Source organism: Pseudomonas sp. GV085, from assembly GCF_003050925.1.
In the GTDB taxonomy this organism is placed as follows: Bacteria; Pseudomonadota; Gammaproteobacteria; order Pseudomonadales; family Pseudomonadaceae; genus Aquipseudomonas.
Genome location: NZ_QAOV01000005.1, coordinates 57,036 through 114,706, shown reverse-complemented (window position 1 = coordinate 114,706; position 57,671 = coordinate 57,036). Strand labels below are relative to the sequence as shown.

The following is a 57,671-nucleotide window of genomic DNA, read 5'->3' as shown; positions in this document are numbered from 1 at the left end:
CACTTAACGCGCTGCCTGCCTGGGTAACGCGGTTTCATAAAAACAACATCGAGGTGAAAGCATGTCTGGTAATCGTGGAGTGGTGTATCTCGGCGCTGGCAAGGTCGAAGTGCAGAGTATTGACTATCCGAAAATGCAGGACCCGCGCGGCAGGAAGATTGAACACGCTGTCATCCTGCGTGTGGTGTCCACCAACATCTGTGGTTCCGACCAGCACATGGTGCGCGGTCGTACCACGGCGCAAACCGGCCTGGTGCTGGGTCATGAGATCACCGGTGAAGTGATCGAGAAGGGCAGCGACGTCGAGAACCTGAATATCGGCGACCTGGTGTCCGTACCGTTCAACGTGGCTTGCGGGCGCTGCCGCTCCTGCAAAGAGATGCATACCGGCGTGTGCCTGAGCGTCAACCCGGCGCGTCCCGGTGGCGCTTATGGTTATGTCGACATGGGCGACTGGACCGGTGGTCAGGCCGAATACGCCATGGTGCCGTACGCCGACTTCAACCTGCTGAAACTGCCGGATCGCGATCGGGCGATGGAAAAAATCCGCGACCTGACCTGCCTCTCCGACATCCTGCCGACTGGCTATCACGGTGCCGTGACCGCTGGCGTTGGCCCGGGCAGCACCGTGTACATCGCTGGTGCCGGTCCGGTTGGCCTGGCTGCAGCCGCTTCGGCCCGTCTGTTGGGTGCGGCGGTGGTGATCGTCGGCGACGTCAACACCGTTCGCCTGGCTCACGCCAAGGCCCAGGGCTTCGAAATCGCCGACCTGTCCCTGGAAACGCCGCTGCACGAACAGATCGCCGCACTGCTCGGCGAGCCGGAAGTGGATTGCGCCGTCGACGCCGTTGGCTTCGAAGCCCGTGGCCATGGCCATGCCGGCGTGAAACACGAAGCCCCGGCCACTGTGCTCAACTCGCTGATGGGCGTGGTGCGTGTGGCAGGCAAGATCGGCATCCCCGGCCTCTACGTGACCGAAGACCCGGGCGCTGTCGACGCTGCCGCGAAAATGGGCAGCCTGAGCATCCGTTTCGGTCTGGGCTGGGCCAAGTCCCACAGCTTCCATACCGGCCAGACCCCGGTAATGAAGTACAACCGCCAACTGATGCAGGCGATCATGTGGGACCGTATCAACATCGCCGAAGTGGTAGGCGTTCAGGTGATCAGCCTGGATCAGGCTCCACAGGGTTATGGCGAGTTCGATGCGGGCGTGCCGAAGAAGTTTGTGATCGATCCGCACAAGATGTTCAGCGCGGCGTAAGTCTTCAGGCCAAACAAATCGGCGACCTTCGGGTCGCCGTTTTTGTTTGGATATCTTTTTCAAACGGCTGCCAGGGTTCCTGATTCAATACCGGCCCCGCCGGCTGCTCAGTGGTGCCATTCATCGCGTGGCATCCAGGGATTCACGTTTCTTATACGTGACCCGTGTAAAAACGGATGCGCGGCAAGGAACATGATTGAGGATGCCCGGTCAAATCGTCAGTTTTACCGCCGGTTTTCGGATGGTTTCATGGCACAAGAGGATGTCTGGATGAAGATTTCACGCGGTATTGCACTCGCTTCGCTGTTGGCACTGTCCGCCAGCCCGGCCTTTGCGCAGTTCAGTCTGAACGACGCGGCCAATGCGATTTCGGGCATGAACGGCGGTGACGCGACCGCGACTGCCGCACCAACACCGCAGACAGCTGACCTGCTAAGCACCCTCACTCAATTGAACATCACCCCACAGCAAGCCATCGGCGGTGCCGGGGCGATGCTGGGGCTGGCGAAGAACCAGTTGAGTTCGACCGACTACTCGGAACTGGCCAAAAGCGTGCCGGGCATCAACATGCTCTCGGGCGGCGGCGAGTTGGGTGCGCTGGCCGGTCTGCTCGGCTCCAGCGGCAAAGCGGCAGGGCTGGACAATGCCCTGGGTAACGTCAAGGACACCAACGACCTGAACAACGCCTTCAGCGCTCTGGGCATGGACAGCGGCATGATTGGCCAGTTTGCCCCGGTGCTCCTGCAGTACTTCGGTCAGCAGGGCGTCGGCGGTACGCTGCTGAGTAGCCTGGGCAGCATCTGGGGCGCCGGCACCGGAATCTGATTCAGCGGCGCTCGGCGCGCAAGGCGTCGATGCGCTGATCCTTCTCGATCCAGAGCTGGTTGACCCAGTTCTGGATCTTCTCGCGAAACGCAGGATCGTTTTCGTAGTCGCCCTGCCACAGCGCCGGGTCGAGTTCGCGGGTCTGGATATCGATGATGACCCTTGGCACATCGCCGCTGATCAAGTCCCGGAATCCCGGAATCTTCTGCTGCGGGTAAACCACCGTCACATCGAGAATCGCATCCAGCTGTTCGCCCATCGCCGCCAGTACAAACGCCACGCCGCCAGCCTTGGGCTTGAGCAGGTGGTTGAACGGTGATTGCTGTTGAGCGCGTTTGGCCGACGTGAACCGCGTGCCTTCCAGATAATTGACCACGGTTACCGGCTGGCGCTTGAACAGCTCGCAGGCCTGTTTGGTGATCTGCAGATCCTTGCCCGTCAGTTCTGGGTGTTTGGCCAGGAACGCCTTGCTGTAGCGCTTCATGAACGGGTAATCCAGCGCCCACCACGCCAGGCCCAGGAAGGGCACCCAGATCAGTTCTTTCTTGAGGAAGAATTTGAAGAATGGCGTGCGCCGGTTCAGCGTCTGGATCAGCGCCGGGATGTCGACCCAGGATTGATGGTTGCTGATCACCAGATACGAAGTATCGCGGCGCAGATCGTCACCGCCGCGGATGTCCCATTGGGTGGGGATGCACAGGCGGAAAATCAGCTTGTCGATCTCGGACCAGGTCTCGGCGATCCACATCACCACCCATGAGGCGTAATCGCGAAAACGACCGGGCAGGACCAGCTTGAGCAGGGCAAACATCAGCAGTGGCCCGATCAGGACCAGGGTGTTGAGCGCAAGCAGCAGGGTCACGAAACAGCCGGTGAGCAGGCGGCGCATAAGTCACTCGTGGAGGCGGTTGGGCGCGCCATGATAAGCAGCTTCGGGCAACAGGCCAAATCAGGTGTGACGAATGTTTCACTTTTGGGTCGGTAACCTTGTGGGAACGATCAAGCGAACGACGGTCTAAAATCCGACCGCACACTCTCATGGAAACCCATTACGTGAAATCCCTCCTTGCAGTGTTCTCCCTCATCGCCCTGCCGGTCATGGCCGCCGAGCCGACCCTGTACGGGCGTTACGAATACATTGCCCTGCCGGAAATCGGCGGGCAGGTCCTCAAGGCCAAAATGGACACCGGCGCCCTGACCGCGTCGCTGTCGGCCAAGGACATCGAAACCTTCAAGCGTGACGGTGAAGACTGGGTGCGCTTCCGCCTCGGCACCAAGGGTGCGGGTAACCAGGTCTACGAACACAAGATAGCGCGCATCAGCAAGATCAAGACCCGTTCTGAAGAGGAGGAAGATGACAGCGAAGCAGTCGCGCCCACGAAGCGTCCAGTGGTCGATCTGGAGCTGTGCCTGGGTAACGTCAAGCGCACCGTGGAGGTCAACCTCACCGACCGCAGCAGCTTCAACTACCCGTTGCTGATCGGCGCCAAGGCGTTGCGTGAGTTCGGGGCAGCGGTGAATCCGGCTCGGCGGTTTACGGCGGACAAGCCGGATTGCTGATTTTTTGAAGGCTTAAACCTTCGGCATCGTCGCAATCATCGAAGGCCGCTGGCTCACCTCGAAATACCACGCTGCGAGTTGCGGATTGGCTTCGCGCCAATCCAGATCCGGATGGCGCAAGTCCAGGTAACCCAGTGCACAGGCCACGCTGATCGAGGCCACGTCGAAATGGCAGGTCAGCTCGGCAATCGCATCTTTCTCCAGCAATGCCAGGGCTCGGCGGATTTTGTCGCGCTGGCCATCGAGCCATTCGTCCCAGTGTTTTTCCGGGGCGCGCAGGGCGACTTCGTAGCGCACCAGCACGGCCGCGTCCATGATGCCATCGGCCAGCGAAGCGAGCGTCAGGCGCCGCCAGCGGGCCGAGCCTTCGCGGGGGATCAGCGGGTTGCCGACGTGCTGCTGATCGAGGTAGTCGAGGATGACCCGGCTGTCATGGATGACATTGCCATCGGCCAGGCGCAGCGCCGGGATTTTGCCCAGGGGGTTGTCGTCGATCAGAGTCAGGTCCGGGTTGACCGGGGTGAGCACACTGGTCTGCAGTGCCACGCGGTCCTGTTGACCGGTTTCATGCAGCAGCACCGTGACTTTGCGAACGAAGGGAGAGAGCGGGTTGTGGTACAGGGTCATGCTCGGGGCGGACATGGCAGCGTCTCGATCGGTGGCAGTGTCGGGCAGCATAGCGCGTCGGAGTGATAGCTCAAGATGGCAAACACCCTTGTAGGAGCGAGCCTGCTCGCGATAGCGGTCTGTCAGCCAGCATTGATGTTGAATGTCAGGCCGCCATCGCGAGCAGGCTCGCTCCTACAGGGTTTGGGTCTTAGTTGGCTGGCACTGCCGCTTGCAGGCTTGGGGCGGGCTGTTGAGGCTTGATCTCACGGGCAACCGTCCAGACGATGAACGCGGCGACGATGTCGAAAATCGCCAGCACCACGAACAGTGGGCTGTAACCGATCTTTGTCACCATCACGCCAAACACCAGGGTGAACGCGGCTGCGCCCAGGTAGCCGAACATGCCGCCCATGCCGGTGGCGGTGGCCACTTCGTTTTTGCCGAAGGAGTCAGAGGTGATCGCATACAGCGCACCGGACAAGGTCTGGTGAGCGAAGCCGCCGATGCACAGCAGCGCAATCGCAGTGTAGGGGCTGGCCACCAGGCCGATGCAGGCCGGGCCGATCATGCACGAGGCGCCGAACAGCAGGACCATTTTGCGCGAGGTGAACAACGACACGTTGCAGTACTTGTGGAAGAACGGGCTCAGGTAACCGCCGAGCACGCAGCCCAGGTCGGCGGCCAGGAACGGCAGCCAGGCGAACATCGCGATCTCTTTGATGTTCATGTGCCGTTCGGTCATCAGGTACAGCGGAATCCACGCGTTGAAGGTTTGCCACGCCGGTTCCGAGAGCATGCGCGCGCTGGCGATGGCGTAGAAGTTGCGGTTGCCGATGATCTTTTTCCAGCTGCCTTTTTTCGTCGCTGGGTCTTTGAAGTGTTCTTCCTGACCGCTGAGGATGTAGTCGCGTTCTTCGTCGCTCAGGCGTTTCTGATCCCGCGGATGTTTGTAGAGCACCATCCACAGGAAGGTCCAGGCCACGCCCAGGCCGCCGACGATCAGGAACGCCAGTTCCCAGCCGCTGTGCAGAATCGCCCAGACCACCAGCGGCGGCGCCAGTACGGCACCAATCGACGAACCGATGTTGAACCAGCCGATGGCCACTGAGCGTTCTTTGGCCGGGAACCATTCTGTGGAAGTCTTGACCGCCGCCGGTAACCCTGCGGCTTCGGTCAGGCCAAGCAGGCCGCGGACAAAGGCCAGGCCCTGCCAACCGGTCGCCAGCGCGGCCAGTGCACAGGCAATCGACCAGGCGAAGGCGAAAATGGCGAAGCCCATTTTGGTGCCGATGGCATCGATGATATAGCCGGCTACCGGTTGCATCAGCGCATAGCACACCTGCCACGCGACCACGATGTGCGAGTACTGCTCGGTGGAGATGTTCATTTCGCTCATCAGGGTCGGAGCCGCCACTGACAGGGTATTGCGAGCCAGGTAGTTGACCATCAGGCCGGCCGTCACCAGGCCGACCATCCACCAGCGGATGCCTTTGACTTTCATCACGTCACCATCATTTTTTGGATTTATTTTTGGTGCTGCAGTTGTTGTAGGTTGTCGTACAACATGCGCCTTTATAGGAGCGCAAGGGTAAAACTGTCAACAGATATGTCAGTGGATTTGCAGGGGGAGGCGACGGGTGGGTGGGGGTGTCGTCGTATGACTAGCGAGTGCTTGAGACTTGCCGCCGAACCTGTAGGAGCGAGCCTGCTCGCGATGGCGATGTGTCAGGCAATTCAATGTCGACTGATACGGCCTCATCGCGAGCAGGCTCGCTCCTACAGGGATCAGCGGCGTTGCAGGAGGCCGCGCAGGGCAAGAGCGGCGGGGACACCCAGCCCCACCCAGCTCAACGAGTCCCAAACACCATCCCCGAGCAACGCGGCAAACAACCCTGCCGCGCTGAGCACCGCAATGACGGTCGGAATGACGAAGACTTTCCAGAAGTTCGACTGCCGGGGCTTCATGCCACGCTCTCCGCTTTTTCCAGCACAGGCCTTGCAGCCTTGCGCCGCACCACCCACAGGTAGACCCCGCTGCCGAGCACGATGATGGTCAGCACATCGAGGGTCGCCCAGAGGATCTTCATCGGCATGCCGCCGTAGTCACCGAAGTGCAGCGGCTGCGACATGCCCATGGCGTCCATGTACCACGGTCGTTCGGCCACGGCGGTGACTTGCAGGGTGCTGGCGTCGATCAGTACCGGCGTCAACAGGTGCGAGGTCAGGTGCGTGCTGCCTTTCATGAACACCGCGTAATGGTGCTCGCTGGAGAATCGTGTGCCGGGAAAGGCGATGAAGTCCGGCTGCATGCCCGGCGCGACATCCTTGGCGATATCGAGCAAGCGGGTGGCCGGCGCGCGTTGCGTCAGCGGTGGCGCATCGCGGTACGGCGCGACCATCGCGCTGAGGCTGTCGTTGCGCCAGGCGGCAATGATCAGGTCGGCACAGGCACTGATCACGCCGGTCACGCCGACCACCAGGGCCCAGGTCAACGTCACCACACCGATCAGGTTATGCAGGTCGAGCCAGCGCAGGCGCGTGGATTTGTCCTGGCGCACGGTGGCGAATTTCAAGCGGCGCATGAACGGCAAGTACAACACCGTGCCGGAAACGATCGCCACCACGAACAGAATCCCCATGAACGCCAGCAACAACTTGCCCGGTAGCCCGGCGAACATGTCTACATGCAGGCGCAGCATGGTCATCATGAAACCGCCGTTGGCCGATGGCGTCTCCAGCGCTTCGCCGGTACGGGCGTCGAGCAAGAAGGTGTGGGACGAGTTCGGCTCGGTGCCCGCGGTCGCGGCCATGATGGTCAGCACCGCGTTGGGCTCATCGTCCTCGAAGCCGAAATACTGCATGACTTCACCGGGGCGATGCTTCTCGGCGGCTTCCACCAATTGCTGCAAATCCAGGTGCGGGGTGTCCGCCGGCATTTCCTTCACTTCAGGCGCATCGCCCAGCAAGTGGTCGATCTCGTGGTGGAAGATCAACGGCAGGCCGGTCAGTGCCAGCAGCAACAGGAACACCGTACAAATCAGGCTGGTCCAGGTGTGGATCGCGGACCAGCGGCGAATTGTTTTACTTTTCATTTCATAGCCTTCAGAAAAACCAAAGCCGTCCACGACGGACGGCCTGGTCATAGGGCGTGTCAGCTCAAAGCGTTACCACTTGTAGGTTGCACTTGCGACGACACTGCGCTGGTCGCCGTAGTAGCAGTAGAAGCTGTCGCAAGTCGAGATGTAGTCCTTGTCGAACAGGTTGGTCGCGTTAACAGCCAGCGAAGCGCCTTTGAGGCTGTTGTCCAGGCGACCGAGGTCGTAGTGAACCACCGCGTCGAACACCGTGTAGGCGCCGGCCTTGCCCAGCCAGGTATTGGCCTGGTCGCCGTAGGTGTTGCCGGTGTAGCGCGCGCCAGCGCCGATGCCGAAGCCATTCAGCACGCCGTTGTGCCAGGTGTAGTCGCCCCACACCGACGCTTGCTGGTTAGGCATCAATTGCAGGCGATTGCCCTTGTAAATGCCTTCTTGCACTTCGGATTTGGCCAGGGTGTAAGCAGCAGTGACCTTGAGGTTTTCGGTCACGTCGGAAACGGCTTCCAGCTCCAGGCCTTTGACTTTCACTTCGCCGGTCTGGCTGGTGACCGTCACGTTGCCCACGTTGTTGGTAACGGAAACGTTTTTCTGGGTCAGGTCATACACAGCCGCGGTCAACAGCGTGTTGCTGCCCGGTGGCTGGTACTTGATACCCAGTTCCCATTGCTTGCCTTCGGTCGGCTTGAACGACTCGGTCGGCGAGGCGACTGCATTGCTGGTCGGCTGGAACGATTCGGCATAAGACAGGTAAGGCACGAAGCCCGAATCGAACACGTAGCTGATCGCTACGTTGCCGCTGAAGTTCTTGTCGCGTTCGGTGTTGGTGGCATCGCCCTTGTTGAAGAACGTGGTGCCGGTGTGGACCCAGTCTTCACGACCGCCGAGGGTCAGGCGCCATTGGTCGAGGGCCATCTGGTCCTGGATGTACAGGCCGGTCTGCCGGGTCTTCTGTTCGTAGTCATAAAAGGCCGTAGAGCGTGGCGGACGGGTGATCGGCAAGCCATAGACCGGGTCGTTGACGTTGATGCCCGGTGCGGTGCCGAAGATCGAGAGGTAGTTGGTGGTGTTGCGCTGGTGGTCCAGGCCGATCAGCAAGGTGTGACTGACGTCGCCGGTGACGAAGTCGCCCTGGAAGTTGTTGTCCACGGCGAATTGGGCGATGTCTTCGTCGACGTTGGTGGTGCCACGTCCGGTGTTACCTTGATCGTCGACGACAAAGCCGAGGTTGGCAAAGTCAGGGTTGTAGCTGTTGACGGTCACTGCCTGGAACGACAGCTCCGACTTGGTGTAGCGCAGGTTCTGCCGGAACTGCCAGATATCGTTCAGGCGATGTTCGAAGGCATAACCCAGTGCGTAGTAGGTGCGGTCGTAGAAGTCGTAGTTCGGATCACCGAGGTTCTTGTGGTGGGAGATCTCGCCGAATGGCATGTCGATCTTGGTGCCCTGGATCGGATAGAACTGACTGGTGATACCGGTATCGTCACGGGTGAACTGTGTGAGCAAGGTGAATCTGGTGTCTTCGTCGATGTTCCAGGTCAGGCTCGGCGCGATGTTGTAGCGCTTGTCATCGATGTGGTCGATGGGCGTGCCGCCGTCGCGCAGTACGCCGCTGAGGCTGTACAGGAACTGGCCTTCGTCGTCGATCTTGCCGGTGCTGGCGAAGTTGATCTGGCGATGATTGTCGCTGCCGTACTGCAGTTGGACTTCGCTGCTGGCTTCGGCGCTTGGGCGACGGCTGACCATGTCCAGCAGGCCGCCCGGCGGGGTCTGGCCGTATACGGACGAGGCCGGGCCGCGCAGCAGCGCCAGGCGGTCGAGGTTCCAGGTTTCCTGTTTCGGGTTGGCGTACACACCTTTTGGCAGTGGCAGGCCGTCGAGGAATTGAGTCGGCTCGAAACCCCGCACGCGTAACCAGTCGGCGCGGGTGTCGCTGCCGAAGCTGCTGGAGGTGATGCCCGGCAAGTAGCGCACGGCATCGTCGAGGGTGTGCGCGTTGCGGTCGTCCATCTGCTCACGAGTGACGACCGAAATCGAACGCGGCGCCTCGACCAGCGCGGTGTCGGTCTTGGAGCCGGCGGCGGTGCGCTTGGCCAGGTAGCCCTGTACCGGCCCCCAGGCGCTTTCAGTGTCTTGCACGCCGATTACGCTGGTCGCCGGCAAGTCCATCACACCCTCGGGCACGGCCACCAGGCTGTAGGTGCCCGCACTGCTCTGCTCCAGTTGCAGGCCAGTGCCACGCAAGGCTTCGCGTAGGGCGCCGGTTGCGTCGAACTGGCCTTTGACTGGCGCCGAGGTCTTGCCCGCCGCCAAGGATGGATTCAACGACAGGGCCAAACCGGCCTGGCTGGCGATCTGGTTCAGGGTGCTGGCCAGTGGTGCAACCGGCAGGTTGTAGGCGCGGACGCTGAACACCTGTTCCGCGGCGACCAGTTGGCTGCTGGCCAAAGGGGTGCAAAGGGCAATGGCGACCGCCAGCAAACTGCGGCGCAACAGGGAGTCTAGCGAACGAGGCATACAGCGGCTCCTGAATGGAAATATTTCTCAATTGCCTGTGTGCCGAACGAAAATCAAAAAGTGATAGAGCTGGATGGAAATAATTTCGATTCAGAAGTCGGTTGCGGCGGGTATTGGGTCAATCCGGTTTTTGTGGGGAGTCGAACGCCGCCATCGCGAGCAGGCTCGCTCCCACAATGGAATGCATTTCAAAATGTGGGAGCGAGCCTGCTCGCGATAGCGACGGATCAGACACAAAGCTTTTCAGGGATTGGCATCGGCCTTGGCCACGACCTTCACCCACCATTGCGTGTGCTGTTCGATCTGCACCGGCAGGGTCGGCAGCAGGGCATTGAGTGCCAGGTCGGTGTCGCGCAGCGGGAAGCTGCCGGTGATGCGCAGGTCGGCCACCTCCGGTGCGACCCCGACGTAACCGTTTCGATAGCGGCCGATTTCATGCACCAGATCTTCCAGCCGCGTGTTGTCCACCACCAGCATGCCGCGGGTCCAGGCATCCGCGCCGAGGTTGACCGCCTGAACCGGGCCCAGGCCGTTGTTGCGGATCAGCACCTGCTGGCCTTCGCGCAGGATCTGTTCGTCCGGGGTGGATTCAGGGTGAACCGCCACCGCCGACTGCAACACACTCAGGCGCGTTCCGTCTTCTTCGCGCTTGACCAGAAACCGCGTACCCAGCGCGCGCATGCTGCCTTCACGGGTTTCGACGATGAACGGCCGGGGATCGCCATGGCCGGTTTCCACCAGGATTTCGCCCTCCTGCAGCACGATGCGTCGCTGCTTTTCATCGAAGCGCACATCCAGGGCACTGTGGGTGTTGAGATTGATCAGCGTGCCATCAGTCAGGCGCAGGGTGCGCTGTTCGCCAACGGCGGTGCGCTGGTCGGCCAGCCAATAGTCGATCGGCAGGTAACGCTCCCCGGCGAACAGCCCCAGGCCGATCACCGCAACCATACTCGCTACACCATTGCCGAGCTTGCGGACCCGCCGGCGGATGCCTTCGCGCGATTGCAGCAGGGCGGTGCGGGCCGGGCCGCTGGCCACGCCGAAACGCTGGTCGAGCATGCCCAACTGGCGCCAGGCGCGGGCGTGCTCTTCGTGGGCCGCGTGCCACTTGGCGAACTCGTCGCGTTCTACCGGGTTGGCGCAGTCCATGGACAACTGCCAGGCAATCGCCGCGTCCAGCACGTTGGCCGATACCGGTTTGGAACTGAGCGGATTCAAGTCGGCTCACCATACAGCGCGATGTAACACTGGCGAATGCCTTGGGCCAGGTACTGGCGCACCCGCGGCACCGACACCCCCAGGCGCTCGGCGATGTCTGCGTGGCCGAGGCCGTCGAGACGGTTGTAGAGGAACGCCGCCCGGGCCTTGCTGGAAAGCTTGCCGAGCAACCGGTCGATGTTTTTCAGGTCTTCGAGGATCATTTGCTGTTCTTGCGCCGACGGTTGCTCGGCTTCGGGAACCAGCATCAACTCGGTGAGGTAGGCCTGTTCCAGCGCGGCGCGGCGGAAATAATCGAACAGCAGGCCCTTGGCGATCGCCACCAGGAATGCCCGGGGCTCGCGCGGGACCTTCAGTTCCTCGCGGCCCAGCAAGCGCACGAACGTGTCCTGGCTCAGGTCCTCGGCCCGTTGCGGGCAGGCGACGTTGCGTCGAAGCCAGGCCAATAGCCAACTGCGGTGGTCGCGATATAACGCACCGACGAGCTCATTTTGAGGGCTTGGAACTGACGACACGCCGCACACCGATTGGGAAATATTAACTAACGAGAACTGTTCGCGATTGTGACAGGGGCGAGGGAGGTAAGCAATTGGCGTTGGTCAGGTGGGAATTTGGCGACGGCCCCTGTAGGAGCGAGCTTGCTCGCGAAAAATCATCTGACACTTCGGTCTTGCCAGAAAAACGTGTCACCGTTGACGATTTTCGCGAGCAGGCTCGCTCCTACAGGGATTGCGTATAGGTCAGAAGGACGGAGCCTGCTGCCGGCGCTTCCACTGACTCAAGCGCTGTTGCAGATTCAACGGGCTATGAATCTGCTGCTGCCGCGCGCGGCTGAACAGAATCAGCGCCAGTTCAGCGGTGGCCAGGGCGTCGGCGCTGGCGTGGTGGCGTTCGAAGACTTCGAGCTTGAACCAGTCGATCCAGTCGTCCAGCCCGGCCTCGCGAATGTGCGCTTGCGGGCACAGCAGCGGTGCAATGTCCGCCACGTCCAGAAACGGATGCTGCAACTTGAAGCCCAGATGATCTTTCAGCGCGCGGCCGAGCATGTGCTGGTCAAACGGCGCATGGAAGGCCAGCACCGGACTGTCTGCGAGGTACTCCATCAGATCGAGCAGCGCTTCTGCCGGGTCGCTGCCCGCCGCAATGGCGCTGGGGCCAATGCCGTGGATCAGCACACTGGGGCCGAGTTTGACTTGCGGATATTGCAGGGTGCGTTCGAACTGCTGGCGAAAGTCGATGGCCCCGTCCTCGATCACCACCGCGCCGATGGACAATACGTGGTCCTTGTTCAGGTTCAAGCCGGTGGTTTCCAGATCGAGCACCACCCAGCGTTGCTCGCGCAGGCTGCACTCAGACAGATCGGCAGCCGTCGGTAATTGGTCCAGCCGATGTTGCAGATGGGCTGGGAGGGTGGGACTCGCCGGGCGCAGCCATGAAAACAGGCTCATAACTGATACCGCAAGGTCAGGCTGCTTTGCAGGCGTTGTGCCTGGCGCAGGGACTCACGCAGGATGCGTCGGTCCAGATGATTGAGGCTGTCGGGGTCGACCCGATTAGAGTAAGGAAAATTCTCCCGGGTCTGTAGTTGATGTTGCTGCATGCGGGTTTGCTGGATGAAGTGATACGCCTCTTCGTACGCGGCGCCGTCCAGGGGATCGATGACCTCCTTGGCAACCAACTGGCGAAAACGCTCCAGCGTGTTGTTCGCTTCGATACCGTGGGCCAGGGCCAGCAACCGGGCGCCGTCGACGAACGGTGCCAGGCCCTGAATCTTCAGGTCCAGGGTGGCCTTCTCGCCATTTTTGCGCGCCAGCACGAACTCGCGGAAACGCCCTACGGGCGGGCGATTGCGCAGCGCATTCTCGGCCATCATGCGCTGGAACAAACGGTTGTCGCCGACCTGATCGAGAATGCCCCGGCGCAACTGCTCACAACCGTGCTCGCTGCCCCAGACCACGCGCAAATCGAAATAGATGCTCGAACTCAGCAGGTTCTCCGGGGTTGCCTCGCGGATAAACGCCGCAAAGCGCCGCGCCCATTCGGCCCGGGACAGGCACAGTTCGGGATTGCCGGCCATGATATTGCCTTTGCACAAGGTGAAGCCGCACAGCGCCAGGCTCTGGTTGATCTGCAGGGCGATGGGCAGCAGCTTGCCGCGAATCTCGGCGGCATGGGCCGCGTCCCTGGCTTCGAACAGAATGCCGTTGTCCTGATCGGTGTGCAGGGTCTGCTCGCGACGGCCTTCACTGCCGAAACACAGCCAGCTGAACGGCACGCCGGGGTCACCTTTTTCGGCGAGGGTCAGCTCGATCACCCGGCACACGGTGTGGTCGTTGAGCAAGGTGATGATATGGGTGATCTGCGTCGAAGACGCACCGTGGGCCAGCATGCGCTCGACCAGTTGACCGATTTCGCCCCGTAGCGCCACCAGGTTTTCCACCTTTTGGGCATTGCGGATAGTGCGCGCCAGGTGCACCAGGTCGACCCGCTGCAGGGAAAACAGATCGCGCTCGGAAACCACGCCGCACAAGCGTTGGTCCTTGACCAGGCAGACATGGGCGATGTGACGCTCGGTCATGGCAATCGCCGCGTCGAATGCACTGTGATCCGGCGACAGGAAGAACGGCGCCCGGGTCATGTGCCCTTCGATGGCTTCGCTGAAATCACAGCTGCCGTTAGCCACGGTCTGACGCAGGTCGCGCAGGGTGAAAATCCCCAGTGGCGCCTTGAGTTCATCGACCACCACGATGCTGCCGACCTGTTGTTCGTGCATCAACGTCACGGCCTCGCGCAACGGCGTGCGCGGGGCGCATGTCACCGGGTGGCGCATGGCCAATTCGCCCAGCCGGGTATTGAGCGAATACTGGGTGCCGAGGGTTTCCACGGCTTTTTGCTGCACTTGCTGGTTGACCTGATCCAGCAGGCTGCTGACGCAGCGCAGGGCGAAGTTGCGGAAAGTGTCCGATAGCGAAAACAGGCGGATGAACGCCGGTTTGTTCAATTGCAGGCAAAAGGTGTCCTCGCCAGCCAGGTGCTCGGTGCGGGTCGCCCGCTCACCCAGCAATGCCGCGAGGGGGAAGCATTCGCCGGTGGTGATCTCGAAGACCGTCTCGGTGCCACCTGTTGCCGTGTGCGGACGCTCGCCCACGACCCGGCCTTGCTTGACGATATAGAAGTGCTCGACCGGGCCATCGGCGGGTTTGATGATGCTCTCGCCGGGGGCGTAAAAACGCAGCTGACATTGCTCGACCAGATACGCCAGGTGAGCGTGTTCCATCTGGTTGAAAGGCGGGAAGCGCTGAAGGAATTGCAACGTACCCTGGATGTTCTGCAACACCGCGGTTTTCCCTGCCTGTGTGAAGGCGTCCGCTTTACTCATAACCATTACCGCAGTCTTTTTTGAATTGTTGTAGTCGGATGACCAGGACATGGTCGACCCCTGCGGTCGGGGTGCCCATTGGACGTAAGTCTAGGTAGGCAATCAGGGTGATGGAATGTCGGAAAAACCTTACGCAACTGTGAGAAAAACCTCTCTATCCTGCTATTGGAAAAATATCCGACGGGGTGCACATTAATAGTTCGCTGAGCGATGTCTCACCGCTGTGCCAGGGAATTGTATTGAACATATAGGGAAAGCCATGCCTGACCACGACATTTTGAGTGACGCCGAGCGCGAAGCGCTAAGCGCCGTCATGCTGGAACCTGACCTGCCGTCGCAACGGGTGCTGATCGTCGATGACGATAAAGACGCCCGCGAGCTGCTGTCAGATATCCTCGCGTCGGAGGGTATTCGCTGCAAGACAGCAGCCAGTGGCGAATCGGCACTCAAGATCCTGGTGGCCGAGGCAGAGATCAAAAAGCCCACGATCGGTTTACTGATCACCGACCTGCGAATGGGCCACGTTGACGGTTTGGATCTGATCCGTCAGGTACGTGAATCGCAAAGGGCGGCATTGCCGATCATCATTGTCTCGGGTGACGCCGACGTGAAGGATGCAATCGCCGCGATGCATTTGAGCGTGGTGGATTTTCTGCTCAAGCCGATTGAAGTCGGGCATTTGCTTGAGTTGGTCAAGCGTGAGCTTGGGATAAAGCCTTAGTTCAAAGGTGTCGGCCCTTGCACAATCTCTGTGGGAGCGAGCCGGCTCGCTCCCACCAGGGGTCGCGGGCAGCCCAAAAAGAAAAAGCCCTGAGCTTTCGATCAGGGCTTTTTCATGTCCGGCGTAAACGCTCAGTTACAGGCCATTGGCAGCCTTGAACTCGCGACGACGACGGTGCAGGACCGGCTCGGTGTAGCCGTTCGGCTGTTTGGTGCCTTCGACCACCAGTTCGACGGCTGCCTGGAAGGCAATGTTGCTGTCGAAGTTCGGGGCCAGCGGACGGTACAGCGCGTCGCCGGCGTTCTGGCGGTCAACCACTGGCGCCATGCGCTTGAGGCTTTCCATGACCTGGTCTTCGGTGACGATGCCATGGCGCAGCCAGTTGGCGATGTGCTGGCTGGAAATACGCAGCGTTGCACGGTCTTCCATCAGGCCGACGTCGTTGATGTCCGGTACTTTCGAACAGCCGACGCCCTGGTCGATCCAGCGCACCACGTAACCGAGAATGCCCTGGCTGTTGTTGTCCAGTTCGTTCTTGATCTGCTCAAAGGTCCACTGCGGGTTTACCGCCAGGGGGATGGTCAGGATGTCGTCTACCGAGGCATGCGCACGTTTGGCCAGCTCGGCCTGACGGGCGAACACGTCAACCTTGTGGTAGTGCAGCGCGTGCAACACAGCAGCAGTCGGCGACGGTACCCAGGCGGTGTTGGCACCGGCCAGCGGGTGGGCGATTTTCTGTTCGAGCATCGCCGCCATCAGGTCAGGCATGGCCCACATGCCTTTACCGATCTGTGCGCGACCTTGCAGGCCGGTGCTCAGACCGATATCGACGTTGGAGTTCTCGTAGGCGCCGATCCATTTTTCCGCCTTCATGTCTGCCTTGCGCACCATCGGGCCGGCTTCCATGGAGGTGTGGATTTCATCGCCCGTGCGGTCGAGGAAACCGGTGTTGATGAACACTACGCGCTCGCTCGCCGCCTTGATGCAGGCCTTGAGGTTGATCGTGGTACGACGCTCCTCGTCCATGATCCCGACTTTGAGGGTGTTGCGCGGCAGGCCCAGCACGTCTTCGATGCGACCGAACAGCTCATTGGTGAACGCGGCTTCTTCAGGGCCGTGCATCTTCGGCTTCACGATGTAGATCGAGCCGGTGCGGGTGTTTTTGCGCGAGGTGTTGCCGTTCAGGTTGTGCATCGATGCCAGGCAAGTCACCAGGCCATCGAGAATGCCTTCCGGCACTTCGTTACCGTCTTTGTCGAGGATCGCGTCGATGGTCATCAGGTGACCGACGTTACGCACGAACAGCAACGAACGACCGTGCAGGCTCAGTTCACTGCCATCGACAGCGGTATAGGTGCGGTCGGCGTTCATGGTGCGGGTAAAGGTCTGACCGCCCTTGGCGACGCTTTCCGACAGATCGCCCTTCATCAGGCCGAGCCAGTTGCGGTAGATCACCACTTTGTCATCGGCATCGACAGCGGCAACGGAGTCTTCGCAGTCCATGATGGTGGTCAGCGCGGCCTCCATCAGGATGTCTTTGACACCGGCTGCGTCGGTCTGGCCAATCGGGGTGCTGGCATCGACCTGGATTTCGAAATGCAGGCCGTTGTTTTTCAGCAGGATAGCGCTCGGTGCAGCGGCATCGCCCTGGAAGCCGATCAGTTGGGCGTCGTTGCGCAGGCCGGTGTTGCTGCCGCCTTTAAGGGCGACCACCAGTTTGCCGTCGACGATCTTGTAGCCGGTGGAGTCGACGTGGGAGCCGGCTGCCAAAGGCGCCGATTCGTCGAGGAAGGCACGGGCGAAAGCGATGACCTTGTCACCGCGCACCTTGTTGTAGCCTTTGCCTTTTTCCGCGCCATCGGCTTCGCTGATGGCGTCAGTGCCGTAGAGCGCATCGTACAGCGAGCCCCAGCGGGCGTTCGAGGCATTGAGCGCGAAGCGGGCGTTCATGACCGGCACCACGAGCTGTGGGCCGGCCATGCGGGCGATTTCGTCATCGACGTTTTGCGTCGTTGCCTGGAAATCGGCCGCTTCTGGCAGCAGATAACCGATGTCTTGCAGGAAGGCTTTATAGGCCACGGCGTCGTGTGGCAGACCGGCACGGGATTGGTGCCAGCCATCGATACGAGCCTGGAAATCATCGCGTTTGGCGAGTAGGGCTTTGTTCTTCGGCGCCAGGTCATGGATGACCTTGTCGGCACCGGCCCAGAACTTATCGGCGGTGAGGCCGGTACCGGGAATGGCTTCGTTGTTCACGAAGTCGAACAGGACTTTGGCGACCTGCAGGCCACCGACTTGAACGTGTTCAGTCATTGCTTGCCTCACTCTGCTCAGCTTATTTCGCTTTTCAGCTCTTCAATTTAACAATGAAGCCTTTGGCCATTTAAACCACAAACCCCTCTACCAGTACATGCCCATTACGGGCGGCTGGGCTGGGACCGATCAACGGCTTGGGGCCTTGCTGACAGGGCTTTCAGGGTTGTGGACGTGCCTGCGGCAGACATCGATCCAACGTTATGTAGTGCGCGCTGCGGCATACTACATGATGAATTGCGGTTGTGAAAATCAGACTAATTACGTCGTTCTGCGACCCCATGACGCATTGCGGTCACGGCGCGGAGCGGGATGTTCTCAAAAAACCAGTAGATTGTTCCAGTTAAATATCGAAAGTTGTACACGATTTGCTTTTCATTTCGATCGGCGGTGCCTTCATTCGCGAGCAGGCTCGCTCCCACAAAGGCCCGCGCAACTCCTGTGGGAGCGAGCCTGCTCGCGAAGGCGCCGGACCTGTCAGCACAGGTTCAACCCTTGCCTATACTTGGTTCTCTATAACAAAAGTCATGACCAGAGGGCTGCGCCATGGACCACCTCGTACTCACCGTATTCGCACCGGACAAGCCAGGGCAAGTCGAGCGCATTGCCCAATGCATCGCCGAACACGGCGGTAACTGGCTGGAAAGCCGCATGTCGCGCATGGCGGGACAATTCGCCGGGATTCTTCGAGTGGGTGTGCCGGCCGAGGCCTACGACGAATTGGTCGATGCCCTGCAGGGCTTGTCCGCCCAGGGCATTCGCGTGTTGATCGCCGAAAGTAGCATCGAACAATCCTGCACCTGGAAGCCGATCGCCATGGAACTGGTGGGCAATGATCGTCCGGGGATCGTGCGTGACATCACACGCTTGTTGAGCGAGCAGGGGGTGAACCTGGAGCGGCTGGTCACCGAAGTGCGCCCGGCACCGATGAGCAGCGAGCCGTTGTTCCATGCCGAAGCGATTCTTGCCGTCCCGGTGACGTTGTCGCTGGACGTACTGCAATCGCGCCTGGAAACCCTGGCGGACGACCTGATGGTCGAGCTGGTGCTGCGCAGTGAACCCTGATCGGGTTATCCAAGTTAAACGTGCACCCGCCTGTGGATAACCTGTAGAGACACCCCGCCAGGCCACACCGGCCGGGGTTCTTCAGGATCTGATCAAAAAACCAGCAGTTTCAGCCACTTGCGCACAAACGGCGGGGATCACGCTGTGGATAACCTTGGGAAGGAATGATGCAGGCCACGGAAGACGTGGCCTGTAGAGTTTTGTGTGTTTTTTGATCAGCTGCGGCGGCGCAAACTTATCCACGCATCGACGCTGTAAACCGCCAGGCCGGCCCAGATGAACATGAACGCTACCAGGGTGCTGGACGACAGGTGCTCGCCAAACAGCAGGACCGCTTGCAGCAGCACCAGTGTCGGTGCCAGATACTGGAGAAAGCCCAGTGTCGTGTAGGGCAAATGCCGGGCAGCCGCGTTGAAGCAGACCAGCGGTACCAGCGTGATCGGGCCGGCGGCCACCAGCCACCAGGCCTGGGAGGTGGTCCAGAATTCGGCTTGGGCGCTGCTGGCCGCCGGATTGAGCAGCAACCAGCCGAGGGCGATCGGCACCAGCATCCAGGTTTCCACCACCAGCCCCGGCAGCGCCTTGACCGGTGCCTGTTTGCGAATCAGGCCATAGAAACCGAAGGTCAGTGCCAGCGCCAGCGACACCCACGGCAGGCTGCCCACTTGCCAGACCTGCTGCGCCACACCCACGGCCGCCAGACCGACGGCAATCCATTGCATGCGCCGCAGCCGTTCGCCGAGGATCAGCATGCCCAGCAACACGTTCACCAATGGGTTGATGTAGTAACCAAGGCTGGCCTCCAGCATGCGGCCGTTGTTCACCGACCAGACGTATGTCAGCCAGTTGGCCGCAATCAGTGCACCGCTCAGGGCCAGGGTCGCCATCCTTCGCGGGTTCTCCCGCAGTTCGCGCCACCAGCCGGGATGCTTCCAGACCATCAGCAACAAGGCGCCGAACAGCGCCGACCACAGTACCCGGTGGATGATGATTTCCACGGCGGGCACGCTGGCGATGGCTTTGAAATAGAGGGGGAAAAGTCCCCAGATGATGTAGGCACTCAGGCCCAGAATGTACCCGCGACGCGGGTTGGCGGCTTGCATGCAGAATCCTTGCTTAGGCAGCTAACAAAGAGAAGGATTGTAAGGAGATTTGTCCGCGAATGTCCTGACTGAATAGGTAGGTCATTTGTGAACATCGGTCTCTGTAGGAGCGAGCCTGCTCGCGAAGAACGCAAGGGCAACGCGTCTATCCAGACAGCACGCGTTATCGTTGACGTCCATCGCGAGCAGGCTCGCTCCTACAGGGGGGCGGGTGAGTCAGAAGAGTTTCAGTGGCTCTTCTTGGAGCGCCGCCAGCTGTTCGCGCAACGCCAACACCTGATCACCCCAATAACGCTCGGTGCCGAACCACGGGAAACTGCGGGGGAAGGCCGGATCGTCCCAGCGGCGGGCAAGCCAGGCGCTGTAATGCATCAGGCGCAGGGCGCGCAACGGTTCGATCAAGGCCAGTTCACGGGGGTTGAAGTCGTGGAATTCGTTGTAGCCGTCCATCAGTTCCGACAACTGGCTCAGGCAATCCTGACGATCGCCGGCCAGCATCATCCAGATGTCTTGCACCGCCGGACCCATGCGGCAGTCGTCGAGGTCGACGATATGGAACATCTCGTCGCGGCACATCATGTTGCCGGGGTGGCAGTCACCGTGCATGCGGATGTTCTGGTGCGGCGTGTTGTTATAGGCATCTTCCACACGTTTGAGCAGATCGCGGGCTACCGATTCGTAGGCCGGCAGCAGGCTGCGGGGGATGAAATTGCCGTCGAGCAACGTGGTCAGCGAATCATGGCCGAAATTTTTCACCGCCAGTGCTTCACGGTGCTCGAATGGCCGGGTCGAGCCGACCGCATGCAGGCGCCCGAGCAACTGGCCCAGGCGATACAGTTGATCGAGGTTGCCCGGTTCCGGCGCGCGGCCACCACGGCGGGGGAACAGGGTGAAACGGAAACCGTTGTGCTCGTGCAGGGTTTCACCGTTATGGATCAACGGCGCCACGACCGGCACCTCGCAGTCGGCGAGTTCGGCGGTGAACTGGTGCTCTTCCAGAATCGCTTCGTTGCTCCAGCGTTGCGGCCGGTAGAACTTGGCGATCAGTGGCTCGGCGTCTTCGATACCGACCTGATAGACGCGGTTCTCGTAGCTGTTGAGCGCCAGGATGCGCGCGTCGCTAAGAAAGCCGATGCTTTCGACGGCGTCGAGTACGAGGTCTGGCGTAAGGGTTTCAAACGGGTGGGCCATGCTGACTCCTGCGCGCAGCAGGCTGCTGCGTCCGGCCAGGCATGGTAGCGCAGACGGGCGCTCTTTAGGGGCAGGGTTGAGAGATGTGTTGCTCGGGCTGGCGCCTTCGCGAGCAGGCTCGCTCCCACAAGTGATCTCCTGTGTGTCACAGATCGTGTTCACTCGGAAAACCCCATGTGGGAGCGAGCCTGCTCGCGATGAGGGCCTGTCAGGCGCCGACGATCCCGCCATCTTCCCGCGAAATCGCCATCACCGAAGACCGCGGCTTGCCATTGGGCAGATGCTCGGGGAAGGTCGAACCACCGTTTTCACCCGGGTGCTGGATCCCGACAAACAGGGTTTTCTGATCCGGCGAGAAGCTGATGCCGGTCACTTCACATCCTACCGGGCCAACCATGAAGCGGCGAATCTCGCCGGTTACCGGGTCGGCACAGAGCATCTGGTTGTTGCCCATGCCGGCAAAGTCTCCGGCGTTGCTCGAATCGCCGTCGGTGAGAATCCACAAGCGTCCGGCCTTGTCGAAGCCCAGGCCGTCCGGGCTGTTGAACATGTTCTGCGGCGTGATGTTCGACGATCCGCCTTTGGGTGTGCCGGCGTGAACCCCCGGATTACCGGCGACGACGAACAGGTCCCAGGCAAAGGTTTTCGAGCCGTGATCGTCACGCTCGGTGCGCCAGCGCAGGATCTGCCCGTAGACGTTCTTCTCGCGCGGGTTCGGTCCGCCCGCCGGTTGCCCGTCTTCGCCACGTTTGGCGTTGTTGGTCAGCGTGCAGTAGACCTGGCCATCCTTGGGGCTGACCACGATCCATTCCGGGCGATCCATGCGCGTGGCTTTCACCACGCTGGCGGCGAGACGGGCGTGGATCAGCACTTCGGCCTGATCGGCAAAGCCGCTGCTGGCGTCGATACCGTTTTTGCCGTGGGTCAGCTCGATCCATTCACCCTGGCCTTTCGGGTGATCGGCGTTGCCGTCGCCGGCATCGAAACGCGCCACGTACAGGGTGCCGTGATCGAGAATGTCGCGGTTGGCCTTGGGATTCTTGTGGTCGATCTTGTCGCGGCTGACAAATTTGTAGATGAACTCACCGCGTTCATCGTCGCCCATGTACACCACGGCATGACCGTTGCCGGTTTCGGCCAGGGCGGCGTTTTCGTGTTTGAAGCGGCCCAGGGCCGTGCGTTTGACCGGCGTCGATTTCGGATCGAACGGATCGATCTCCACCACCCAGCCGTGACGGTTGAGTTCGTTGGGGTTCTTGGCCATGTCGAAGCGCTCGTCGTGCGGGTGCCAGTTGATCTCTTTGCTGGTGGCCACCACGCCGTAGCGTTTTTGCGCCGGGTCGAATTTCTGCTCGGCGTTGCTGCTGCCGAAGCAGTCGGTGAAGTTCTCTTCACAGGTCAGATAGGTGCCCCACGGTGTCTTGCCGTTGGCGCAGTTCTGGAACGTGCCCAGAACGTTCTTGCCGTGGGGATCGGCACTGGTTTTCAGCAGGGCATGCCCGGCGGCCGGGCCGCTCAGGCTGATCGGTGCATTGCCGTGAATGCGGCGGTTGTAGCGTGAGCCCTGGACGAATTGCCATTGGCCGTTCTTGCGCTGCACTTCAATCACCGACACACCTTCGCAGGCCAGCGCCTTGCGCACTTCTTGTGCCGATTGCGGCATGCCGCCGTGGGCGTAGAGGTAGCGGTAGTTGGTGTATTCGTTGTTGATCGCCATCAGCGCCCGGTCTTTTTCCCCGGGAAACTCGAACAGGCTCATGCCGTCGTTGTTGTCGCCGAATTGGGCTTCCTGATGTTCGGCGCTGCCGTTGCCGCTCGGGTCGAACGCTGGGCCGTCCTTGTGCAAAGGCTGGCCCCAGCTGATCAGTACCGAGGACTTGTAGCCCGGTGGCAGGGTGATGGAGTCAGTGGTGGCGGCGGCAATGCTGTCAAAGCCCAGCAACTGGCTGTTACCGGCGCTGACGCTGGCAGCCATCACGCTGCGGCTCAGCAGGTTGCCGCCGAGGAACATCGCGGCGCCGCACAAGGCACCTGCGCTGATGAAGCCACGACGACTGAGGCCGACCATGGTTTCGAGGTCGGTGGACTGGTTTTCTTCTAATAGGCTCATTTCAGGCTCCCTGCGGATTTTGCAAACACCTTAATGGTGAGTAATGAACCTTTTGTTGCAGTTTTGCTTATAGCGGTGTGCCCAGCAGAACCCTGGACGGCGAAAACTCGACGCGCACCGGTTTGCCGCAGGTCAACCGCGATGCTTGCAGATGACTCGGTTCGGCCAGGGCGCATAGGGTCAGACCGTTGGGCAGGGTGATGCGCACTTCGCTGGGGCCGTCGTCGGCATCGAGAATTTTTTCGATGATGCCGCTGAGACAATTGTTTCCAGGCGTTTCGACAGAGTCTATTTGCAGCACGTCGAGCCAACCGGCCTTGATCAATGCCACGACGTCGGTGCCGATTTGCAGTTCCAGGCGCTCGGTGCTGTCGTGGGTGATTTGCGCGTCGACGATCAAGCCTTTGGCGACCTCAAGGCGAATCAGGTCGTTGCGCCCTTGAGGTTCAATCGCGATCACCTTGCCGTGCAACTGATTGCGCGCGCTGGTGCGCAGCATCAGGCGCCCGAGCAGGTCGAGGTCGCTCGCGTCTTCAGCGGCTTCCAGCACCTGGGCCTGCAAGGCTTGCAACTTCTGGTACAGGCGCAACACTCGCTCGCCTTCGTTGGACAGGCGCGCACCGCCACCGCCCTTACCGCCGACAATCCGTTCCACCAGCGGTTTCTGCGCCAGGTTGTTCAGCTCATCGATCGCATCCCAGGCGGCCTTGTAGCTCAGGCCTGCGCTTTTTGCCGCGCGGGTGATCGAGCCTTGTTCGGCGATGTGCTGCAGCAGGGCGATGCGCTGCGGACGGCGGACAATGTGCTGGGACAACAAGGTAGGCAAGGACATGACAAGTCGCTTTGGGTGGTGACGATGGTGAGGACGTTGGTCGCTTGGGTCGCGCGAGTCAAGTCAGGGTGTCTCACCGGGTTTGGGCGTGCGGGCCAGGCAATAGACGTCGACCCTCGCCGCACCGGTGTCCATCAGCAGGCGAGCCAGGGCCTGGGCCGTGGCACCCGTGGTCAGGACGTCGTCGACCAGGGCCAGGTGTTGGCCTTTGACGACGGCGCCGGGCGCCAGGGCGAAAGCGTTGCGCAGGTTCTTTCGGCGGGCTTCGGCGTTCAAGGCCTGTTGGGCATCGGTGTCCTGGGTTCGTAGCAGCAGCCGTTCGTCGCAAGGGATATCGAGACTCGTACCCAGCCACTGAGCCAGCATCGCCGCCTGATTGAACCCGCGCTGGCGCAGGCGTCGGTTGGCCAGTGGCACCGGGATCAGCAAATCGGGTCGCTCCAGGTCGTCTTCGAAGCGATGTTGCAGGTATTGAGCGAGAAGTTCGGCGAGCAGGCGGCCAAACGGCCATTTTGCGTTGTGTTTGAAACGGGTGATCAGGCTGTCTACCGGGAAGCTGTAGGTCCAGGGGGTAATCACTTGTTCGAAGGCCGGTGGCTGCTTCAAGCAATGGCCGCAGGTCAGTCCCGCGGCCGGGAGCGGAAGGGCGCAGGTCTGGCAGTGATCACCGAGCCAGGGCAACTCGGTTTCGCAGGCCGTGCAGACAGGGGAGATGCCGTCGGCCGTTTCATCGCACAAAAGACATGGCTGTTTGTTTTTTGACCAGATGTAAACCGGTCCTTTGTATCGCGGTTGACAGCGCATCGCTCTTCCTTAAATATGCCGAAACATCTGTGAAGCGACTGTGACATTCCATTACCCAGCCGCATGCCAAAGCATAATTCAAAGGAAACGCCCATGAGCGCCAGCACCACTGCAACCCTGCGTCATGACTGGACTTTGGCCGAAGTCAAAGCACTCTTCGTTCAGCCATTCAACGACCTGTTGTTCCAGGCGCAGACGGTGCACCGTGCGCATTTCGACGCCAACCGTGTCCAGGTGTCGACCCTGTTGTCGATCAAAACCGGCGCTTGCCCGGAAGATTGCAAATATTGTCCGCAGTCCGGTCACTACAACACCGGCCTGGAAAAAGAAAAGCTGATGGAAGTGCAGAAGGTCCTCGAAGAGGCCGCGCGCGCCAAGGCTATCGGGTCGACTCGTTTCTGCATGGGCGCGGCGTGGAAGCATCCGTCGGCCAAGGACATGCCATACGTGCTGAAGATGGTCGAAGGCGTGAAAGCCCTGGGCCTGGAAACCTGCATGACCCTCGGCCGCCTGGATCAGGACCAGACCGAAGCGCTGGCCAAGGCTGGCCTCGACTACTACAACCACAACCTCGATACCTCGCCGGAGTTCTACGGCAGCATCATCACCACCCGCACCTACGGCGAGCGCCTGCAAACCCTGGCGTATGTGCGTGAATCGGGGATGAAGATCTGCTCCGGCGGCATTCTTGGCATGGGCGAGTCGCTGGATGACCGCGCCAACCTGCTGATCCAGCTGGCCAACCTGCCGGAGCACCCGGAGTCGGTGCCGATCAACATGCTGGTGAAAGTCGCCGGCACGCCACTGGAAAATGCCGACGACGTCGACCCGTTCGACTTCATCCGCATGCTCGCCGTCGCGCGCATCCTGATGCCGCAATCCCACGTGCGCCTGTCCGCCGGCCGCGAAGCCATGAACGAACAGATGCAGGCCCTGGCGTTCTTCGCCGGCGCCAACTCGATTTTCTACGGCGAAAAACTGCTGACCACCGCCAACCCGCAGGCCGACAAGGACATGCAACTGTTCTCGCGCCTGGGCATCCTGCCGGAAGCGCGTGAAGAGCACTCGGATGAAGTGCATCAGGCCGCCATCGAGCAGGCGTTGGTGGAGCAGAAGAGCAGCGAGCAGTTCTATAACGCCGCGGTTTGAGTCGAGCATTCATTCCCCTGAAGGAATGCAAAACCCCTGTAGGAGCGAGCCTGCTCGCGATGGCGTCATGTCAGTCGACATCCATGTCGATTGTCAGTCCGCATCGCGAGCAGGCTCGCTCCCACAGAGGACATGTGTCATTTGATAGTCGAGGCCTGCATGTCTTTCGATCTCGCCGCACGCCTTGCTGCCCGTCGTGCCGAAAACCTCTATCGCCAGCGCCCGTTGCTCGAAAGCCCGCAGGGGCCGCAAGTGGTGGTCGATGGCCAGCCGTTGCTGGCGTTCTGTAGCAACGACTACCTGGGCCTGGCCAATCATCCGCAAGTGATCGAAGCCTGGCGAGCCGGCGCTTTGAAGTGGGGTGTGGGCGGAGGGGCGTCACATCTGGTCATCGGCCATAGCGCCCCGCACCATGCCCTGGAAGAAGCATTGGCCGACTTGACCGGTCGCCCTCGCGCGTTGCTGTTCACCACCGGTTACATGGCCAACCTCGGCGCGGTCACGGCGCTGGTGGGGCAGGGCGATACGGTGCTCGAAGACCGGCTCAATCATGCGTCGCTGCTCGACGCGGGGCTGCTGTCCGGCGCGCGGTTCAATCGTTACCTGCACAACGATCCGGTAAGCCTGGCCAAGCGCCTGGAAAAAGCCACCGGTAATACGCTGGTGGTCACCGACGGCGTGTTCAGCATGGACGGCGATATCGCCGACTTGCCAGCGCTGGCCCGAGAAGCCAAGGCCAAAGGCGCCTGGCTGATGGTCGACGATGCCCATGGTTTCGGACCGCTGGGTGCCAACGGTGGCGGCATCGTCGAACATTTCGGTTTGAGCCAGGATGACGTTCCGGTGCTGGTCGGCACCCTCGGCAAAGCGTTCGGTACGGCGGGTGCCTTTGTGGCTGGCAGCGAAGAGTTGATCGAAAGTCTGATCCAGTTCGCCCGCCCCTACATCTACACCACCAGCCAGCCACCGGCGCTGGCCTGTGCCACGTTGAAAAGCCTGGAACTGCTGCGCAGCGAGCACTGGCGTCGCGAGCATTTGCAGGCGCTGATCCGCCAGTTCCGCCACGGTGCCGAACAGATTGGCCTGGAACTCATGGACAGTTCCACGCCGATCCAGCCGATCATGATCGGCGACGCCGGGCGCGCGGTGCGCCTTTCGCAAATGCTGCGCGAACGCGGGTTGATGGTGACCGCAATTCGCCCGCCGACCGTACCTGCCGGCAGCGCCCGACTGCGGGTCACGCTGACGGCTGCCCACAGCGAGGCCCAAGTACGGCTATTGTTAAACGGACTGGCCGATTGTTTTCAACAGCTGCAGCCGGAGCCAAGCCATGCGTGATCGTCTGATTCTGCTACCCGGCTGGGGCCTTGGCGTTTCACCGCTGGAGCCTTTGGCGGCGGCCTTGCGCGGTCTGGATGAGCATCTGCTCGTTGAGATCGAGCCGTTGCCGGAGCTGGAGTCGAGCGATCCTGAAGAGTGGCTCGATGAGCTTGATTCGACCTTGCCGCAAGACGCCTGGCTGGGCGGTTGGTCTTTGGGCGGCATGCTCGCCTGCGAGTTGGCGGCCCGGCGTGGCGATCGTTGTTGTGGTGTGTTCACCCTGGCCAGCAACGCTTCTTTTGTCGCTCATGAACAATGGTCAAGCGCCATGCCCGGGGAAACCTTCGATGCGTTTCTGGCGGGATGTGCAGCCGATCCACGCGCGACATTGAAACGCTTTTCACTGCTCTGCGCCCAAGGCGCCGAAGACCCGCGCGGATTGTCGCGGTTGTTGCTCGGTGGCGCACCGAACACCGCCGCGCCGGTGCTGCTCAGTGGCCTGCAAGTGCTCGCGCAATTGGATACACGGCAGGCATTGCAATCGTTCCGCGGTCCGCAACTGCATCTGTTCGCCGGCCTCGACGGGTTGGTGCCGGTGGAAGCGGCGGGCGAGTTGTTGGCATTGCTGCCGGATGTCGAAATCGGTCTGATTGAACAGGCCGGTCACGCGTTTCTTCTGGAGGATCCCCACGGTGTGGCGGGGGCGATCCAGGCCTTTTTGCATGAGTCCGGCGATGACTGATTTATCCCTTCCCAACCTGCCCGGCGGCTTGCCTGACAAGCGCCAGGTAGCAGCATCATTCTCCCGCGCGGCGGCAAGCTACGACAGCGTGGCCGAGTTGCAGCGTGATGTCGGCAGCCAATTGCTCGGGCGCTTGCCGCAGGACTTCGTACCGCAACGTTGGCTGGATCTGGGCTGTGGCACCGGGCATTTCAGTCGTGCGCTGGGTGATCAATTTGCAGGCAGTCACGGCGTGGCGCTGGACATTGCCGAAGGCATGCTCGACCACGCCCGGCCATTGGGCGGTGCCACGCACTTCGTGGCCGGCGATGCCGAGCGTTTGCCGTTGCAGGATTCGACCTGCGACCTGATCTTTTCCAGCCTGGCGGTGCAGTGGTGCGCGGACTTCGACTCGGTGCTCGGTGAAGCCTTTCGGGTGCTGAAACCGGGCGGCATCTTCGCGTTTGCCAGTCTTTGTGCAGGGACGTTGTTTGAACTGCGCGACAGCTGGCGGCAGGTCGATGGCATGGTGCACGTCAACCGCTTCCGGGAGTTTGGTGTTTATCAGCACTTGTGTGCGGCCAGTGGGTTACGTGTCGTCAGTCTGCAAAACCAGCCGCATGTGCTGCATTACCCGGATGTGCGCAGCCTGACCCATGAACTCAAAGCGCTGGGCGCACACAACCTCAATCCCGGTCGACCGGGTGGCTTGACCGGCCGGGCGCGGATTTTGGGTCTGATTGAGGCTTATGAGCAGTTTCGTCAGGCCCAGGGACTGCCGGCGACTTATCAAGTGGTGTACGCCGTATTGGAGAAACCCTTATGAGCGCAGCCTATTTCATCGCCGGCACGGATACCGATGTCGGTAAAACCACGGTCGCTGCCGGGCTGCTGCATGCGGCGCGTTCGGCGGGATTGAGCACGGCGGCGGGCAAGCCGGTCGCTTCCGGTTGCGATGTGACGCCCAAAGGCCTGCGCAACGCCGATGCGCTGGCCTTGCTGGCGGAGTGTTCGCTGCCGCTGACGTATGCACAGGTCAACCCGGTGGCCTTTGAACCTGCGATTGCACCGCACCTGGCGGCGCGAGAGGCGGGCGTGGCGCTGACGGTGCAGTCGTTGCTGGCACCGATGCGGCAGATTCTGGGCATGCAGGCGGACTTCACCCTGATCGAAGGCGCCGGCGGCTGGCGCGTGCCGTTGGCGGATCAGGACAATCTGTCGGATCTCGCCATCGCGTTGCAGTTGCCGGTGATCCTGGTGGTCGGCGTGCGACTGGGGTGTATCAGCCATGCCTTGTTGACCGCCGAAGCGATTGCCCGGGACGGTTTGCAACTGGCGGGATGGGTGGCCAACATCATCGACCCGAAGACCTCGCGGCTGGAAGAAAACCTGGCCACCCTTGCCGAGCGCATCCCGGCGCCGTGCCTGGGGCGTGTGCCTAAACTCAAGGCCGTCACGGCCGAGGCAGTGGCCGAGCACTTGCAACTGGACCTGTTGGACTGACGTTTTTGCAATGCAGGTTTTGCCTATGATAAGGCACTGTGCCATTAGTGTTTTTGTCGGGTGTTTTGCCGGCCACTCTGCTTCAATGGCCGCTGTTGATCCTTTGAAAGGACGAGTTTTCCCATGGAGATCTCAGGAAACAGTGCATTTTATGCAGGTTGGAGCACCCCTCAGGCAGGGCAGAACCGTGTCGATCAAGCCGCCGGGCAGATCGCCAACATGACGATCGAGCGATCGGTCACCAGCCAGTCCTCCGAGGCGCAGGTCGATCGTCTGCGATCGGTTGATCGCAGCCAGCAATCGGACCTGGTCAGCAACGTGGTCGAAATGGCCCAAGGCAAGATTCAGGCAGAACTGGGCGTGAAAGTCGCCAAGGCAGCCGATGAAGTGCTTGGAACGTTGATCGATACCTTCGCTTGATTCTTTAAAGAATCCGCACCCTCCAGCGCCGCGCCTGTTCGCGGCGTTTTTCTGCGTAAGTCTTTCTTGCTCAACTAATCTTTTCAGTGTTGCGGGCTGCTTCGAAAGCGCGGCTGCGCTGTTGTGTGCCTGTGTGTCCAAGCCTGCGATGACGAACGGCAAAAGATCGACGCTTGACAAGATTTGGGCGTAAACGTATGTTTCAAACAACTGTTTGATCGCAACAACGAATCAATGCGGTCGTTCATTCCCGGTTACATCAGCAGAGGTTTATCGCTATGCCTGACTACAAGGCCCCCTTGCGTGATATTCGCTTCGTTCGTGACGAACTGCTCGGCTACGAAGCGCACTATCAGAGCCTTCCGGCTTGTGCCGACGCAACTCCGGACATGGTTGACGCCATTCTTGAGGAGGGTGCCAAGTTTTGTGAACAGGTACTGGCTCCGCTGAACCGTGTGGGCGACATCGAGGGTTGTACCTGGAGCGAGTCCGGCGTCAAGACCCCGACTGGCTTCAAGGAAGCCTACAAGCAATTCGTCGAAGGCGGCTGGCCAAGCCTGGCCCACGACGTTGCGCACGGCGGCCAAGGCCTGCCGGAGTCCCTGGGTCTGGCGGTCAGCGAAATGGTTGGCGAGGCCAACTGGTCGTGGGGCATGTACCCGGGCCTGTCGCACGGTGCGATGAACACCATCTCCGAGCACGGTACCCCTGAGCAGCAAGAGGCTTACCTGACCAAGCTGGTATCCGGCGAGTGGACCGGCACCATGTGCCTGACCGAGCCGCACTGCGGCACTGACCTTGGCATGTTGCGCACCAAGGCCGAGCCTCAGGCCGACGGTTCCTACAAAGTCTCCGGCACCAAGATCTTCATCTCGGCCGGTGAACACGACATGGCCGACAACATCGTCCACATCGTACTGGCCCGCCTGCCGGATGCACCGGCTGGCACCAAAGGCATCTCCCTGTTCATCGTGCCGAAGTTCATGCCGAACGCTGATGGTTCGGTTGGCGCGCGTAACGCCGTGTCCTGCGGTTCCCTGGAACACAAGATGGGCATCCATGGCAACGCCACTTGCGTGATGAACTTCGACGGCGCCACCGGTTTCCTGATCGGCCCGGCGAACAAAGGCCTGAACTGCATGTTCACCTTCATGAACACCGCACGTCTGGGTACCGCGTTGCAAGGCCTGGCCCACGCCGAAGTCGGTTTCCAGGGCGGCCTGAAATACGCTCGTGACCGTCTGCAAATGCGCTCGCTGACTGGCCCGAAAGCGCCGGACAAAGCCGCTGACCCGATCATCGTGCACCCTGACGTACGCCGCATGCTGTTGACCATGAAGGCATTCGCCGAAGGCAACCGTGCGATGGTTTACTTCACTGCCAAGCAGGTCGACATCGTCAAGTACGGCGTAGATGAAGAAGAGAAGAAGAAAGCCGACGCGCTGCTGGCCTTCATGACGCCAATCGCCAAGGCCTTCATGACCGAAGTCGGTTTCGAATCGGCCAACCACGGGGTGCAGATCTACGGCGGCCACGGCTTCATCGCCGAGTGGGGCATGGAGCAGAACGTTCGCGACAGCCGCATCTCGATGCTGTACGAAGGCACCACCGGTATCCAGGCACTCGACCTGCTGGGCCGTAAAGTGCTGATGACCCAGGGCGAAGCTCTGAAAGGCTTCACCAAGATTGTCCACAAATTCTGCCAGACCAACGAAGGCAACGAAGCGGTTCAAGAGTTCGTCGCTCCGCTGGCGGCACTGAACAAGGAATGGGGCGAGCTGACCATGAAGGTCGGTATGGCCGCCATGAAGGATCGCGAAGAAGTCGGCGCGGCCTCCGTGGACTACCTGATGTACTCCGGTTACGCCTGCCTGGCCTACTTCTGGGCTGACATGGCGCGTCTGGCTGCCGAGAAACTGGCTGCCGGCACTTCCGAAGAGGCGTTCTACACCGCCAAGCTGCAGACTGCGCGCTTCTACTTCCAGCGCATCCTGCCGCGTACCCGCACTCACGTTGTCACCATGCTGTCGGGCGCCAACAACCTGATGGACATGAAAGAAGAGAACTTCGATCTGGGCTACTAAACCTTAACGAAGCACTTGAAAAAGCCGCTGCTCCTTCGGGAACAGCGGCTTTTTTTGCTTTAGAAGGTTGCCAATGGAATAAATGTTTGTGACGCCCTTTAAAGCGTGGGCACGCTCCTTTTGTAGGAGCTGGCTTGTCGGGTCGCCGCATCGCAGCGATGGTCGATAACGATAACGCGTGTGAACCGGATAAACGCGGCGTACTTGAGTTCATCGCCAGCAAGCTGGCTCCTACAGTTTCCCGGGATTGCGCGAAGAACCTTTAAAAAGTACCTCAGTAATTCACTCAACAACTCGGACGACCTGCCGTTACAGTGGTTGGCACATTGCCATCTATTGATCTGACCGGTCGGAGCTTTACCCTTGCCGCGCTCTTCCGCTGTGCGTTTCAGTCATTTCCTGCCCTCATTGCTGCTGTTGCTGGCGGGGCTTGCGGCTGCATACATCAAGGATCTGAACGTCTTCTTCACCTCGCTGTTCAACGTCCTGCCGACCCTGGTGTTATTGCTCGGTGGCGCCTATTGCGCGGTTTACCGACGCCAGCGTGAACTGTTTCTGATGGTCACGGTGTACATCGCCTACTTCCTGCTCGACACCCAGACCGACTATTACCGCGACAACGGCAAGGTGCGTGACGATGCCGCCGTGGTCTTTCATCTGTGTTGCCTGCTGCTGCCACTGCTGTTTGGTGTGTTCGCGGCGTGGCAGGAACGCACCCACCTGTTCCAGGACATGGTGGCGCGTTTCGCGGTATTGCTGGCGGTTGGCAGCGTGGCGCTGGGGCTTGAGCAAAGCTATCCGCACGCGCTGCTGGTCTGGCTGTCGGAGATTCGCTGGCCCGCCTTGCATGGCGCCTGGATGAGCCTGATCCAGTTGTCCTATCCGGTGTTCATTGCTGCGTTTGTGCTGCTGGCGTGGCAATACTGGCGCAACCCGCGACCGCTGCATGCCGCGCAACTGGTGGGGCTGCTCGGGCTGTTCTGGATGTTGCCGAAAACCTTCATTCTGCCGTTCACGCTGAACATCATGTGCAGCCAGGTGATGCTGATGATCGCCACCGCCGTTGCCCACGAAGCCTATCAAATGGCCTTCCGCGACGAACTGACCGGACTGCCTGGCCGTCGTGCATTGAATGAACGCATGCAGCGGCTGGGGCGCAACTACGTGCTGGCGATGAGCGACGTCGACCACTTCAAGAAATTCAACGACACCCACGGCCACGATGTCGGCGATCAGGTGCTGCGGCTGGTGGCCAGCAAACTGTCGAAAATCGGCGGTGGCGGCAAGGCGTATCGCTATGGCGGCGAGGAATTTGCCCTGGTGTTTGCAGGCAAGACCCTCGAAGAGTGCCTGCCGCACCTGGAAGTCATCCGCGAGTCCATCGCCACTTACAACATTCAGCTGCGCAATCAGGAAAATCGCCCGCAGGACGATAATCAGGGGCGCCAGCGGCGTGCTGGTTCCGGGGCGTCGAGTGTGTCGGTGACGGTCAGTATCGGCGTTGCCGAACGGATCGATCAACGCAGCCCCGAAGAGGTGCTCAAGTCCGCTGACCAGGCGCTCTACAGCGCCAAGGGTGCCGGGCGTAACTGCGTGATGGCATTCGGGCAGAACCGCCGTGGAGCCGTACGCATGGACACCGCTACGGTTGAGTGATGATGACGCATTCAGCGAGCGCAAAGTGATTGTGAGGCGTGGTTGGCAGCAGTAGGTTGAAGAAATCTGCCGACGGAGAATGACCATGCCCGAGTACAAAGCTCCCTTGCGCGACATGCGCTTTCTGATCGACCACGTCTTCGACTTTCACGCTAACTACGCCGTGCTGGGGGCCACCGATGTCAGCCCGGACATGGTCAATGCAATCCTTGAGGAAGGCGCAAAGTTCTGCGAAAACGTGCTGTCGCCGCTCAACCGCAGCGGCGATGAAGAAGGCTGTCATTTCGACAATGGCGTGGTCACCACGCCGGCGGGCTTCAAGCAGGCATTCGCCCAATATGTCGAGGGTGGCTGGCATGGCCTGGCGGCGGATCCGGTTTACGGCGGTCAGGGGCTGCCGATCTCTCTGGGCCTGGTGATCAGCGAGATGGTGGGCTCCAGCAATACCTCATGGGGCATGTACCCCGGCCTGACCCACGGAGCCATGTCGGCGATCCACGCCCATGGCACCGAGGCGCAGAAGCAGACCTATTTGAAGAAGCTTACCGCTGGCCAATGGACCGGCACCATGTGCCTGACCGAAGCCCATTGCGGCACTGACCTGGGCATCATCAAGACCCGCGCCGTGCCTGCAGCTGATGGCAGCTACGCGATCTCCGGCAGCAAGATCTTCATCTCGGCCGGTGAGCACGACATGAGCGCCAACATCATTCACCTGGTGCTGGCCAAATTGCCGGACGCTCCGGCCGGGACCAAGGGCATTTCGCTGTTCATCGTGCCCAAGTTCCTGCCCGATGCGATGGGCGAAGCGGGCGAGCGCAACGGTGTGTCCTGCGGCTCGATCGAACACAAAATGGGCATCAAGGCCTCGGCCACCTGCGTGCTGAATTTCGACGAGGCCAAGGGCTTCCTGATCGGCGAGCCGAACAAGGGCCTCAACTGTATGTTCACCATGATGAACCACGCTCGGCTGGGCACTGGCATGCAAGGGCTGTGTCTGGGGGAGGCGAGCTTCCAGGGCGCGATCAAATACGCCAACGACCGTTTGCAGATGCGCGCGCTGACCGGCCCGAAAGCCCCGGAAAAAGTCGCCGACCCGATCATCGTGCACCCGGATGTGCGGCGGATGTTGCTGACCATGAAGGCCTTCAACGAGGGCAACCGCGCGCTGACCTACTTCACCGCGCAGTTGCTCGACGTTGCGCACCTGAGCGCGGACGAAACGGCGCGTCAGGATGCCGAAGACCTGCTGGCGTTCCTCACGCCGATCTGCAAAGCCTTCATGACCGACACCGGGCTGGAGGTGACCAACCACGGCATGCAGGTGTTTGGGGGCCACGGGTTCATTCGCGAATGGGGCATGGAGCAACTGGTTCGCGACTGCCGGATCGCACCGATCTATGAGGGCACCAACGGCATTCAGGCGCTGGACCTGCTCGGGCGCAAGGTCCTCGGCAGCCAGGGCAAGCTGTTGCGCGGTTTCACCAAAATCGTCCACAAGTTCTGTGCGGCGAACGCCGGGCATCCACAACTGGCCGGGTGTGTGGCGCAGCTCAATCAACTGAACCAGCAGTGGGGTGAGTTGACCACCCGGGTCGGCATGGCGGCGATGAAAAACCCGGACGAAGTCGGTGCCGCGTCGGTGGATTACCTGATGTACAGCGGTTACATCATCCTTGGCTACCTGTGGTTGCGCATGGCGCTGGTGGCTCAGGCGCAGCTCGATGCGGGCAGCGGCGATGGCGACTTCTGCAGGGGCAAGCTGGCGACCAACGAGTTTTACTTCAAGCGTCTGTTGCCACGCACAGCCGCTCATCGGGCAGCCATAGAGGCGGGTAGTGATTGCCTGATGCAACTGCCGGCGGAGTTGTTCGCGCTTTAATTAATTTTCAATCCTTAAAAGATCGCAGCCTTCGCCAGCTCCTACCTTAATTGGCGTAGGAGCTGGCGGAGGCTGCGATCTTTTTGCTGTGACTAAAAATAACAAAAACGTCACATGCTGACCCTATGTGTCGCAAAAGTTGTTGAGGTACACTCCGAACCAACGAAAACACTCTTCCTGTGAATCACCTGTATAGATCTTGCGAGGTTTGCCATGGCTGACTACAAAGCGCCCCTGCGCGATATGCGCTTCGTCCTCAATGAAGTTTTCGAGGTCGCCAGACTCTGGGCCGAGCTGCCTGCACTGGCCGAGACTGTGGATGCCGAAACGGTAGAAGCCATCCTGGAAGAAGCCGGCAAAGTCACCAGCAAAAGCATCGCACCGCTGAGCCGTGCCGCTGACGAAGAAGGTTGCCATTGGGCGGACGGTGCTGTCACCACGCCAGCAGGTTTCCCACAGGCCTATCAGACATACGCTGAAGGCGGCTGGGTCGGTGTCGGTGGCGATCCGGCCTATGGCGGCATGGGCATGCCCAAAGCCGTTTCGGCCCAGGTTGAAGAAATGGTCAACTCTGCCAGCTTGTCGTTCGGTCTATACCCGATGCTGACCGCTGGCGCCTGCCTGTCGATCAACGCCCACGCCAGCGAAGAGCTGAAAGCCGCGTACCTGCCGAACATGTACGCCGGCGTCTGGGCCGGTTCCATGTGCCTGACCGAGCCACACGCCGGTACGGACCTGGGGATCATTCGCACCAAGGCCGAGCCTCAGGCCGACGGTTCCTACAAGGTCAGCGGCACCAAGATCTTCATCACCGGTGGCGAACACGACCTCACCGAAAACATCATCCACCTGGTGCTGGCCAAGCTGCCGGACGCACCGGCGGGGCCGAAAGGCATTTCGCTGTTCCTGGTGCCGAAGTTCATGGTCAATGCCGATGGCAGCCTGGGCGCGCGCAACCCTTTGAGCTGCGGTTCGATCGAACACAAGATGGGTATCCAGGCGTCCGCGACCTGCGTGATGAACTTCGATGAGGCCGTGGGTTACCTGGTCGGCGAGCCGAACAAAGGCCTGGCGGCGATGTTCACCATGATGAACTACGAGCGTCTGGGCGTCGGTATCCAGGGCCTGGCCACGGGCGAGCGCTCGTACCAGAACGCCGTGGAATACGCCCGCGACCGTCTGCAAAGCCGTTCGCCAACCGGCGCGCAGAACAAGGACAAAGTGGCTGACCCGATCATCGTCCACCCGGACGTGCGTCGCATGCTGCTGACCATGAAAGCCTCGAACGAAGGTGGTCGTGCATTTTCCACCTACGTGGCGATGCAACTGGACACCGCCAAGTTCAGCGAAGATGCAACCACCCGCAAGCGTGCGGAAGACCTGGTGGCGTTGCTGACCCCGGTGGCCAAGGCGTTCCTGACCGACCTCGGCCTGGAAACCACTGTTCACGGCCAACAGGTTTTCGGCGGCCACGGCTACATCCGTGAATGGGGCCAGGAGCAACTGGTGCGTGACGTGCGCATCACCCAGATCTACGAAGGCACCAACGGCATTCAGGCACTGGACCTGGTCGGGCGCAAGATCGTGGGTAGTGGCGGGGCGTTCTACAACCTGTTTGCCGACGAAATTCGTCACTTCACGGCGACCGCCAGCACGGACCTCGCCGAGTTCACCCAACCGCTGAACGACGCGGTGACCACCCTTGATGAACTGACCGCGTGGTTGCTGGACCGTGCGAAGAGCAATCCGAACGAAATCGGCGCGGCGTCTGTCGAGTATCTACAGGTGTTCGGCTACGTGGCGTACGCCTACATGTGGGCCCTGATGGCCAAGGCTGCTTTCGGCAAGGAAGCGCAAGACGATTTCTATGCCAGCAAACTGGGCACGGCGCGCTTCTATTTTGCCCGCCTGCTGCCGCGCATTCACTCGTTGAGCGCGTCGGTGAAGGCCGGTAGTGAATCGTTGTTCCTGCTGGATGCAGGACAATTCTGAGCAAGTAGTATTCTGTAAGCATTCTCTTACATAACGTGCTGCTGTTCTCCCATAGATGCAAATTGGATCCAGAGCTAATCTACTTCTCATGGACGTAGCGCAGGAAGCGCAAAGCAACAACAGGGACACGTAGGATTCTGCCAGGACGGCGGAGTGAAATGGATGTCAGGGAAACAGTCTGCAAAGCCCCGCTTCGGCGGGGTTTTCTTTTACCCAAAGAAAAGTTTCTAGCCCAACCCATCCAGAGCCTGCGCGCTGTTCAAGCGTCCATCCGGGCCGTTTATCACTTCTTCCAGCAATGTCCGCAGCAATGCCAGCGAGGCCTGCTGCCGTTGCACATCCCGACATACCAAACCGACTTTCAGCGGTACGCGTGGTTCGCTCAGGGGTTTCCACAGCAGTTCGTGATTGCCATGGGTCTTTTGCGAACGCCCAGGCAGGACCGTCGCCAGGCGCGTGTGCGGCAGGCTGTCGAGGATGCCGGCCATGTTGTTCAGTTCGGCTTGCACCTGTGGGCGACGTCCGAGGTTTGTCAGCTGTGCCTGCCAGATCTGCCTGATCTGAAATTCCTCGCCCAGCAGCAACATCGGCAGTTCGGCGGCCTGACTCATGGACACTTTCTTGAATTCACGCAGCGGATGCTCTGCCGGGATGACCAGGGTCAGTTCATCTTCGTACAGCATCACGCCATGCAAGCCAGGCTGGCGGGGCGGTAGATAGCCGATGCCGATATCCAGAGAACCGTTGAGCAGTCGCCGCTCGATTTCCAGCCCGGTCAGTTCATAGATCTGCACCACCAGATGCGGCTGCGCCTTGCGCACCCGCTCGAGCATTTGCGGAACGAGGCTGGTATGTACGGTCTGCAATACACCGATGGCCAGGGTGCGCAGTGCCTGACCCTTGAAGTTGCCGAGCGCTTCCCGTGCCCGTTGCAGGCCATCGAGCAGAGGCAGGGCGTGGTTGTACAGCGTGTGGGCCGCGAGGGTCGGCAGCAGGCGTTTGCTGCTGCGCTCAAACAGACTCACATCGAGGTTTTGTTCGAGGTGGCGGATTTGCTGGGACAGCGCTGGCTGGGAGATGGACAGGCGCTCGGCGGCCCGGCCCACGTGGCCTTCTTCATAGACCGCGACGAAATAACGCAGCTGCTTGAAATCCATAAGTATTACTTATCAAAAATGCTGGGAAATCGAAATGGCTGAACGCCTCGCCTGAGCCTAGTCTAACCGCATTCACAGGGCTTACAGGGCCACAGAGTGCGATGAATATCCTTTGCTTCGATGGTGTTTACATAGGTAAGTCAAAAAACCTCAAAAGGGTGTTTTTCGAATGAATCTGTTCAGTCTGCGCCGCAGCCCTCCCTGTCTTGATGATCTGGTCATGGACGCCTCCCTGCCACCCCAAGGCGATAACATTTCCAGCGAGTACTTGATGCCCAGTGTCGAGCGGCCCAAACAGGTGTTTGTGCGTGGCCAGGGTTCATGGTTGTGGGACAGCGATGACCGTGCGTACCTGGATTTTTCCCAAGGCGGCGGGGCCAACAGTCTCGGTCATAGCCCTTCGGTAATTATCAACGCAATCACTGCCCAGGCTCAGTCGTTGATCAATCCGGGTTTCGGCCTGCATAACCGCGCAATGCTCAGCCTCGCCGAACACTTGTGTGCCAGCACCGGCAGTGATCAGGCCTACCTGCTCAATACCGGCAGCGAAGCCTGTGAGGCGGCGATCAAACTGGCGCGCAAGTGGGGTCAACAGCATCGCGGCGGTGCGTCGCGAATCATTGTGGCCAACAACGGTTGCCATGGCCGCAGCCTGGCGACGATTTCGGCGTCGGACAGTTCGACATTGATCAACCGATTCGAGCCGCAATTGCCAGGCTTCAGTCGCGTTCCTTTCAATGACCTGCCAGCGTTGCATGCGGCCGTGGATGAACGGACCGTAGCGATCATGCTCGAGCCAATCCAGAGCGAAGCCGGCGTGATCCCGGCCACCGCGCATTATCTCAAGGGTGTCGAACGCTTGTGTCGTGAACTCGGCATTTTGCTGATCTTCGATGAAGTGCAAACCGGTATCGGCCGTTGTGGCACCTTGCTCGCGGAACAGTCCTGCGGCGTCACGGCGGATATCGTCGTGCTTGGCAAAGGGTTAGGCGGTGGTGTGCCATTGGCCGCGCTGCTGGCGCGGGGCAAGGCTTGCTGTTTCGACATTGGCGAGGTGACAGGTACTCATCACGGTAATGCGTTGATGACCGCGGCAGGACTTTCGGTGCTCGATACCGTGCAGGACAAGGCTTTCCTCAAACACGTCGCACAAGCCGGTCAACACCTGCGTGAAGGGTTGGAGCGGTTGGCCCATCGTTACGATCAGGGCGAGTTGCGCGGACAAGGGCTGCTTTGGGGGCTGACGCTGTCGGACGATTCCGCTGACGCGGTGGTCAAGGCCGCGCTCTACGAAGGCTTGCTGCTCAATGCCCCACAACCCGACTGCCTGCGCTTTACCCCGGCGCTGAATGTCAGCAACGCCAACATCGATGAAATGCTCCTGCGCCTGGCGCGCACCTTCTCCCGAGTACGCACCGCGCAATTGCAGTGCCGTAAAGGGATTGCCGTCTGATCAGACGCGCCCTGCACACATTCCAGAACCGTCTCGCGGTAATACGCACGCCCCACGCCCGATATTTTTGGCGTGGGGCGTTTTTTTGTGGCCGGGTTTTTCCAAAGGCAATTTCGGCTTGAGCGGTTAGTACATCAATGGCTTTCTAGCGTGCATCGGCAGGGAGTGCCAGTGCTAGCAAAACGGTATCACTGTCGCGTTGGTTTTGATTTATATACCACTGGGTGGTAGTTTTATGGAAGGGATGCCAATGTCACCAAGGCTGTTCAAGACAAAGCGCTTCGCAATGCAGGCTGCCAAGGCCTGGATCGGTGACGACGAGCTCCGGGAGGCATTCACCGAAATGCTCAATGGTCAGGCTGACAATTTGGGAGGCGGGGTTTGGAAGAAGCGTTTGAATGCCAACCGCCATCGTTCGATTATCCTGGCCAAAGGCGGTGCTTACTGGATTTATCAGTTCCTGTATGCGAAGAAGGATCAGAGCAACATCAATCAGGCCGAACTGATCGGATTTCGGAAGATGGCTAAGACCTATTGTGGGCTGACAGAAGTGCAAGTCCAGTACTTGCTGGATACGAAGGAGTTTGTGGAGATATCTGATGAGTAAGAAATTCAAAAGTGAAGCGTTTGAGTCGATACATGAGTCTGCCAGCGCCTTGTACGCCATTGGTGCAATCAGCAAGGCGACCATGCGTGAATTCGATGAATCCTGTCTTGCAAGGGTGCCGGATGCGATTCCCGCGCAGGAGATCAAGGCATTGCGCGAGCGCAACAATGTCAGTCAACCGGTGTTTGCGCGCTACCTGAACACCAGTGCTTCCACGGTCAAGCAATGGGAAGCAGGGGATAAGCACCCCAGTGGCATGGCGTTGAAGTTGTTGAGTATCGTGCAGAAACACGGTCTGGAGATACTGGCCTGAGGAATTGGGCTGAACCCTGACAAACGGTACAGGTCGATTAGCTGTAGGGCTCGAACGAGTCCACCCCAATCAGGAGCTGTCCCATGGACTTTATTCGCATCATCATCGCCATCCTGTTGCCGCCACTGGGTGTGTTTCTGCAAGTAGGATTTGGCGGGGCGTTCTGGCTGAATATTCTGCTGACGTTGTGCGGTTACATTCCGGGGATCGTGCATGCGGTTTACATCATCGCCAAGCGCTAAGACTTTGCGGCGTTAGATAGATCGCTTTCGCTGGCAAGCCAGCTCCTACGGGAGATCACGGTTCTGTAGGAGCCGGCTTGCCAGCGATTGGAATACCGCCGATTTCAGCTGGCGTGCTCCATCACCCGCCGATAAAACAACCACTCCTGCTCCAGCGCATGGGCCTGATTGCCGGCCTTGCGGAAACCGTGGCGTTCGTCCGCGTAGTAGTGCGCTTCGACCAGGATGCCGTTGTCCTGAAGCGCCGAGACCATGTCGCGGGTCTGCTGCGGGATGACCACGGCGTCCAGTTCCCCTTGAAAGAAGATCATCGGCACGCGGATGTTGCCCGCATGCAGCAGAGGCGTGCGGGCCGCGTAGCGTTCGGCATCCCGCAGAGCATCGCCGATCAACCAATCCAGATAATCGCTTTCGAATTTGTGGGTCGTGCGCCCCAGCGCCACCGGATCGCTGACCCCATACAGGCTGGCGCCGGCGCGGAACACGTTGTGAAATGCCAAGGCGCAAAGAGTGGTGTAACCGCCAGCACTGCCGCCGCGGATGAACGCTTTGTCGCCATCGATCAAGCCACGTTCGGCGAGATGGCTGACCACCGCGCAAGCGTCTTCGACATCCACATCACCCCAGCTCAAATGCAGCGCCTGACGATAGGCCCGGCCATAACCGCTGCTGCCGCGATAGTTGAGGTCGGCCACGGCGAAGCCCCGCTGTGCCCAGTACTGGATACGCGGATCGAGTATCGGGTAGCACGCCGACGTCGGTCCGCCATGGATGAATACCACCAGTGGAGGTTTCGTCTCGCCGGTCATCGCCGGGTAGAAGAAGCCGTGTGCTTCGCCTGAGCCACTCGGGTAGCGCAAGGTTTGCGGGCGGCTGATCTGGTCGGGAGGAAGTGGTGCAATGCCGCCGGCCAATACTTTCACTTGCCGGCTCTGGCGGTCGATGGCGATGACGGCGGTTGAACTGACGGGCGACGCCGCGATGCAATAGATGAACTGCTCATCCACGGCGAGATGGCGGAAGCGGCTGTAGTCACCGGTGAAGTCGGCGCTGGAGCTGCCGCCTATGCCCAATCGGCCAAACCCGCCCTCGGTCCAACTGGCCAGGTAGCTGTTTTCGTTCAGCGGCACCCAGGTGCAGCCGCCAAGTTGCCAGGGTGCGGGACCATGGTCCGCGGTGTTACATGGCAACGGATTCAGACCATTTGCAGATTCAACGAATGGCTGCCAGTAACCCGCGCGATCCGTCAGGCAATACAGGCGACCGCCAGCATCAAACCGCGGTTGTTGCACCGACTCTTCAGCGCCGTCGCCCGCCACACAACGGGCCTCGGCAAAGCCGCCGTTGGCGAGGCGTTCGGCAACCATCAAGCGGGTCGCTGTCCATGGCTGATTCGGGCGACTCCACTCGATCCAGGCCAGGCGTCGGGTATCGGGACTCAGTGTCGGTGCCGCGTAGAAATCAGCACCCTCGGCCAGCAGGTGACGAGCGCCATCGAGCAGATCGATCGCCACCAGTCGATGTTGATCGCGATGCTCCTCGACCGCCAGCACTTGCCCGTTGGCGAACTGCAGATCGCCATAGCGACACGCACTGGATGTCAGCCTTTCGGGCGCTTCGCCTTGCAGTGATTGCCGATACAGTTGCTGGTCTGCTTCGTTGACGAAAACGATACCGTCATCCGTCAGACAAAACGCTCCGCCGCCATATTCGTACACGCGACTGCGTACGCTGAACCCCAGTGGCGTCAGACATTTCGCTGCACCGTTATGCCAATGCCAGATCCGGCACGCCGCGTCTTCGGGTCGGTACTCGTTCCAGAACAGGCCCTGCCGACCGACTTGCAGTTCGGCAAAGTCGATACCGGCGGCCACGGCTTTGGCGGCGCTCAAAGGTTCAGCTTTTGGCGATGAGGCGTGAGTTTCGTTCATTGCGAAAGGCCAGTTGGTCGATGGTCTGGGTAGCGTGCCCGGCTTCTTCGCGAGCCTTGAGGATCACGCCGTGTTGTGGCGACTTGCTGCACACCGGGTCGGCGTTGCTGGCATCACCGGTGAGCATGAACGCCTGGCAGCGGCAGCCGCCGAAGTCTTTTTCTTTCTCGTCGCAGGAGCGGCACGGCTCGGGCATCCAGTCGTAGCCACGAAAGCGGTTGAAGCCGAACGAGTCATACCAGATGTGCTGCATGCTGTGGTCGCGCACGTTGGGAAACTGCACCGGCATCTGTCGGGCACCGTGACAGGGCAGGGCGGTTCCGTCTGGCGTGACCGTCAGAAAAATACTGCCCCAGCCGTTCATACAGGCTTTCGGGCGTTCTTCGTAGTAGTCCGGGGTGACGAAAATCAACTTGCACGGGTGCCCTTCGGCTTCCAGCTTGGCGCGGTACTCATTGGTGATGCGTTCGGCGCGCACCAGTTGCTCTTTGGTCGGCAATAACCCAACGCGATTGAGCTGCGCCCAGCCGTAGAACTGGCATGTGGCGAGTTCGACGAAGTCCGCTTCCAGGGCGATGCACAGTTCAATGATGCGGTCGATCTGGTCGATATTGTGCCGATGGGTGACGAAGTTCAGTACCATCGGATAACCGTGGGCCTTCACCGCCCGGGCCATTTCCAGTTTCTGCGCAAAGGCCTTTTTCGACCCGGCCAGCAGATTGTTCACCTGTTCGTCGCTGGCCTGGAAGCTGATCTGGATGTGATCGAGACCGGCCTTCTTGAAGTCGCTGATTTTCTGCTCGGTCAGGCCGATGCCGGAGGTGATCAGGTTGGTGTAGAAACCCAGTTTGCGGGCTTCGCCAATCAACTCGGCGAGGTCCTGGCGCACCAGCGGCTCGCCACCGGAAAAGCCCAGTTGCGCGGCGCCCATTTCCCGCGCTTCGCGGAACACCTTGATCCACTGTTCGGTGTTCAGCTCCTTGCCTTGTTCGGCGAAATCCAACGGATTGGAGCAGTACGGGCATTGCAGCGGGCAGCGGTACGTCAGCTCGGCCAGCAGCCACAGCGGCAGGCCGATTTCAGGTTTGGGCGGCACTTGCACCGATGAATCAGGCAAGGGTGATCCAGTGCTGCGCACGGGCAACCTCCATGAATTGCTCGATGTCGTCACCGAGCTCGGGCACGCCGGGGAACTGTTGGTCGAGCTCATTGATGATTGCCGCGACATCCCGTTCACCGTCAATCAAACCACCGATCAGCGCGGCACTTTCGTTGAGCTTGATCATGCCTTCCGGGTATAGCAGCACATGGCCTTTTTGCGCCGGTTCGTACTGGAATCGGTAGCCGGGGCGCCAGGTCGGGGTCTTGTTGCGATCGAAACTCATAAGGTGATTCCTTTGTGCCAGACCCGTTCCCCGGTCACGCTGTGATACGGCGGGCGTTTCAGTTCGTAGGCCATGCTCATGGCATCGAGCATGCTCCAAAGAATGTCCAGTTTGAACTGGAGAATTTCCAGCATGCGCTCCTGGCCTTCACGGGTGGTGTAGTGCTGCAACGTGATCGCCAGGCCGTGCTCGACATCCCGCCGTGCCTGACCCAGGCGTGTGCGGAAATACTCGTAGCCGGCCGGGTCGATCCATGGGTAATGCTGAGGCCAGCTGTCCAGGCGCGACTGGTGGATTTGCGGGGCGAACAGTTCGGTCAGCGAGCTGCTCGCGGCCTCTTGCCAACTGGCACGGCGGGCGAAGTTGACGTAAGCGTCCACGGCGAAACGTACGCCGGGCAGCACCAGCTCCTGGGAACGCAGCTGGTCCGGGTCGAGGCCCACGGCCTGGCCTAGACGCAGCCAGGCTTCGATACCGCCGTCTTCACCGGGCGCGCCGTCGTGGTCGAGCAGGCGCTGAATCCATTCGCGGCGGATCTCGCGGTCCGGGCAGTTAGCGAGGATCGCCGCGTCCTTCAGGGGGATGTTCACCTGATAGTAGAAACGGTTGGCGACCCAGCCCTGGATCTGTTCGCGGCTCGCCCGGCCTTCGTACATCGCCACGTGATAGGGGTGATGGATGTGGTAATAGGCGCCCTTGGCGCGCAGGGCGGCCTCGAACTCGGCGGGGGACATTGGGGTGTCGGTCATTGCGGTTCTCCGGGTAGGACCGGTGGATTCTTTGGTGCCTGAGCTGGCCTCTTCGCGAGCAGGCTCGCTCCCACAGTTGATCGCGTACCCCTGTGGGAGCGAGCCTGCTCGCGATAGACCGCGCAGCGGTCTCGGCTACTTACAACACAATACTCATGCCGTCATACGCCACTTCCACCTGGCGCCGATCCAGCTCAGCCCGCTGCGGCGAATTCTCATCGAGAATCGGGTTGGTGTTGTTGATGTGGATAAGTACTTTGCGCTGGTTGGGCAATTGCTCAAGCACTTCGAGCATGCCGCCAGGGCCGTTCTGCGCCAGGTGCCCCATCTCGCGACCGGTGCGGGTGCCTACGCCACGACGCTGCATTTCATCGTCGTCCCACAACGTTCCGTCAACCAACAGGCAATTGCTATCGGCCATGATTTCCAGAAGCGGTGGGTCGACCTTGCCCAGCCCCGGCGCGTAGAACAGTTTGCCGCCGGTGTTGAGGTCTTCGACGATCAGGCCGATGTTGTCGCCCGGATGCGGGTCAAAGCGGTGCGGCGAGTACGGCGGTGCGGCACTGCGCAAAGGCAGCGGGGTGAAGCGCAGGTTCGGGCAGGCGGGGATGGTGAAGCTTTGATCGAGTTCGATACGATTCCAGTTCAGCCCGCCGTTCCAGTGAGTCAGCATGTTGAACAGTGGGAAACCAGTGCTCAGGTCCTCGTGGACCATGTCGGTACACCAGACCTGATGCGGGCAACCCTCGCGCAGCATGAGCAGGCCGGTGGTGTGGTCGATCTGGCTGTCCATCAGGATGATCGCGCCGATCCCGGTATCGCGCAGGGCGCGGCCCGGCTGCATCGGGGCGAAGCTCTGGAGTTGGGCGCGGATGTCCGGGGAGGTGTTGCACAGCACCCAGTTCACGCCATCATCGGAAATCGCGATGGACGATTGCGTCCGCGCCTTGGCCCGCAGGCTGCCGTCACGAAAGCCTGCGCAGTTCAAGCAGTTGCAGTTCCACTGGGGGAAGCCGCCGCCGGCAGCGGAACCTAGAATCTGGACAAACATGGGCGCTCCATCATTTCAACGCTGAAAATAAAACGCCTCGGGATAACCGAGGCGTTAGCTGCAGTCCGCCAAGGCAGATTAGCGGCTGGCGAAGTACATGGTGACTTCAAAGCCGATACGCAGGTCGGTGTAGGCAGGTTTGGTCCAGGCCATAAGTTGAACTCCTTCAGGTGGGGGTGAGACAGCGCTGTCTATAGGCATAGTCCACCTCAAATCAGAGATGTTCCAGACAGTTAGGTGACTATGTTACTCAAAATTTCGAAGGGATTGTCCGTGAAACTTTGAGAAAGCTCCTTGCAGCCCTGGTAATGATCATTTTGTCGTTTGCCATGGGGCGCCTGGTGCCGCGCTGTTGGCAAGGCACAGCCAGCCGCCTTCGGCCTGATTCAGGCGTTGGGCCGCAGCCAGTAGAGCGGTCCGGTCAATGCGCACAATGGCCTCGGGCAAGTGCGTCAGATATTCCGACGAACGGCCGGCCAGTTTACCCTGCCAGAGCAATTCGGCCGCTTGACCCGTGGTGAGCGCAGCGCTGCAAGACTGATCCGCCAGGGCTTGGCGTTGAGCGTTGAAGGTGGTGTCGTCGAGCGCGTGGATCAGCTCCGGTAATCGATTCAGGAATTGCTCGATGTGTTGCAGCAGCTCCGCCGGCGCAACGCTTGGCGATTGCACGCCGAACAGCAGCCCGGTTTGCCCGTGAATCTGTCGCAGGGCGCTGAACACTGCATAGCCGAGTTGCAACTCTACTCGCAAGCGTTGGTAGAAGGGTGTCTGGCAGACATGCGCGAGCAAACGCCACGCGGCTTCGTCGGCTATTTCCTGGCTGGCTGTCGGACAGAACAGCAGCAACGCGTGCTCGCTGGAGGCGGTATCGACAGTGCTCCACAGATGCTGTGCAAGGCTCGAAGAGGGCGGCGTCGGTTGATTGTCCGGCGTGCCGGGTATGCGGCTCAAGGCCAGGCCCATGGCCGCTTGAGTCTGAGCCGATAACCCGATGGCCAGCCCATCCCATCGCGCACTCGACCAGAGTTGCTGCAGGTCATCCGAGCTCGCGCTGTGCTCGAGGCAGTGTTCGGGCAATACCTTGAGCAGTTGTCGAATCGGTATTGGCGCAATGCTGGTCGATTCGGATTGTGAGACAGCGGCATCAGGTTTTGTCAGTTCTTTCAGCACATGCTCCAGGACGCTGGGCATCGGCTCCTGTAGCCCGGTCATTTTCAGCAGCCATTCGTTGCCCGACGCGCTGAAGGAAAAATCCACACCGGCCTGGTGCGCGTCTTCGCGCAACGGTTGCAGGTGGTTTTCCTGTCGTGATTGAAGATTGCTGCCGGGAGCCGAGTCCAGGCGCCAGCGCAGATAAATCGCACCTTCCGCGCCATTGTCCGGCCATGCCTGGCTGAATTGCATCGGCGAACGTTCACGACGGCTGCGCGAGCGATCCTGGGCAAAGGTGCGCAGGCCGCGGTGGGCGCTGGTCTGGCCGCGAATCAATCCGGCGTTGGCTGCCGGTGCTTCGCAGCGCAAGAACGGGTTGGGTGCTGGCAATCGCCAGGGGCCACTGAAGTTATCCACAGCGCCGATTTGTTTGAGGACTTGCTTGAGGGCTGTAACGCCTTGGTCAGATAACCCGCCTTCGCGTTGCTCGCTGTCCAGTCGGGCCAGTTGCAAGGCGCTGCTGATTTGCTGTTGGCGCTGGAGCAGGGTTGCGTATTCTTCGCGCAATCGGCTCCAGTCTTGCCTGGCGAAGAAGCCCAGCCAATCCATCAGCCGCTCGCGAATCCCGGTTGCCAAAGAGTTGGCGCACAATGTGAGCTCAAAGTGCAGCAAGGCTTGCGCAGCGAATTGATACAGCGACTCGGCCTTCAGCTTTTCGGCCAATCCGCGCTCACGCAAATCCGCCAGCAAACCGCCCGGTTTCTCGGCATTCAGCCAATGACACAGAAAGCCCAGTGCTTCGGCGGCGGAGTCGGGTAGCGCTTCGAGGGCAAACAGCAAATCCAGTCGTCGTTCGTCAGCCTGTTGATAACTGGCGTTTGAAGTCGCCATCAGCCGTGTCGGGGATTGTTGCGTGGCCTTTTCACCGCCGGCAATGACGCTGGCAAATGTCTCGGCCAAACCTCTTAGTTCATCGAAGCTCTGCGGCCCGGCCAGGCTCAAGGTCATCTGCCCGGTCTGGTAAAACCGCTGATAAAAATCCTGCAATGCCTGCTGAAATTCGGGTTGCGACACCGGGAGGCTGTCGCGATTGCCGGCATGGAAACCTCTCAGCGGATGCGCCTCGCAAAGCCCATCGAACAATGCCTGCCGTTGTTGCGCCACCGGATCCTGCGACCAGGCGACAAATTCCGCCTGCAGCACTTCCCGTTCCCGCTGTTGATCGTCCGGATTCATACGTGGATGGGCGAGCATGTCTGACAGACGCTCCAGCCCACCGGCAAACGCCTGGGGTGGCAGTTCGAAAAAGTAGTCCGTGGTGCGTTCGCTGGTCCGCGCGTTTACTTGGCCGCCATGACTCTGGACGTAGGCCATCAACCCTTGCCCTGCAGGAAAACGCTCAGTCCCAAGAAACAGCAGATGCTCAAGAAAATGCGCAAGGCCAGGCCACGCCAGCGGCACATCATGGCTGCCCGCGGCGACCCGCAGCGCTGCTGCGCAGCGCTTCAAATCAGGGGCATGACGCAGCGTCACCCGCAGGCCGTTGGCCAGGGTTTCAGTGTGGGGGCGAAGGGGATTCAGCGCGGGCATGGGCACTTCCAGAACAGTGAAGTGCCAATGCTAGCGGATTAGGGGGCGTTCTCAATTAGTTTCCGCGCCGCGCCGGGTCTGCTGTTGTGCAGGGCAAGGCGCGAGAAGCGTGGTTTGGTCATTCCAAATAAGCTTCGAGCAACGCGGCCCTGCACAACAGCAGGCCCGGCCCTTCGGGTTGTGCCTTAAAGCGGGCCAGGCTGCGTTGCAGGCCTTGGAAAGGGAACAACCATTCCCAGCGGCCTGCGCCTTGCCTGGCCCGCTTTAAGGCGACAACGCGGCGGGGAAACTAATTGAGAACGCCCCCTAGGACTAGCGCTTGTTCAGGTCGCCGTAAAGCTCGGGACGACGATCGATCAGGTAGCGATTGGCGGCGCGGGAGTCGACCATCAACTGACGATCCAACTCACCGACAATCAATGCTTCATCAAGGCCTGCCTGAGCGATGCGGCTGCCATCCGGTGCGGCGATGCTGCTTTGACCGCAATAGTGGATGTCGCCTTCGTGGCCGCAGTAGTTGGCATAAGCCACATAGCACTGGTTTTCGAAGGCGCGGGAGCGCACGGTGACATCGGCGACGAAATCGAACGGAATCATGTTCGCAGTCGGCACCAGAATCAGCTCTGCACCAGCCAAGGCCAGGCGTCGGGCATTTTCCGGAAACTCCAGGTCGTAGCAGATCAGGAAACCGAGCTTCCAGCCGTTGAGTTCAACGATGGGAAACTCGTCTGAGCCGGCGCTGAACATCGAGTGATCCAGATCGCCGAACAGATGGGTCTTGCGGTAGTTGCACAGGCGCTCGCCATTGGCGTCGATCAACTGCACAGCGTTGTAGATCTGCCCGTCGGCGGTGCGCTCGGGATAGCCATACAAAATGGCGATCCCGGCAGCCTTGGCAATGCGCGCAATTTGCTGCGCCGATTCACCGTTATGCACTTCCGCCAGCACACTGACGGCATCGACGCCGATGTTGTAGCCGGTCAGGAACATCTCCGGCAACACCAGCAGATCGGCGCCTTTTGCCTCCAGCGCAAGCTGCTGCACGCGTTGCAGGTTGCCGGCGACATCCAGCGGCAGTGGTGGACATTGGTAAAGGGCTACGCGCATTTCGGAATCCTCTTACTCGGGCAGGGCGATCGGTCCGATCTCGTTGAACACATCTCCTGGACCCGGATTCTCGGCGTGAGTTGCACCGCCGAAGTGTTTCATGATGCCCCACACTGCGTTGAGCGAGGTCTGCACCGCGCCTTCGACCCAGGCCGGCGTCCACGAAACATCGTCGCCGGCAATGAAAATTCCGCGTTGTTCGGCGGGCATGTCGTCCTGCATGAAGTGTGCGTACATACGCTGGTTGTAGCGGTAATGGCCGGGCAGGGCGCCTTTGAAGGCGCCGAGGAAATGCGGGTCGGCTTCCCACGAAACGGTGATCGGGTCGCCGATGATCCGCGCGGCGATGTCGACTTTCGGGTAGATCTTCTTCAACGCATCCAGCGCCAGCTTCACGCGTTTCTCCACCGGCTGCGGCAGCATTTTCAGCGCGTCGCTCATCCATGAGTACGACAGGCAAATCACCCCGGGCTTGTCGTCGCCGTTGTCGAACAGGTAAGTGCCGCGGGTCAGGCGATCGGTGAGGGTCATGCTCATCAGGTCGCGGCCGGTTTCCGGATCCTTGTCCTTCCAGAACGGACGGTCGACCATCACGAAAGTCTTCGACGATTGCATGTAGCGAGTGCGGTCCAGGGCCATCCACATCTTTTGCGAGAACAGGGTTTCGTCGCATTCGATCTGGGTGGTCAGCAGCCAGCTCTGGCAGGTGGTCAGCACTGCGGCGTATTCGCGGGTGTCGCCCCAGTTGTCGGTGACGGCGAAACGGCCGCCCGGCGCGTGGGCGATTTTCTTCACGCCGGTACGCGGTGCGCCGTTGTGCAGGGAGCTGAGGCTGGTGCCCGCCGGCCAGTGCGCGCAACGCTCCGGCACATGGCGCCAGATGCCCAGGGGCACCTGCTCCACGCCGCCGACCACCAGGTGCTGGTGATCGTCGCAGTTGGTCATGACCACGCGGAAGATTTCCAGCATCGAGTTCGGGAAGTCCGAATCCCAGCCGCCGGTGCCGAAACCGACCTGGCCGAACACTTCGCGGTGATGGAAGGAGAGCTTGGCGAACGCCTTGGAAGTGGCGACGAAGTCGTAGAAGGTGCGGTCGTCCCACAACGGCACCAAGGTGTTCCACAGCTCTTTCAGGCGTGGCACATCACGATCACGGATGGCTTGCTGGATATCGGAGAACTGCGAACCGGCTTCCAGGGCATCGGCCCAGGCGTCAGCCACTTCCTGGAACAGTGCAGGAAGGTCCGACAGCTTCTGTGCGTAATGAGTCTGGCCTTCGAGGTCGATCACCGTGCTGCCCGAAGCCGGCGTCAGCGGGTTCGGAAACGGTTTGGTTTCCAGGCCGAGCTTGTCGACGTAGTGATAAAACGCGGTGGACGACACCGGGAAGCGCATCCCGCCCAGTTCGGCAATGATGCCTTCGGCGCCATTGAACGCCTGAGAGCGCAAGCGGCCGCCCATTTTCGAGGCTTCGTAGACGACCGGTTTCAGGCCCAGCTTCATCAGCTCATACGCCGCCACCAGGCCGGCGATCCCGCCGCCGACAATCGCCACTTCGGCACCGTGACTATGCTCGGGAATACTGCCCAGCCCGGCCGGGTGTTCGATCCAGTCGTCGAAGGCGAAAGGAAAGTCCGGGCCGAAAATGGTGACTGGTTTCTTACCGTCTGCAGGATGGCGATTGTTCTTGTTCATGGCTGACCTTACTGGCGACTCGACGCGGAATGCGCATCTGAGTATAGGAAAAGATGCCAGCCATTCTAGAGAGCGCGGAGCACGTTAATAAGACGCAAAGTGTCGTCGTTTTGCCAGTTAGATGATCAATATGACGATCTATTGATGCACACTGCCCACTGTAGGAGCGAGCCTGCTCGCGATGGCGTCAGCTCAGACACCCATGAAAGCTGAATTGGAATGTCAAACCGGCTGCCCCCGATCAATCTTGCTGCTCAAGATGATCGAGGTCGTGGTCTTCTCCACCCCATCCACACTGCCAATCTGATCCAGCAACTGATCCAGCTGCTCCGGTGAATCGGTGCGCAACCACGCCACATAATCAAACTCGCCACTCACCGCACACAACTGCTGCACCTGCGCCATTGCGCTCAGACGTCGCAACACCTCCTTGCCGGAGCGCGGTTGCACAGTGATCCCGACATACGCCTGCAACCCGCCATCCACCACCCGCTGACCGAGGCGCACACCGTAGCCGGTGATCACTTTAGCCTTTTCCAGCCGCGCCAGACGCGAGGTGACCGTGGTGCGGGCGATGCCCAACTGCCGGGCAAGCATGGCCACGCTCTCGCGGGCGTTGATCTGCAGGGCTGCGATCAGTTGGCGATCGATTTCGTCGAGAACAGGGGGGCGAGTGTCGGGCAACGGCGTGGCTCCAGAGGCGTGAATCAATGGTCCAGCATGTTACAGGCTCGTTCGACGCGACGCTTGTGGCCGAAAGAGAGTGGGCAATCGACTAAGATTGATGCAGTCGAGGGTGAGAGGCCAAGGACATGACAACAAAGCTACCTGCTGCTGTACGGGACCGTGCATTGCAGATCGCCCATCACGAAATGGGGCACTACGTGGTAGCCCGCGCCCTGGGATTTGAAACGGGCGGCGTGACCCTGACAGTGACCAAGGACTTGCGCCACCAGGGAGGGGCCTCCATTACGTTGGTGCGCCCCATTTCGTCGATGGAAGCCATGAAGGAACATCTGGAAGCCCGGATGATGGTGCTCCTGGCGGGCGCAATGGCGCAGACACTGCCTTTAAAGCCTTCAGCCGTAAAACGCGTCGATAAACCCAAAGCCGCCGCCATCCTCAAAGGCGAGCAGGGGGCGGAACAGGATTACGCAAAAATCAGGGAGCTTCAGCATCTGCTGCGTAATATCGCCTATCCCGATACCGATCCAGCGTCGTCTGAACGCATAACGGCGCAGCTCAAGGCGATGACTGATCGGCTGTGGGCTCGGACGCAAAAAATCATCGAGGATCAGGCCGGGACGATTGCCGAATTGGCCGGGGCGCTGGTGGACGCAATGGCCATCGTGGAGCAGTGGGGAAGGGCGGCGGATACGTATGAGGTTGTGTTGACGGGGCAGATGCTGGAACGGCTGCGGGCGGTGCAGGCCATACCTTCGTTACGTGTTTGGACTGACAGCTGCAGCGATGTCGTTCAGCACTGGAGGTAGCGAAGGGCGAAAAGTCTGGTGCTATCAGTCCCAAAAAGGGAACGCTTGGTCCCTTTTTGGGACTTTTCAGGCGGCGTGATTACGCGTTGTTCTATCGATCTGCTCCATCTCTCGTTTGAACAGACCGCCGCGTCAGCACTTTCACCACATCATCAATCACCGCTTTGCTCATCGTCGTCAGGTAATGCGCGGCCCAGGCGTGGCGGTCGGAGTCTTGGGCGTAGGCGGCGTCCACGGTGAGGGACTTGGCGAGGAACAGCAGGTCGGAGGCTTGGGCCAGGGCGTCGGCGATGGGGACGTCGCGGCAGACGTGGAACAGGGGTTGATTCGAGAGATACAGGAAGGGGGTGAAGCCGATGGTTTTGAGTTCTGAAGGTGTGGATGTGCTCATGTTCAAACTCCTAATTTTTTAAGGAGCTGTCACATTCGTTTCCAAGCGAATGGGTGGCAGCTGCGCGCAGGTTGGAAAACCGGGAAACTAGGAAACCGGCACGTCCATGGACGTCCCACGCACAGCCGCCATAACTCGAGATTGAGATGGGCAAACTGTTGCGTCTAATTTCGTCGGGTTTCCAAGCCCGATCACTGATTGGTCAGCGACGTCCGGAGACTATCCCGTCGAAGAAAAGCGCAACAAGGCGGCAAAGTGCCCAAATGCAAGATTCGGAGTTTGCCTACAAGGTCCTAAGGCGTCATCCGATAAAGCGAGTCCATAAGTAAACAAAACTAAACGTCAGACACGAAAAAGCCGCGCATTGCGCGGGTTTCATGTTTGGCTGCCTCTCCCCGAAAACAGATCTGCCTCAGGGCGATTGAGCAACATCTTTTTCGGAAATGCCTGACATACACGGCAGCGGTCTCTTGTCGATCATTCGTTCTTTTTCGTGACGTCGGACCTTGGTTCGAAGTTGGCGGAGTGGAGACGGAAGTGACCGCCTATTTTCCAGCACTGACCATTGGCGATCAGACCTACGATTTTGCTCACCTTGAACCATTCAACTTCACGATTTCGAGTCAGTTGGCCAAGCGTGACTTGCGGGTGCATGTCACTTTTTCGAATCACTGTTTCAGCCAGGGTTACGACGCAGAGACGCATCCAGTCGCAGAGCCAATCATTCTTGATAGTGCCGGACGACCGCGCACCTTCTGTTCAATCCGTTATCGGCTGTCATTAGCGCTGCCGGCAGTGATACATCGGTTAAATCATCCCCAGTCCAAGGTCCGTGAGACTGCGACGCGGCGCAATTGGGCTTTCTCTATGATGATTCTGGACCCGGCCGGGCCTTATCACGTGTTTTTTGAACTGCGTCGGGCCGCGGAGGAAAAACCGCAGGATCTGAATCTGGTGGTTGAAAGTGCATATCACCAAACCAGGCAACCGCCGAGGTTGCTGGGGAAGATCGGCTTTATGTTGCTGTGCGGTAAGGTTTATTTACGGCAACCGAGTTCGACCAAACGCTAGGGACAGAAACGAAAAAAGACGCCGCAGGCGTCTTCTTCGATTCGGTAAAACAGATCCGGACACCACTTGCGAACCGCCTTGCACGGTTACGGCTTTCGCCGCTGGGAAGCGCTCAATCTCATCCGGTCAGTCGCTTCGATGGGGCAAATCTAATGAAAGTTGCTACCCGCGTCAATCATCAGATCTGGCGAAAGCCGCGCAATGCGCGGCTTTCTTGTTTGGTGGGCCCACACGGACTTGAACCGTGGACCAAAGGATTATGAGTCCTCTGCTCTAACCAACTGAGCTATAGGCCCTCAGTAGGCCGCGGATTATAACGACGGTTTCGCGGCTGTGCTATCTGAAAAAGCCATTACGGTTGTACGAAGAAATGTCGCGGCAAATTCGTCCGCTGTCAGGGGCAGGCTGACGATGTAGCCCTGGATTTGCTCGCAGCCCTCGGCGGCGAGGAATTGTTGTTGCGCCAGGGTCTCGACCCCTTCGGCAATCACGGTGAATGGCATGCTGCGTCCGAGCGCAATGATGGCCCGTACGATCGCCGCATCATGGGGATCGTCCGGCAGGCCGCGGACGAAGGACTGATCGATCTTGAGGATGTCTAGCGGCAGGCGCTTGAGGTAACTCAGGGACGAGTAACCGGTGCCGAAGTCATCGATGGCCAGTTGCACGCCCAGATGTTTGAGTTGGTGCAGCACCGCCAGCGCTTCTTCGGCCTGGCTCATGATGAAGTTTTCGGTGATTTCCAGTTGCAGGAAGCCGGGGTTGAGGCCGTTGTCCTTGAGCAACTGCTCGATACGGCCCAGAAGGTTGGGTTGGCGCAATTGGGCACCGGCAAGGTTGACCGACAGCGGGCCGGGACTTCCGTACAGCCGGTGCCATTCGGCCATCTGCCGGCAGGCGGTTTCCAGGACCCAGTCGCCGATTTGCAGGATCATGCCGTTTTCTTCAGCCAGCGGGATGAAGTGTTCTCGCGGCACGTCGCCAAAGGTCGGATGGCGCCAACGGATCAGTGCTTCGGCACCGACCAGGCTGTAGTCTTCGAGGCTGATTTTCGGTTGGTAGCACAGGTGCAGCTCATTGCGTTCGATGGCGCGGCGCAGTTCGTGTTCCAGCGCCACGCGTTCACTGGCCTGAGCGGTGAGGTCGCGGGTGTAGCTTTCGACACGGTTGCGGCCCTTGGCCTTGGAGCGGTACATCGCGGCGTCGGCGTTCTTGATCAGTGTGGCAACGTCGCAACCATCCTTCGGATAGAGGCTGGTGCCGATGCTGGCGCTGATGAAAAACTCGTGTTCGCCAGCCTGGAACGGCGCGCCGAAACAGTTGAGCAACTTGGTGGCGATGTGGTCGGCATCGCTGGATTGTTGCAGGCCCGGCAACAGAATGATGAACTCGTCGCCACCCAGGCGCGCAACGGTGTCGATGTCACGCAGCTGCTCCTTGAGGCGTACGGCAATGCCCTTGAGCAGCAGGTCGCCGACCGGGTGGCCGAGGCTGTCGTTGATGTGCTTGAAGCGGTCAAGGTCGAGGAACAGCACGGCACCCTGGCCGCCGTTTTCCTGCTGGTTGTTGAGCGCCGTCAACAAGCGGCTTTCGAATAACGTGCGGTTCGGCAGGCCGGTCAGCGGGTCGTGGTGTGCCTGATAGTCGAGTTTGGCCTGGGCATGCTTGAGGCTGGAAATGTCGGCGAATACTGCGACAAAGTGGGTGATGAACTTGTCGTGGTTGCGCACGGCACTGATGGTCAGCCAGCTCGGGTACAGCTCGCCATTCTTGCGTCGATTGGAAATCTCGCCTTGCCAATGACCTTCGGCGGTCAATTGATGCCACATGGCCGCATAGAATGCGCTGTCATGCAGGCCCGAGGCGAGCAGGCGCGGCGTGTGGCCCAGCGCTTCGCTTTCGCTGTAACCGGTGATTTCGGAAAACGCACGGTTGACTGCGCTGATGTGCTGCTGGGTATCGGTGATCAACACGCCTTCGGCGGTGCTTTCGAACACGGTGGCGGCCTGTTGCAGTTTTTCCTGCATCAGGTGTCGCTCGGTGATGTCCCGGGCGATGGTCAGCATGCAGTCTTCATCGCCAATCGGCAGCGGACGGCTGGACACTTCACAAAGGCGGATCTGCCCGTCGCTGCGGCGGATATGGCAACTGTAGTCGCGGACAAAACCGTCCCGGTGCAGCAGATCGAGCATTTGCTTGCGTTCATTGAGGTTGACCCAGATCCCCAGGTCCAGCGCCGAACGATCCACCGACATGGCGCTGTTGAACCCGGTGATGCGGCTAAAACCCTCGTTGACTTCCAACAGCAGGCCATCGCTTTGCCGCGACAGCAGCAAGCCGTCGGGGGAGGCATGGAAAGCCTTGGCGAATTTTTCTTCGGAAGTTTGCAGCTGTTGCTGGGTTTCCTTGAGTTGGGTGATGTCCCGCACCACGACCACCAGCGCCTGTGTCATGTCGAGGTTGAACGGTTCGGCGGAGATCAGTCCGGTAAACACCTGGCCGTTGCTGCGACGAAAGGGCATTTCCAGGTTGCGGATGCTGCCGGCCTGCAAGCGTTGCAACAGACCCGGCCCAACACCGGGAATCCCCCAGATGTTCAGGTTGGTGGCTGTCTGGCCAATGACGTCCTCGGCCTTGAGGCCGATCTGTTCTTCGAACGCTTCGTTGACTTCCAGCAGACAACCGTCGCTCAGGCGCGCGATCACCAGAATGTCCGGGCATTGCTGGAACACGGAAGCGAATTTCTGTTCCGACAGGCGCAGCGCTTCCTCGGTGCGCTTGGCGTCGGTGATATCGATCATCAACCCGCGCAGCACCGGCTCATGCCCGTGTTCGATCAGGCTGACGATATCGCGCACCCACAGGCAGCGGCCGTCGGCGGTGATCACCCGGTAGTCGAGGCGGTGATCGCGCCCGGCCAGTACTTCGTGATCGCAGAAGGTCTGGGCGCGGGTCAG

50 protein-coding genes and 1 tRNA gene (1 of these 51 only partly in view) are annotated in these 57,671 nt (G+C 60.3%); 21 read left to right on the top strand and 30 right to left on the bottom strand.

Translation table 11 applies throughout. The features are described 5' to 3' along the window. Positions 1-61 precede the first annotated feature (61 nt). A complete protein-coding gene (gene fdhA, locus C8K63_RS12295; RefSeq protein WP_108216956.1) occupies positions 62-1,261 on the top strand; it encodes a formaldehyde dehydrogenase, glutathione-independent in 1,200 nt (399 codons plus the stop codon). Positions 1,262-1,531: 270 nt separating this feature from the next. Then, complete coding sequence (locus C8K63_RS12290; protein WP_108217249.1) at positions 1,532-2,086, top strand: DUF2780 domain-containing protein; 555 nt, start codon at positions 1,532-1,534, stop codon at positions 2,084-2,086. 1 nt (position 2,087) lies between these two features. On the opposite strand, the gene C8K63_RS12285 is transcribed toward C8K63_RS12290, so the two are convergent. Then, complete coding sequence (locus C8K63_RS12285; RefSeq protein WP_108216955.1) at positions 2,088-2,975, bottom strand: acyltransferase; 888 nt, start codon at positions 2,973-2,975, stop codon at positions 2,088-2,090. 164 nt (positions 2,976-3,139) lie between these two features. On the opposite strand from C8K63_RS12285, the gene C8K63_RS12280 reads away from it, so the two are divergent. Next, positions 3,140-3,646 (top strand): ATP-dependent zinc protease, encoded by a 507-nt coding sequence (locus tag C8K63_RS12280; RefSeq protein ID WP_108217248.1) that lies wholly within the window; start codon positions 3,140-3,142, stop codon positions 3,644-3,646. A 12-nt stretch (positions 3,647-3,658) separates the two neighbouring features. Here the strand turns inward: C8K63_RS12280 and C8K63_RS12275 are convergent, their stop codons facing one another. The 9 genes from C8K63_RS12275 to C8K63_RS12235 form a co-directional block, all read right to left on the bottom strand. Continuing rightward, on the bottom strand, positions 3,659-4,288 hold the full coding sequence (locus tag C8K63_RS12275; RefSeq protein ID WP_177413279.1) for a glutathione S-transferase: 630 nt from the start codon (positions 4,286-4,288) through the stop codon (positions 3,659-3,661). Positions 4,289-4,463: 175 nt separating this feature from the next. Beyond that, positions 4,464-5,756 carry an MFS transporter gene (locus C8K63_RS12270; protein ID WP_108216953.1) on the bottom strand — a complete coding sequence of 431 codons (1,293 nt, stop codon included), beginning with the start codon at positions 5,754-5,756 and terminating at the stop codon, positions 4,464-4,466. 284 nt (positions 5,757-6,040) lie between these two features. Further along, positions 6,041-6,220, bottom strand: a complete 180-nt coding sequence (locus C8K63_RS12265; RefSeq protein ID WP_108216952.1) for a hypothetical protein — start codon at positions 6,218-6,220, stop codon at positions 6,041-6,043. After that, positions 6,217-7,347, bottom strand: a complete 1,131-nt coding sequence (locus tag C8K63_RS12260; RefSeq protein ID WP_108217247.1) for a PepSY domain-containing protein — start codon at positions 7,345-7,347, stop codon at positions 6,217-6,219. Before C8K63_RS12260 ends, C8K63_RS12265 begins: the two co-directional genes overlap by 4 nt. A 72-nt stretch (positions 7,348-7,419) precedes the next feature. Next, entirely contained in the window at positions 7,420-9,864 is a 2,445-nt protein-coding gene (locus tag C8K63_RS12255) for a TonB-dependent siderophore receptor (RefSeq protein ID WP_108216951.1), read from the bottom strand. A gap of 243 nt (positions 9,865-10,107) precedes the next feature. After that, a complete protein-coding gene (locus C8K63_RS12250) occupies positions 10,108-11,082 on the bottom strand; it encodes a FecR domain-containing protein (protein ID WP_108216950.1) in 975 nt (324 codons plus the stop codon). Beyond that, positions 11,079-11,597: an RNA polymerase sigma factor gene (locus C8K63_RS12245; protein ID WP_108216949.1), complete on the bottom strand. Its 519-nt coding sequence runs from the start codon at positions 11,595-11,597 to the stop codon at positions 11,079-11,081. Before C8K63_RS12245 ends, C8K63_RS12250 begins: the two co-directional genes overlap by 4 nt. Positions 11,598-11,822: 225 nt before the next feature. Further along, positions 11,823-12,530, bottom strand: a complete 708-nt coding sequence (locus tag C8K63_RS12240) for a PolC-type DNA polymerase III (protein WP_108216948.1) — start codon at positions 12,528-12,530, stop codon at positions 11,823-11,825. Continuing rightward, entirely contained in the window at positions 12,527-14,467 is a 1,941-nt protein-coding gene (locus C8K63_RS12235; protein ID WP_108216947.1) for a putative nucleotidyltransferase substrate binding domain-containing protein, read from the bottom strand. The genes C8K63_RS12240 and C8K63_RS12235 overlap by 4 nt, the downstream gene beginning before the upstream one ends. A gap of 253 nt (positions 14,468-14,720) precedes the next feature. Here C8K63_RS12235 and C8K63_RS12230 point away from each other — a divergent pair, with 253 nt between their 5' ends. Then, entirely contained in the window at positions 14,721-15,182 is a 462-nt protein-coding gene (locus C8K63_RS12230) for a response regulator (protein ID WP_108216946.1), read from the top strand. A gap of 135 nt (positions 15,183-15,317) precedes the next feature. On the opposite strand, the gene C8K63_RS12225 is transcribed toward C8K63_RS12230, so the two are convergent. Next, positions 15,318-17,495: a malate synthase G gene (locus C8K63_RS12225; RefSeq protein WP_108216945.1), complete on the bottom strand. Its 2,178-nt coding sequence runs from the start codon at positions 17,493-17,495 to the stop codon at positions 15,318-15,320. A 546-nt stretch (positions 17,496-18,041) separates the two neighbouring features. Here C8K63_RS12225 and C8K63_RS12220 point away from each other — a divergent pair. Further along, positions 18,042-18,560: a glycine cleavage system protein R gene (locus C8K63_RS12220; protein ID WP_108216944.1), complete on the top strand. Its 519-nt coding sequence runs from the start codon at positions 18,042-18,044 to the stop codon at positions 18,558-18,560. A 215-nt stretch (positions 18,561-18,775) separates the two neighbouring features. Here C8K63_RS12220 and rarD read toward each other — a convergent pair whose 3' ends face one another. From rarD to C8K63_RS12190, 5 genes are all read right to left on the bottom strand, one after another. After that, the gene (rarD, locus tag C8K63_RS12215; protein ID WP_108216943.1) at positions 18,776-19,663 is read right to left on the bottom strand and encodes an EamA family transporter RarD; all 888 of its coding nucleotides are present in this window, start codon (positions 19,661-19,663) and stop codon (positions 18,776-18,778) included. 216 nt (positions 19,664-19,879) lie between these two features. Further along, positions 19,880-20,854, bottom strand: a complete 975-nt coding sequence (locus C8K63_RS12205) for a serine/threonine protein kinase (protein WP_108216942.1) — start codon at positions 20,852-20,854, stop codon at positions 19,880-19,882. Between the two features lie 208 nt (positions 20,855-21,062). Next, positions 21,063-22,964 carry a PhoX family phosphatase gene (locus tag C8K63_RS12200; protein ID WP_108216941.1) on the bottom strand — a complete coding sequence of 634 codons (1,902 nt, stop codon included), beginning with the start codon at positions 22,962-22,964 and terminating at the stop codon, positions 21,063-21,065. 67 nt (positions 22,965-23,031) lie between these two features. Beyond that, a complete protein-coding gene (locus C8K63_RS12195; protein WP_108216940.1) occupies positions 23,032-23,796 on the bottom strand; it encodes a TOBE domain-containing protein in 765 nt (254 codons plus the stop codon). A 63-nt stretch (positions 23,797-23,859) separates the two neighbouring features. Further along, the gene (locus C8K63_RS12190) at positions 23,860-24,600 is read right to left on the bottom strand and encodes a ComF family protein (RefSeq protein ID WP_108216939.1); all 741 of its coding nucleotides are present in this window, start codon (positions 24,598-24,600) and stop codon (positions 23,860-23,862) included. A gap of 93 nt (positions 24,601-24,693) precedes the next feature. On the opposite strand from C8K63_RS12190, the gene bioB reads away from it, so the two are divergent. From bioB to C8K63_RS12140, 10 genes are all read left to right on the top strand, one after another. Further along, positions 24,694-25,749 carry a biotin synthase BioB gene (bioB, locus tag C8K63_RS12185; RefSeq protein WP_108216938.1) on the top strand — a complete coding sequence of 352 codons (1,056 nt, stop codon included), beginning with the start codon at positions 24,694-24,696 and terminating at the stop codon, positions 25,747-25,749. A gap of 159 nt (positions 25,750-25,908) precedes the next feature. Continuing rightward, positions 25,909-27,087, top strand: coding sequence for an 8-amino-7-oxononanoate synthase (gene bioF / locus C8K63_RS12180; protein ID WP_108216937.1), 1,179 nt, complete (start codon positions 25,909-25,911; stop codon positions 27,085-27,087). Further along, positions 27,080-27,811, top strand: coding sequence for an alpha/beta fold hydrolase (locus C8K63_RS12175; RefSeq protein WP_108216936.1), 732 nt, complete (start codon positions 27,080-27,082; stop codon positions 27,809-27,811). The genes bioF and C8K63_RS12175 overlap by 8 nt, the downstream gene beginning before the upstream one ends. Continuing rightward, entirely contained in the window at positions 27,804-28,616 is an 813-nt protein-coding gene (bioC, locus tag C8K63_RS12170) for a malonyl-ACP O-methyltransferase BioC (RefSeq protein ID WP_108216935.1), read from the top strand. Before C8K63_RS12175 ends, bioC begins: the two co-directional genes overlap by 8 nt. Continuing rightward, a complete protein-coding gene (gene bioD, locus C8K63_RS12165) occupies positions 28,613-29,293 on the top strand; it encodes a dethiobiotin synthase (RefSeq protein WP_108216934.1) in 681 nt (226 codons plus the stop codon). Before bioC ends, bioD begins: the two co-directional genes overlap by 4 nt. A gap of 123 nt (positions 29,294-29,416) precedes the next feature. Continuing rightward, on the top strand, positions 29,417-29,713 hold the full coding sequence (locus tag C8K63_RS12160) for a pyrroloquinoline quinone biosynthesis protein PqqE (RefSeq protein WP_108216933.1): 297 nt from the start codon (positions 29,417-29,419) through the stop codon (positions 29,711-29,713). Between the two features lie 278 nt (positions 29,714-29,991). Continuing rightward, the gene (locus C8K63_RS12155) at positions 29,992-31,797 is read left to right on the top strand and encodes a phenylacyl-CoA dehydrogenase (protein ID WP_108216932.1); all 1,806 of its coding nucleotides are present in this window, start codon (positions 29,992-29,994) and stop codon (positions 31,795-31,797) included. A 363-nt stretch (positions 31,798-32,160) separates the two neighbouring features. Beyond that, positions 32,161-33,453, top strand: a complete 1,293-nt coding sequence (locus C8K63_RS12150) for a GGDEF domain-containing protein (protein WP_108216931.1) — start codon at positions 32,161-32,163, stop codon at positions 33,451-33,453. Positions 33,454-33,538: 85 nt separating this feature from the next. Continuing rightward, a complete protein-coding gene (locus C8K63_RS12145) occupies positions 33,539-35,335 on the top strand; it encodes an acyl-CoA dehydrogenase C-terminal domain-containing protein (protein WP_108216930.1) in 1,797 nt (598 codons plus the stop codon). Positions 35,336-35,548: 213 nt separating this feature from the next. Further along, complete coding sequence (locus C8K63_RS12140; RefSeq protein WP_108216929.1) at positions 35,549-37,327, top strand: acyl-CoA dehydrogenase C-terminal domain-containing protein; 1,779 nt, start codon at positions 35,549-35,551, stop codon at positions 37,325-37,327. 227 nt (positions 37,328-37,554) lie between these two features. Here C8K63_RS12140 and C8K63_RS12135 read toward each other — a convergent pair whose 3' ends face one another. Then, positions 37,555-38,484, bottom strand: a complete 930-nt coding sequence (locus tag C8K63_RS12135) for a LysR family transcriptional regulator (RefSeq protein ID WP_108216928.1) — start codon at positions 38,482-38,484, stop codon at positions 37,555-37,557. A 169-nt stretch (positions 38,485-38,653) separates the two neighbouring features. On the opposite strand from C8K63_RS12135, the gene C8K63_RS12130 reads away from it, so the two are divergent. The 4 genes from C8K63_RS12130 (at position 38,654) to C8K63_RS12115 (ending at position 41,099) form a co-directional block, all read left to right on the top strand. Next, on the top strand, positions 38,654-39,937 hold the full coding sequence (locus tag C8K63_RS12130; protein ID WP_108216927.1) for an aspartate aminotransferase family protein: 1,284 nt from the start codon (positions 38,654-38,656) through the stop codon (positions 39,935-39,937). 250 nt (positions 39,938-40,187) lie between these two features. Beyond that, positions 40,188-40,544: a type II toxin-antitoxin system RelE/ParE family toxin gene (locus tag C8K63_RS12125; RefSeq protein WP_108216926.1), complete on the top strand. Its 357-nt coding sequence runs from the start codon at positions 40,188-40,190 to the stop codon at positions 40,542-40,544. Beyond that, positions 40,537-40,857, top strand: a complete 321-nt coding sequence (locus C8K63_RS12120) for a DNA-binding transcriptional regulator (RefSeq protein WP_108216925.1) — start codon at positions 40,537-40,539, stop codon at positions 40,855-40,857. The genes C8K63_RS12125 and C8K63_RS12120 overlap by 8 nt, the downstream gene beginning before the upstream one ends. An 83-nt stretch (positions 40,858-40,940) precedes the next feature. Continuing rightward, a complete protein-coding gene (locus tag C8K63_RS12115; RefSeq protein ID WP_003228885.1) occupies positions 40,941-41,099 on the top strand; it encodes a YqaE/Pmp3 family membrane protein in 159 nt (52 codons plus the stop codon). Between the two features lie 104 nt (positions 41,100-41,203). On the opposite strand, the gene C8K63_RS12110 is transcribed toward C8K63_RS12115, so the two are convergent. The 10 genes from C8K63_RS12110 to C8K63_RS12065 all read right to left on the bottom strand — a co-directional run bounded on the left by C8K63_RS12110 (position 41,204) and on the right by C8K63_RS12065 (position 52,443). After that, positions 41,204-43,030, bottom strand: coding sequence for a S9 family peptidase (locus C8K63_RS12110; RefSeq protein WP_108216924.1), 1,827 nt, complete (start codon positions 43,028-43,030; stop codon positions 41,204-41,206). Beyond that, positions 42,996-44,168 carry a pyrroloquinoline quinone biosynthesis protein PqqE gene (pqqE, locus tag C8K63_RS12105; protein WP_108216923.1) on the bottom strand — a complete coding sequence of 391 codons (1,173 nt, stop codon included), beginning with the start codon at positions 44,166-44,168 and terminating at the stop codon, positions 42,996-42,998. Before pqqE ends, C8K63_RS12110 begins: the two co-directional genes overlap by 35 nt. After that, positions 44,140-44,415: a pyrroloquinoline quinone biosynthesis peptide chaperone PqqD gene (pqqD, locus tag C8K63_RS12100; protein ID WP_108216922.1), complete on the bottom strand. Its 276-nt coding sequence runs from the start codon at positions 44,413-44,415 to the stop codon at positions 44,140-44,142. Before pqqD ends, pqqE begins: the two co-directional genes overlap by 29 nt. After that, positions 44,412-45,164 carry a pyrroloquinoline-quinone synthase PqqC gene (pqqC, locus tag C8K63_RS12095; RefSeq protein WP_008051584.1) on the bottom strand — a complete coding sequence of 251 codons (753 nt, stop codon included), beginning with the start codon at positions 45,162-45,164 and terminating at the stop codon, positions 44,412-44,414. The genes pqqD and pqqC overlap by 4 nt, the downstream gene beginning before the upstream one ends. A 139-nt stretch (positions 45,165-45,303) precedes the next feature. After that, positions 45,304-46,215, bottom strand: coding sequence for a pyrroloquinoline quinone biosynthesis protein PqqB (pqqB, locus tag C8K63_RS12090; protein WP_108216921.1), 912 nt, complete (start codon positions 46,213-46,215; stop codon positions 45,304-45,306). Between the two features lie 78 nt (positions 46,216-46,293). After that, a complete protein-coding gene (pqqA, locus tag C8K63_RS12085; RefSeq protein ID WP_003444522.1) occupies positions 46,294-46,368 on the bottom strand; it encodes a pyrroloquinoline quinone precursor peptide PqqA in 75 nt (24 codons plus the stop codon). A 159-nt stretch (positions 46,369-46,527) separates the two neighbouring features. Beyond that, a complete protein-coding gene (pqqF, locus tag C8K63_RS12080) occupies positions 46,528-48,957 on the bottom strand; it encodes a pyrroloquinoline quinone biosynthesis protein PqqF (protein WP_108216920.1) in 2,430 nt (809 codons plus the stop codon). Between the two features lie 312 nt (positions 48,958-49,269). Beyond that, the gene (locus C8K63_RS12075; protein WP_108216919.1) at positions 49,270-50,064 is read right to left on the bottom strand and encodes a carbon-nitrogen hydrolase family protein; all 795 of its coding nucleotides are present in this window, start codon (positions 50,062-50,064) and stop codon (positions 49,270-49,272) included. 12 nt (positions 50,065-50,076) lie between these two features. Next, positions 50,077-51,759 (bottom strand): NAD(P)/FAD-dependent oxidoreductase, encoded by a 1,683-nt coding sequence (locus C8K63_RS12070; RefSeq protein WP_108216918.1) that lies wholly within the window; start codon positions 51,757-51,759, stop codon positions 50,077-50,079. Positions 51,760-51,981: 222 nt separating this feature from the next. Continuing rightward, positions 51,982-52,443: an Lrp/AsnC family transcriptional regulator gene (locus tag C8K63_RS12065; protein WP_007980298.1), complete on the bottom strand. Its 462-nt coding sequence runs from the start codon at positions 52,441-52,443 to the stop codon at positions 51,982-51,984. Positions 52,444-52,571: 128 nt separating this feature from the next. Between C8K63_RS12065 and C8K63_RS12060 the strand changes: the two genes are divergently transcribed. Further along, positions 52,572-53,252, top strand: a complete 681-nt coding sequence (locus tag C8K63_RS12060) for a peptidase M41 (RefSeq protein WP_108216917.1) — start codon at positions 52,572-52,574, stop codon at positions 53,250-53,252. 91 nt (positions 53,253-53,343) lie between these two features. Here C8K63_RS12060 and C8K63_RS12055 read toward each other — a convergent pair whose 3' ends face one another. Further along, positions 53,344-53,643: a DUF3077 domain-containing protein gene (locus C8K63_RS12055; RefSeq protein WP_108216916.1), complete on the bottom strand. Its 300-nt coding sequence runs from the start codon at positions 53,641-53,643 to the stop codon at positions 53,344-53,346. A 537-nt stretch (positions 53,644-54,180) separates the two neighbouring features. Here C8K63_RS12055 and C8K63_RS12050 point away from each other — a divergent pair. Next, positions 54,181-54,714, top strand: coding sequence for a hypothetical protein (locus C8K63_RS12050; protein WP_177413280.1), 534 nt, complete (start codon positions 54,181-54,183; stop codon positions 54,712-54,714). 219 nt (positions 54,715-54,933) lie between these two features. On the opposite strand, the gene C8K63_RS12045 is transcribed toward C8K63_RS12050, so the two are convergent. Together C8K63_RS12045 and C8K63_RS12040 are read right to left on the bottom strand one after the other, a co-directional pair. Continuing rightward, a tRNA-Ile gene (locus C8K63_RS12045) sits at positions 54,934-55,010 on the bottom strand. Positions 55,011-55,025: 15 nt separating this feature from the next. Further along, on the bottom strand, positions 55,026-57,671 hold the 3' portion of the coding sequence (locus C8K63_RS12040) for a bifunctional diguanylate cyclase/phosphodiesterase (RefSeq protein ID WP_108216914.1). Its footprint extends 1,101 nt past the window's final position; only the last 2,646 of its 3,747 coding nucleotides appear in the window; its start codon lies off the right edge, out of view; the stop codon is at positions 55,026-55,028.

Excerpts from the sequence above, each read along its gene's own strand:
- bioC (WP_108216935.1), top strand. The coding sequence starts at position 27,804 with ATGACTGATTTATCCCTTCCCAACCTGCCCGGCGGCTTGCCTGACAAG.
- C8K63_RS12190 (WP_108216939.1), bottom strand. The coding sequence starts at position 24,600 with ATGCGCTGTCAACCGCGATACAAAGGACCGGTTTACATCTGGTCAAAA.
- bioB (WP_108216938.1), top strand. The coding sequence starts at position 24,694 with ATGAGCGCCAGCACCACTGCAACCCTGCGTCATGACTGGACTTTGGCC.
- C8K63_RS12200 (WP_108216941.1), bottom strand. The coding sequence starts at position 22,964 with ATGAGCCTATTAGAAGAAAACCAGTCCACCGACCTCGAAACCATGGTC.
- bioD (WP_108216934.1), top strand. The coding sequence starts at position 28,613 with ATGAGCGCAGCCTATTTCATCGCCGGCACGGATACCGATGTCGGTAAA.
- C8K63_RS12115 (WP_003228885.1), top strand. The coding sequence starts at position 40,941 with ATGGACTTTATTCGCATCATCATCGCCATCCTGTTGCCGCCACTGGGT.
- C8K63_RS12160 (WP_108216933.1), top strand. The coding sequence starts at position 29,417 with ATGGAGATCTCAGGAAACAGTGCATTTTATGCAGGTTGGAGCACCCCT.
- C8K63_RS12265 (WP_108216952.1), bottom strand. The coding sequence starts at position 6,220 with ATGAAGCCCCGGCAGTCGAACTTCTGGAAAGTCTTCGTCATTCCGACC.
- C8K63_RS12140 (WP_108216929.1), top strand. The coding sequence starts at position 35,549 with ATGGCTGACTACAAAGCGCCCCTGCGCGATATGCGCTTCGTCCTCAAT.
- pqqF (WP_108216920.1), bottom strand. The coding sequence starts at position 48,957 with ATGCCCGCGCTGAATCCCCTTCGCCCCCACACTGAAACCCTGGCCAAC.
- C8K63_RS12195 (WP_108216940.1), bottom strand. The coding sequence starts at position 23,796 with ATGTCCTTGCCTACCTTGTTGTCCCAGCACATTGTCCGCCGTCCGCAG.
- C8K63_RS12155 (WP_108216932.1), top strand. The coding sequence starts at position 29,992 with ATGCCTGACTACAAGGCCCCCTTGCGTGATATTCGCTTCGTTCGTGAC.
- rarD (WP_108216943.1), bottom strand. The coding sequence starts at position 19,663 with ATGCAAGCCGCCAACCCGCGTCGCGGGTACATTCTGGGCCTGAGTGCC.
- C8K63_RS12120 (WP_108216925.1), top strand. The coding sequence starts at position 40,537 with ATGAGTAAGAAATTCAAAAGTGAAGCGTTTGAGTCGATACATGAGTCT.
- C8K63_RS12110 (WP_108216924.1), bottom strand. The coding sequence starts at position 43,030 with ATGAACGAAACTCACGCCTCATCGCCAAAAGCTGAACCTTTGAGCGCC.
- C8K63_RS12075 (WP_108216919.1), bottom strand. The coding sequence starts at position 50,064 with ATGCGCGTAGCCCTTTACCAATGTCCACCACTGCCGCTGGATGTCGCC.
- bioF (WP_108216937.1), top strand. The coding sequence starts at position 25,909 with ATGTCTTTCGATCTCGCCGCACGCCTTGCTGCCCGTCGTGCCGAAAAC.
- fdhA (WP_108216956.1), top strand. The coding sequence starts at position 62 with ATGTCTGGTAATCGTGGAGTGGTGTATCTCGGCGCTGGCAAGGTCGAA.
- C8K63_RS12125 (WP_108216926.1), top strand. The coding sequence starts at position 40,188 with ATGTCACCAAGGCTGTTCAAGACAAAGCGCTTCGCAATGCAGGCTGCC.
- C8K63_RS12220 (WP_108216944.1), top strand. The coding sequence starts at position 18,042 with ATGGACCACCTCGTACTCACCGTATTCGCACCGGACAAGCCAGGGCAA.
- C8K63_RS12255 (WP_108216951.1), bottom strand. The coding sequence starts at position 9,864 with ATGCCTCGTTCGCTAGACTCCCTGTTGCGCCGCAGTTTGCTGGCGGTC.
- C8K63_RS12130 (WP_108216927.1), top strand. The coding sequence starts at position 38,654 with ATGAATCTGTTCAGTCTGCGCCGCAGCCCTCCCTGTCTTGATGATCTG.
- C8K63_RS12135 (WP_108216928.1), bottom strand. The coding sequence starts at position 38,484 with ATGGATTTCAAGCAGCTGCGTTATTTCGTCGCGGTCTATGAAGAAGGC.
- C8K63_RS12235 (WP_108216947.1), bottom strand. The coding sequence starts at position 14,467 with ATGGTTATGAGTAAAGCGGACGCCTTCACACAGGCAGGGAAAACCGCG.
- C8K63_RS12055 (WP_108216916.1), bottom strand. The coding sequence starts at position 53,643 with ATGAGCACATCCACACCTTCAGAACTCAAAACCATCGGCTTCACCCCC.
- pqqD (WP_108216922.1), bottom strand. The coding sequence starts at position 44,415 with ATGAGTTTCGATCGCAACAAGACCCCGACCTGGCGCCCCGGCTACCGA.
- C8K63_RS12290 (WP_108217249.1), top strand. The coding sequence starts at position 1,532 with ATGAAGATTTCACGCGGTATTGCACTCGCTTCGCTGTTGGCACTGTCC.
- C8K63_RS12225 (WP_108216945.1), bottom strand. The coding sequence starts at position 17,495 with ATGACTGAACACGTTCAAGTCGGTGGCCTGCAGGTCGCCAAAGTCCTG.
- C8K63_RS12285 (WP_108216955.1), bottom strand. The coding sequence starts at position 2,975 with ATGCGCCGCCTGCTCACCGGCTGTTTCGTGACCCTGCTGCTTGCGCTC.
- C8K63_RS12070 (WP_108216918.1), bottom strand. The coding sequence starts at position 51,759 with ATGAACAAGAACAATCGCCATCCTGCAGACGGTAAGAAACCAGTCACC.
- C8K63_RS12270 (WP_108216953.1), bottom strand. The coding sequence starts at position 5,756 with ATGAAAGTCAAAGGCATCCGCTGGTGGATGGTCGGCCTGGTGACGGCC.
- C8K63_RS12205 (WP_108216942.1), bottom strand. The coding sequence starts at position 20,854 with ATGGCCCACCCGTTTGAAACCCTTACGCCAGACCTCGTACTCGACGCC.
- C8K63_RS12260 (WP_108217247.1), bottom strand. The coding sequence starts at position 7,347 with ATGAAAAGTAAAACAATTCGCCGCTGGTCCGCGATCCACACCTGGACC.
- C8K63_RS12240 (WP_108216948.1), bottom strand. The coding sequence starts at position 12,530 with ATGAGCCTGTTTTCATGGCTGCGCCCGGCGAGTCCCACCCTCCCAGCC.
- C8K63_RS12275 (WP_177413279.1), bottom strand. The coding sequence starts at position 4,288 with ATGTCCGCCCCGAGCATGACCCTGTACCACAACCCGCTCTCTCCCTTC.
- C8K63_RS12145 (WP_108216930.1), top strand. The coding sequence starts at position 33,539 with ATGCCCGAGTACAAAGCTCCCTTGCGCGACATGCGCTTTCTGATCGAC.
- pqqC (WP_008051584.1), bottom strand. The coding sequence starts at position 45,164 with ATGACCGACACCCCAATGTCCCCCGCCGAGTTCGAGGCCGCCCTGCGC.
- C8K63_RS12175 (WP_108216936.1), top strand. The coding sequence starts at position 27,080 with ATGCGTGATCGTCTGATTCTGCTACCCGGCTGGGGCCTTGGCGTTTCA.
- pqqB (WP_108216921.1), bottom strand. The coding sequence starts at position 46,215 with ATGTTTGTCCAGATTCTAGGTTCCGCTGCCGGCGGCGGCTTCCCCCAG.
- C8K63_RS12230 (WP_108216946.1), top strand. The coding sequence starts at position 14,721 with ATGCCTGACCACGACATTTTGAGTGACGCCGAGCGCGAAGCGCTAAGC.
- C8K63_RS12060 (WP_108216917.1), top strand. The coding sequence starts at position 52,572 with ATGACAACAAAGCTACCTGCTGCTGTACGGGACCGTGCATTGCAGATC.